Genomic DNA, 56333 nt, shown 5'->3' on the forward strand with positions numbered 1-56333 from the left:
GAAAACGCATTTGGCCGACCCGACTGCGGCCCGGTCTATAGACACCCAAACCCGGCCGATGAGACCAGCTATGCTTACGTAAATTCGACCAAGGTTTTTTACTTTTCGCCTGCCCAATAGAGCCTTGTCAGTCTGTCAGTGATACTGATCGCGTTCGAGATCGGCCGAGACCTTCGGCCATTTGGCATCGGCGTTGGCCACAGTGTCTGCGGGATGCGCGGCAAAGTCCTCCGCATCCGCCTTGTCATACATCAGGTAAAGCTTGCCTTCGACGATCTTGAAGGCTTCCGGATCGATGTTGACCGTGACAGACCCGCCACTCACCTCGCCCGTGCAGTAGCCGCCGTATTGAGGCGCGTATCTAAGCGGTTCGCTCATAAACATCTCGCGATGTTTGGCATTTGCGAAATGCCAGGGCGTCCCCATCCATTCGTAGGAGATTTTTTCCGAACCTTTCGTCGCTTTGCCTTCGGTAAAGTAGGCGACGGTATCGTATCCCATGATAGCGACGCCGCCGAAGTACCCCGTGTTTACCGAGTCGTCGGCCACGGCTGGCGATCCGCTGACATCGCCTGCGACAGCTAGGCCGATCACTGCCAAAGATCGACCAATGCATTGTGTCCCGTTTCCAAGATGCATTTGCGCCTCCCGTTCTTATTTGTGTATTTCCATGCACTTAGCGTAATTACCCGCGCCGAGAACGCTAACCGGAGGGCACGACACACCATGTCGCTTGAAGAGACGGACGATATCGAAATTGCCTTTCCACAAGGCCCTCGTGATTGGCGCGTAGCCGTGAACCTCGGCGTGGGTGACATCGGCCCCTTTGGCGAGGAAAAACTCCGCAAGGAGGACATGGTTCTCTTCGCCCGCAACCATGAGCGGCGTAACACCCGCTTTGTTGGACGCATCGTCGAGAATCGCTCCGTGATCTAGAAGCAGTTTGCTGATGGGTACGCTACCCGAATATGCCGCAGCGTGAAGGGGAGTAAAGCCGCCCGAATTCCTTGCCATAACATCGGCATTTCTTGTTATTAACAACTCGGCAACGGCAAGCTGCTTTGCAAGCGCGGCGTTGATGAGCGGTGTTGCCTGATCGCGCGTGCGGCTGTCGACATCGGCACCCGAAGCTAGAAACTCCTCCACAGCGACGGTGTTTCCTTCTGAAACTGCATCGAACAAGGGATCACCGGCGGCCGCCGCGGTCGCTGAAAAAAACAACGCTACCGATGTAAGAAACCGGCGCATAGCTTCACCTTGATATTTTCCGACAGAATAGCACGCCGTCGGCATGTAGGCTACCTAGCACCTGCTTCAGCTGCAACGGCGACCGCCGTAGGGGACATTTCTTTAGGGGTTATAGAAGGCAGAAATTTCCGCTTCTTTTAAGGCCAGAGCGGTTCAGCTTTGCATGCAAGCGCAGGACCGCTCCAACTTTCGTTTTTACGCGATCCCGACGGAAAAGCGCTTCACACTTTTGCTCGAATTTGCTCTGGGAGGAACATGTCGAAGGCGCTTTCTCAGTTCCCGCATCTATTGCCGGCGCGTTCAGCAACGGCTGTCAAATTGGCTCGCCAACGCCCGGAATTCGTTTTAAGAAAAGGGGCGAGAGCAGCCGCAAGGTGAGCAGTTCGTATCAGCTCAGCTGCGCCAGACGTAAAATGACGGAGGGCTGAAGGTCTCCCCCAAGCCAAGGCAACCAATTTCCAGGACTGCGCAGTTGCTTACTTTGTCGGTGAAAGATCCTCGCGCTTACCTACCACCACTCACGCCACCGCACTAAAATCCGCCGCCAGCACCGCATCTTTCAGCGCCCGCGAATAGGGATGCTGCGGGTTATCAAGCACGGGACGGGCCTGGCCGCGTTCAACGATTTCGCCCTTGCGCATAATGATGATGTTGTCGCTGATGTAATAGGCGGTGGCGAGGTCGTGGGTGATGTAAATGATCGAAAGGCCGAGCTCGTTTTTCAGGCGGCCGAACAGGTTGACGATCGCCATGCGCAGCGAGGCGTCGACCATGGAGACCGGCTCGTCGGCAACCAGCAGGCGGGGCTGCGGAATCAGCGCGCGGGCGATGGCGACGCGCTGGAGCTGACCGCCGGAGAGTTCGTGGGGAAAGCGGCCCTTCACCTCTTCCAGCGTGAGGCCGACGTGATGGAGCGCCGCATCGGCCATGCGCTCGGCCTCTTTGCGGTCGGGCCGCTTTCCCGAGGTGTAGAAATTGCGCGCCGTCTCGAACAGGTAGCGATCGACCCGTTTCAGCGGATTGAAGGCTTCGAAGGGGTTCTGGAGGACAGGCTGGACCTCCTTCATGAAAGCTGTGCGTTCGGATCGGCTATGGATGGAGACGGTCTTGCCGGCAAATTCCAGCCGCCCTTCCGTCGGCGTGGTCTGCCCGAGGATCATTGCCGCAATCGTCGATTTTCCGGAGCCGGATTCGCCGACGATCGAAAGGATCTCCGGTTCCGCCCCGACTTCGAAGCTGACGTCCTTGACCGCCGTGATCAGCCGCCGGCCGAGCATGCCGCCCTGGCGGTAGACTTTCGTGACATTCGAGAGGTGAAGCAGAGCAGTCAAAGCTGATCTCCCGTAACTGCAAAACAGGCCACGCGCCGCCCCGGCTCAACGGTGACGAGCGGCGGCACCTTCTGCGAGCAGATGTCCATCCGCTTCGGACAACGCGGGTGAAAGCGGCAGCCTTCCGGCGGCACGGCGAGGTTCGGCGGCCGTCCTTCCAGCGAGGGCCGGGTGCTGGGGTCGCCGATCTTCGGCAGGCTGCCGACGAGATGCTGCGTATAGGGGTGGAGCGGCGCGCTGAAGAGCTTGGCCGTCGGCGCCTCCTCGACCAGCCGGCCAGCATAGACGATGCCGATGCGGTCGGAGACGGTCGCATGCACGCCCATGTCGTGCGTGACGAACAGGAAGGATGAGCCCATCTCGCGCTGGATGTCGCGGATCATCGTCAGCACGTCGCGCTGCACGATCACGTCGAGCGCGGTCGTCGGTTCGTCGGCGATGATGAACTCCGGCGTCAGGATGGTGGCGAGCGCAATGGTCATGCGCTGGCGCATGCCCCCCGAGAGTTCGTGCGGATAGGCGTCGAGCAGTTGCGGATCGAGTTTCAGCCTTTGCAGGTGATTGGCGACCTTTTCGAAGAAGACTGATTTGCTCACCTTCATGTGGCGGAAGGCGAAATCGGTGAAGGAGTGGCGGATCCGGCGCACCGGATTGAGCACATTCATCGAGCCCTGCATGATATAGGAGAGATGCTTCCAGCGCAGCGCCACGCGCTCCTCCGGCGTCATCGCATAGAGATCCTGCGTGCCGCCGCCGAAATGGAATTTGACGCTGCCGGAGACGACCCGCAGCGGCGGCCGGATGGCGCCGGCGATAGTCTTGATCAGCGTCGTCTTGCCGCTGCTCGATTCGCCGGCGACGCCATAGACCTCGCCGCGAGCGATGGTCAGGCTGATATCGTCGACGGCCCGCACCTCGCGATCAACGCCATAGAGGAAGGCGCGGTAATAGGCTTTCAGGTTCTCGATTTCGACCAAAGGCTGCATGCTAACTTCCCATCCGGTTCAGCCGGCTGCGCGGATCATTATATTCGTTCATCGACATGGAGAGCAGGAACAGCGCCAGGAAGAGAATGACGATGACGGCGACGGGGGCTGCCACCCACCACCATATGCCCGAGATCAGCGCCGAATGCGCATTGGCCCAGTAGATCATCATGCCCATGGTCGGCGTCTCGATGTCGGTGAAGCCGAGCACCGAAAGGGTGATCTCCATGCCGATCGACCAGATCATGTTGTTCATCGTCGTGGCGAAGACGATCGGCAGCACATAGGGCAGGTGCTCCTCGACGAGGATTTTGCGCATCGTCATGCCGGAATAGACGCTCTGGGTGGTAAACGGCCTGCTCTTCAGGCCGAGCGCCACCGAGCGGATCAGGCGTGCGTCATAAGACCAGCCGAGCGAGGCCATGATGACGATCAGCACGGCCCAGGTCATGTTGTCCTTCAGCACGAAATAAAACAGGATCAGCAGCGGAAATTGCGGAATGACCATGACGCTGTCGTTGATCGCCATCAGCACCCGGTCGACCGCGCCGCCGGCATAACCGGCGACCAGCCCGACGACCAGCGATATGATGCGCGAGAGAAAGGCGACGCCGATGCCGAAGAACAGGGTGTTGCGAAGCGCGATGGTCAGCTGCCAGAACACGTCCTGGCCGCGCGAGGTGGTGCCGAGCCAGTATTCACTACCCGGCGGCATGTCGGGCGGCAGGAGATAGATGTCGGTCGCGCCATAGGGCGAGAAATAGGAGAGGATGACGGCGGCGACGATGACGGCAAAGAGCAGCAGGCCGCAGAGGAATTCCATATTCTGGCGCGCGAGGTCGCGGATGATGGTAAACATTGGCCTATTCCACCTTGATGCGCGGATCGATCAGCGGGCTGAGCACGTCGATGATGAAGACAGCGGCGGCGACGCCGACGATCGACAGCGCGCCGAGGCCGAGCACCAGGCTGTAATCGCCGGCATGCACCGCCGAGATCAAAAGATTGCCGATGCCAGGATAGCCGAAGACGATCTCGGTGATGACGGTGCCGTTGAAGATCCCACCAAGCGACATGGCAAGTCCGGTAAATTGCGGCACCATGGCGTTGCGGGCGATGTAGGAGCGCAGGATCTTTCCCTTCGGCACGCCGCCGAGCTCGGCGAAGACGACGTAATCGTCGGTAATGACGTTGGAAACGAGCGCCCGCATGCCGATCAGCCAGCTGCCGGCGCCGACCAGGATCAGCGATAAGGCGGGCAGGATCGAATGTTTGAGAATGTCGAGCACCAGGGCGAAGGAAAGGTTGAGATTGGCGTTCATCTCGTAGCCGCCATTGATCGGCAGCACCGGCCAGAGATAGCCGAAGATGATGAGAAGCACGAAAGCCAGGATATAATAGGGGATGGGCAGCAGGGCGATGAAGACAAGGCTGACGGCCTTCAGCACCATGGTCTTCCGGTAATAGCCGGCGAGCGCGCCGATTGCATTGCCGAGCACGAAGGTGATCAGCGTCGACACCGCCATCAGCCCGATCGTCCAGGGCAGCGAGCGCAGGATGATGGTGGTGACAGGCGTCGGGAAAGCCGAGAGTGACGGGCCAAGATCACCGGTCGCCAGCCGCAGCCAGAAATGCAGATATTGCTGCCAGATCGAGCCTTCCATCCCGTAGAGCTCGCGCAGTGACTGGCGCATCAGCTCGATCGCGTTGGGATCGGACTGACCCATCTGGGTGATGGCGCCTATGCTTTCTTCGACCGGATCGATCGGGGTCAGGTGGGTGACGAAGAAGGTGATCGTCACGCCGAGAAAGACGACGAGCAGAAACTGACCAAACCGCTTCAGCACAAAGATCAGATAGGGCGTCATAAGGCGAAAGTTCCTCTCTGCTTCCTTTCTGGAAAGGATCGACGAGCATGGGGCACATGCCCGTCGATGAGGGGGCCGGCGCGATGGCTCCGCGCCGGCGTTGGGAGGGTTATTTCGGTTGAGCCGGCTTCAGCTTGACCATCATCAGCCTGGAGTTCGCCCAGTTCGGCACCGGATCCGTATAGGGGTCCTTGATGGTGGGATAGCCAGTCCAATAGGTCGTATCCATCGAGGTGAAGACGTTATAGGACATCAGCGGGATCGTCGGCATTTCACGGGCGACGAGCTTCAGATAATCCTTGCCGAGCTCGAGGCCCTTCGGATCGTCGGCGCTGATGCCGCGGATGCTCTCGATGATCTTGTCGAGCTCCGGATTGGACCAGCGCTGCCAGTTGCGTGGCGGTTGAACCTCACCTTTCTTGGCGACGAACTGCGAGTGCCAGCTGTCGAGGAAGAAGGAGAGATCGGGATCGCCGCCCCAGGTCTCGACGCTCCAGGCGATCGCCACCTGGAAATCGCCGGGCTGCAGCGCCACCTGCCACAGTTTCTCGGTGGGCACAGCTTTGGCGTCGATGCCGAAGGCAGCCCATTGCTGGGCGATCAGCGTGCCGGCCCGGGTGAAGACGGAGCGCGTATCGCCCTCGACCGTGATCCGGATCTTGAACGGCTGGCCATCCGGGGTCATCCATTTGCCGCCCGACTTCTTGAAGCCCGCCTTCTCAAGCAGTTCACCGGCCGCTTTCGGATTCGGCTTCCACCAGCCATAGCCGAAGGCGTTGCTGATTGCCTGCGGGTCGGACGGGATCTGGTCCTTGAACTTCGGCTGCTTGCGCAGGAGATCGGCGATCTGCTGCCCGACCGTCGGGTCATAGGGCTTGATCTTGCTCTTGCCGGTATCGATCTCGAAGTTCTTCAGCCAGTCCTGCATCGGCTCCTGGTAGTCCTTCATCGTCGCTGCCGTCGGCGGCACACCGAGTGCGGAAAGCGTCGCCGTCCCGCGATAGCTCGCCATGTCCACCGCCTTGATGTCGATCAACAGCGCCAGCGCCCAACGCACATCGGCATTGTCGAACGGCGGGTTCTGGGTGTTGAAGATCACCGCCGGCAGTGTCGGATCCGGATGGGCGAAGGGGAAGCCCGGGAACCAGGTCTCGATGGTCTTGGATTTCTCCTTGAGGGTGAACATGCCCTCCGGCGTATTGTCGTGAATGATATCGAGATTGTGCTCGAGCTGGGCGATCGTGCGTTTATCCGGCGGGCCGGGATCGGTGTAGGTCACATATTTCGGGGCCGGCTCGCCGAAGCGGGCAAGCGAGCTGCGCTGCCAGTCGTCGCGCTTCTCCCAGGTATACCATTTGCCCTGCGGGTCGTAGGCCTTCAGCTTGTAGGCGCCGAGCGAGACAGGGTTGGCGAAATCATAGCGCAGGGGATCGGCCACCTTCTCGAAGACGTGCTTCGGCATGATCCAGGCGCCGTTCCAGCGCACGGTGAAGATCGAATGGAAGCGCGCATTCGGCTTCTTCAGCTTGAACACCACCGTATAGGGGTCGGTCGCCTCGACGCTGGCCACCTGCACCGAGAAGGCCGCACTCCAGATCATGCCGGGGTGGTCCATCTGGGTCTTGACAGTATAGACCACGTCGTCGGCGGTGAACTCGGCGCCGTCGCTCCAGAAGAGCCCCTTGCGCAGTTTCACGGTCATCTCGGTGAAGTCGGCATTATATTGCGGCTTGTCGGCGGCGAGCGAATTGTCCCAGGTCGCGCCGCCAAGCCCTTGCTCGGGGTCGATATACCAGAGCGTATCCATGGTCAGCTGCTGCAGGCCAGTGGAAACACCGCCGCCGCCATTGACCCAGATGTTGAACCAGCCGGGATTCTTGATCGTCCCTTCCGGATTTTCAACGATGAGCGTCTCCTTGCGCGGCAAGGAGGTATAATCTTCGGCTGTGGCGACGGCGGTCATACCGAGCGTAGCCAGCACGAAGCCGAATGCGAACCTCTTCCACTTTTGCATGAACTCCTCCCTTGAAAGCGACGATGCGGCGGCCGCAGAGGCACGCATGGGCAAGTCGCGGTTGTCGGTTCGCAGAAGCCGGGCTTGCGAGCCCTCAGCTTCGGCGGACCATCCCTCCGGCTACCTGCCTCCTCGCAGGGAGCCGAACTCTCTCGGCCGGGCCGATCGGGCCCGGCGGCCGCTGTCACACCGACAGCCGGATCACATTATAGGACAGCGGCTTCAGCGGAGCACGCACCCGTCCGTCCTCGATTTTCGCGCTCTCGACCTTGGCGGGCACGACCGTCTCCGGCCGCCGCGCCGTGTTGACGGCCTCGAGATCGCCATGGGTCATTTCCACCTGCTCGATCAGCCGGGCGCCGCCGAAGCCTTCCAGCCGCACGTCGAGATCGAGCGCCGTGTCCGGGTGGCGGTTGACGGCAAAGAAGGTGAGCGTCCTGCCGTCCTCGGAATGAACGGCCGAGACATCGAGATAGGGAACTTCGTTCTCCTCGTCGCTGTCATAGGTCGGGCCGTCGACGACGAGCTGCAGCGCCGATCCGCGGCCATAGCGGGAGGCGTAGTAGAAGGGGTAATAGATCGTCTGGCGCCAGGCCGCACCGCCGTCCTCGGTCATGATCGGGGCGATGACGTTGACGAGCTGTGCGATGCAGGCGATCCGCACCCGGTCGGAGCGGCGGATAAAGGTGTTGAGGATGCCGCCGACCTGCAGCACGTCCTCGAAATTATAGATATCCTCAAGCAGATGCGGCGCATCCGGCCACTCGTCGCGCGCCAGGATCTCCTTGTCCTGCTGGTTGGAATGATACCAGACGTTCCATTCGTCGAAGGAAATGCCGATCGTCTTCTTCGAGCGCTTCTTCGCCTTGATGTAGTCGATCACGCCGCCGATCGTGGTGATGTAGCGGTCGAGTTTCGTCGCCCGGGCGAGATAGTTCAGCGTGTTCTTCTCGCGGTTGGCGAAATACATATGCAGCGAGATATAGTCGGCGCTGTCATAGCACTGTTCCAGAACCTCGGCCTCCCACTGCGGATAGGTCTTCATGTCGGAATTGGAGGAGCCGCAGACGACGAGTTCGAGCGACTTGTCAAAGCCGCGCATGGCTTTCGCCGTCTCATCGGCCAGCCGGCCATATTCATAGGCCGATTTGTGGCCGACCTGCCAGGGGCCGTCCATCTCGTTGCCGAGGCACCACAGTTTCACGTCGTGCGGATTGGACCAGCCGTGTTTGCGGCGCAGGTCCGACCAGTAGGTGCCGCCGGGATGATTGCAATATTCCAGGAAATTGCGGGCGGCATCGAGGCCGCGTGATCCCAGATTGACCGCCAGCATCGGCTTGGTATTGGCCTTCTTGCACCAGTCGACGAATTCGTTGACGCCGATCTGGTTGGCTTCGCGGGTGCGCCAGGCAAGATCGAGGCGAACCGGGCGCTCCGAGCGCGGGCCGACGCCGTCTTCCCAATTATAGGCCGAGACGAAATTGCCGCCGGGATAGCGGCAGTAGGGTGTGTCGAGCTCGCGCACCAGATCGAGCACGTCACGGCGAAAGCCGTCCTCGTCGGCCGTCGGATGTCCTGGTTCGTAGATACCGCCATAGATCGCCCTGCCGAGATGCTCGAGAAACGAGCTGTACAGTCTGGCGTCAATGGTCGAGATGCGAAAATCGCGGTGGGCAACGACACTCGTCTTCAACGGATCCTCCCGTTTATGTATCAAGAATTTTGTTTTCTTGCCTCTAACTTGATATCAGGAATCTCGTTCTGTCAACTGAGTGCCGCATTTAATCATACTAATGAGGATTATCCATAAAATCGTGAATTTACAACATGTTGATTAAAATTAGCGGGCACTAAAATCGGAAATAAATGACTTTTTTAAATCAGGATATCCGATATGTTATTTTCAGACGTGCAGCCGCATGATGATGTCGCGGCCGTGATTCCCAAAGCCGCGGCCAAAGATGTTGACCCCGCCGGTATGGCCGGCATTCTCGGCGATGCCGACGCGCAGCCGGATGGACGAATGCTGGCCGAGAGCCAGGTCGCTAAGCGTGACATTCGATGCGGCGATGCCGTCGATGAAGGTGCCGCGGGTCGAGATCCGCCAGGTCTTCATCGTCCCGTATTGCGAACCCTCGAGCTTCCACCAGGCCGGCGTGAAGGCGCCGCGCTTGTCGCCGTAATCGCCCGGCGACGTCCAGGTGCCGATCGCCATGCCGTTGACCCAGAGCGTGATGTCGGAGGGCCAGTCCGGATTGGTGCCGGGCACCTCAGACGACAGCTCCAGCGAAAATTCGATCGCCCGAATTTCCTTGTTCAACACCTTGGCGTTGTTAGGAAATTTATATTCGACATAACCGCGGCCGAACCAGACGAGCCCCGCCTGCATGCGCTGCGGGTCGAGGAAATAGTCGGGCACATCGAGCGGTCCGATGACGCTTTCGGTCGAGCAGAGACCGCAGGGCGCGTGCACGTCGCAGCTCGTATAGAGCCCCACCGGCATCTCGACCTCGATGATGTTGTTCGCCCGCTGCGCCGCACTTTCCTCGAAGCTGATCAGGATTTCACTATAGACCGCCGAGCAGATCTTCTGGTTGCCCCTGCGGGCCTTGGCCAGCCGGGCATCGACAAGTCCAGCATCTTCCAGGATCTGGATGCCGGTGGCAACGGTGGATTGCGGCAGGGAAAGCGTCTGGGCGATATCGTTGATGTTGAGCGGCCCCTTGGCGCAGAGCAGCTTGAGAATCTCGATCCGCGCCGGGGCAGAAAGCGCACGAATGGCGTCACTGTTCTCGCCGGCGGCGATCGTTAAAAACGAACGTTCCATCATTCCCCCAATGATTCCGATGAAATGATGTATATCGGAAATTATGATGCATCAAGTAGGGGACTTGAAGTGACCGGAGGAATAATGCGACGCGGATCCCTATGGGAAGGACCCGCTGGCAGACCTGAATGAAGGTCGACTAGCAGCGGCTAGGTTTTGACAGCGCCCTCGGGATAATAGGGCCGCTCCATAGGCGGCCTATTTTGCGCTGCTTCGAACTTCCCCTGGAGTAATGTCGTGGGCATCCGAGGTGATGTCGGAAATGCGTTCGATCCATTGCCGGACATAGAGCTCCACGGCCTGCTTGCTCAAGCCGATTTGAATCGCACGATACGGTTTCGGCTGAAGTTGCAAGCCCCTATCGGGGTCCCACTGGATGCGCACGGGGGTAGTCTCTTTGACGCGCAGCCATTCGTCCTTGCTCATTGATGCGTCGGGATGGCTCTGGCAGCTATGTTTCAAGGCCCACTCAAAGCCTTCGCGCGAAATATCAATCGCCAAAATACGGGCTTGCCCGACATCCTTCAGGCCCCATCCTGCGCGATACATCATCCACAGGAATGAAGGCTTGATCCAGGTCATGCGATCTATCTTAAAGGGCGGCGAAGCGAATGTGCCCTGACGCAGAGCCGCATCGGCGATCTGGTCGCTATAGGCTTGATACACCCGGATCGTTTATTCGTCGTAGACGGCTCGAATTTGATGTTCTGGAATCAGGTTCATCGGCCTCACTTAACAGATCTGGCTTCGGGAGCTGACCCGCGGCCGAATTTTCATCAGCGGCGATCAGCGCCTCGGCGGTGTGATTACGCCAGATGGCGAGGTGTAAGCAACCGGCGGAAATTCGAGGCCTTCCATCTTGCTCGGAGTTGCGTAAGTGGTTTTAGCAATGGTTGATGCATCAATAGGTGCGCTGCAAGCAATCGGGGGGAGGACAACGCTTTCATCGTTGCGCGGCGTTGGAGCCGGTCGCGACGATGCGGCATAATCAGGCGGAGCTGGCATCTGAGCGATCAATGTCGCCGAGATCGTTGTAATCCTTAGCCATTCAGTGGTAAGGCGGCGGTCGAAATTCTTCAATGCCTGCGCCACCGCCTCCGGGTGTAAATCGGCATCCGTCAAGTGGCGACGGTGTCGCTGCCTATGGTGCCCGCCAGTCTTTGTCGGTCGATCATACCCAGTACGAGACGACCTCGATCATACGCCTCATCACTGGATCTGTCCTGCCGGGTATCGTCGCCCGCGACAAGGCGCTGAGCGATAATGGCCGTCCACCGATGGGCGACCTGACCGCCGCACTCGACCTGACGCATTAACCGCTGCGAGCGACTCCGGCAAACGGGGCCGCTCGCTTTAAACCTGCCGTCAACGGTGCAGGAGCGGCCGCAATGCGGCCTGCGTTTCCTTCAGCATTGGCAAATAGCGCGCCTTCATCTCCGCCGCCGGGACGAGGGCGGCCGGCGCGCCGATATTGATCGCCGCGACCGTTACGCCGCGGTCGTTCTCCACGGGCACGGCGATCGAGCAGAGACCGAGTTCGAGCTCCTGATCGATGACGGCGTAGCCTTCGGCGCGCACGCGCCGGAATTCGGCAATGAGTTCCTCGGGATCGGTCTTGGTATTCGCTGTGTTTTGCCTCAGCTCGCTGCGGGCAAGGATGGCGCGGGCCTCGCTTTCGGGAAGAGCTGCGAGCAGCACGCGGCCCATCGAGGCGCAATAGGCCGGCAGGCGGCTGCCCGGGGTGAGATTGATTGACATGACCCGTCGTTGCGAGGCCCGGGCGACATAGACGATTTCGATGCCGTCGAGCACGGAGGCCGAGGCGCTCTGGCCGGCGCGTTCCGAGAGATGATCGAGATGCGGCTGCAACAGCGCCGGCAACGGCGTCGCTGAGAGATAGGCATGGCCGAGCCGCAGGATCTTCGGCGTCAGGGTGAAGAACTTACCGTCATAATCGGCATAGCCGAGTTCGGCGAGCGTCAGCAGCGAGCGGCGCACGGTGGCGCGGTCGAGATCCGTCAGCTTCGAAGCTTCGGCAATGGAAAGCCGCTGCCGCGTCTCGCCGAAGGCTTCGATGACTTTCAGGCCGCGGGCAAAGCCGCTGACGAAATCGGTTTCACGCATGGGTTCCAATCTCAAATCGATGTTGGGATCATGTGCGATATATGAACAAATGTCAAATATCGCACATATGATCTTGCAGAATGCCCCTGCTACGCTTTATCTCTGAACAAGAGGACGGCACAGGCAGGCGTCTGGCCGATCGAGTCAAGGAGATATCCGGCAATGGACAAGACAGTCGGGAGCACGGCAGAGGCTGTCTCCGAGATTGGCGACGGCGCGACCGTCATGATCGGTGGTTTCGGCGGTTCGGGCGCGCCGATCGAATTGATCCACGCCTTGATCGACAAGGGTTGCAAGGATCTCACCGTCATCAACAACAATGCCGGCAACGGCCGTATCGGCATCGCGGCGATGATCGATGCCGGCATGATCAGAAAGATGATCTGCTCGTTCCCGCGCTCGTCGGATCCGCGCGCCTTCACCGACAAATATCTGGCCGGCGAAATCGAGCTCGAACTGGTGCCGCAGGGAACGCTTGCCGAGCGCATCCGCGCCGGTGGGGCCGGCATTCCGGCCTTTTACACGCCGACGGCCTATGGCACCGAACTCGCCGAGGGCAAGGTCATCGCCGAATTCGACGGCCGCCATTATGTGCAGGAACGCTGGCTGAAGGCCGATTTCGCCATCGTCAAGGCCGCGGTCGGCGACACACACGGCAACCTCACCTACAACAAGGCCGGCCGCAATTTCAATCCGCTGATGTGCATGGCGGCGGCGAAAACCATTGTCCAGGTTTCGTCGATCGTGCCGGCCGGCGGCATCGATCCCGAGCATGTGGTGACCCCCGGCATCTTCGTCGACCGCGTCGTCGCCGTTGCCAATCCGCAGCAGGAAGAAGAGCTCATTCGAGCCGGAGTGGCCTACGTATGACCGTCGATACCAGAGAAGACATCAAGCTTTCCAATGCGCAGATCGCCTGGCGCGCCGCCCAGGACATCGCCGACGGCGCCTATGTGAACCTCGGCATCGGGTTTCCGGAAATGGTCGCCCGTTATCAGCCGCCCGGCCGCCAAGCGATCTTTCATACCGAAAACGGCATCCTTAATTTCGGCGAGCCTCCGGCGGAAGGTGAAGAAGACTGGGATCTGATCAATGCCGGCAAGAAGGCGGTGACGCTGAAGCCGGGCGCTGCCTTCTTCCACCACGCCGACAGTTTCGCCATGGTGCGTGGCGGCCATCTCGACGTCGCCATCCTTGGTGCATATCAGGTCGCGCAGAATGGCGATCTCGCCAACTGGCGGGTGGGCAGTAAGGGCGTCCCTGCTGTCGGCGGCGCCATGGATCTCGTGCACGGCGCCAAGCAGGTCTGCGTCATCACCGAGCACGTCACCAAGACGGGCGAGCCGAAGCTGGTGGAGAAATGCACATTCCCGCTGACCGGCGTGGCCTGCATCACCCGGGTCTACACCAGCCACGCTGTCATCGACATCGTCGATGGCCGCTTTGTCCTACGCGAAAAGCTGGCCGCCATGTCTGAGGAGGAATTGCAGGCGATGACGGGTGCCCCGCTTCATGTCGAAGGGCCGGTTGCCGATCTCGTCGTTCCGAAACTCTAAAGGAAAAGCCATGACCGAAGCCTTTATCTGCGACTATGTCAGGACGCCGATCGGCCGCTTCGCCGGCTCGCTCTCGCAGGTGCGCGCCGACGATCTCGGCGCCATCCCGCTGAAGGCGCTGATGCAGCGCAACGGCGCCGTCGACTGGGAAGCCGTCGACGACGTTATTTTCGGCTGCGCCAACCAGGCGGGTGAGGACAACCGCAATGTCGCGCGCATGTCGGCGCTCTTGGCCGGCCTGCCGATCGCGGTGCCGGGCACGACGATCAACCGGCTGTGCGGCTCCGGCATGGATGCGGTGATCACGGCTGCACGCGCCATCCGCGCCGGCGAGGCCGAACTGATGATCGCCGGCGGCGTCGAAAGCATGTCACGCGCGCCCTTCGTCATGCCGAAGGCCGAGACGGCCTTTTCGCGCGTGGCCGAAATTCACGACACCACGATCGGCTGGCGTTTCGTCAATCCTGTGATGAAGAAGCAGTATGGCGTCGATTCCATGCCGGAGACCGGCGAAAACGTCGCCGCGGATTATCATGTCAGCCGCGAGGACCAAGATGCCTTTGCGGTGCGCAGCCAGGCCAAGGCCGCCGCCGCCCAGGCAAGCGGACGTCTGGCGAAGGAGATTACCCCGGTCACTATTCCGCAGCGAAAGGGCGATCCCGTCGTCGTCGACAGGGACGAGCATCCGCGCGCGACGACGTTGGAAGCGCTGGCGAAACTTGCCACACCTTTCAAGAAAGAGGGGGGCACGGTCACCGCAGGCAATGCCTCCGGCGTCAATGACGGCGCGGCGGCGCTGATTGTCGCTTCGCAAGCGGCGGCGCGGAAATACGGCCTGACACCGATCGCCCGCATTCTCGGCGGCGCCACCGCCGCGGTTCCGCCTCGCGTCATGGGCATCGGCCCGATCCCGGCCTCGCGCAAGCTGATGGCCCGGCTCGGCATGACCCAGGAACAGTTCGACGTCATCGAACTCAACGAGGCCTTTGCCAGCCAGGGGCTGGCGGTGCTGCGCGCGCTCGGCATCGCCGATGACGATCAGCGGGTCAATCGGAATGGCGGCGCGATCGCGCTCGGCCATCCCCTGGGTATGTCGGGCGCCCGCATCACCGGCACGGCGGCGCTCGAGCTTGTGGAGACCGGCGGAAAATATTCGCTGTCGACGATGTGCATCGGCGTCGGTCAGGGCATTGCGATCGCGCTCGAAAGGGCTTGACACGCCGTTGCGCGCCGCGTCGTGCTTCGATAGAAACCGGGCATGCTGATCCGACCTGCGAACAACGACGACCGAAGTGCCATCTGGAGGATCATCGGACCGACGATCCGTGCCGGCGAGACCTATGCGCTCGACCGCGATCTCTCGGAAGCCGATGCGCTCGCCTACTGGATGGGGCCGGACAGCGAGACCTTCGTCGCTGAAGAGGATGGCGTCATCCTCGGCACCTATTATATCAAGGCCAATCAGGCCGGCGGCGGGCGCCATGTCTGCAATTGCGGCTACATGACCGATCCTGCCGCGAGCGGCCGTGGCGTCGCCCGCCGCATGCACGAACATTCGCTGGAGCATGCCCGCGCCAGGGGCTTCCGGGCCATGCAGTTCAATTTCGTTGTCAGCAACAATCGCCGCGCCGTTGCGCTTTGGCAATCGCTCGGCTTCGAGATCGTCGGCCGGCTTCCCGCCGTCTTCCTCCATCCGACCGAAGGTTATGTCGACGCACTGGTAATGTTTCGAACCCTGTAGGATCGTACGGAAAAAAAGATGTGACGGCGCTGTCGAAATTGCAACGGTCCAAACGTCTTTGATCGTAGGCGAGATGCGGCCGGCCGCATGCCTCGCGATCACTCCGTCGGCAGGGAGGTTTAAGCCATGGGTGTTTCCTATCGTTGGGTCATCGTCGCCGTCGGCGCTTTGATGTCGTGCGTGGCAATCGGCGCGATGTTCTCGCTGGCAATTTTTCAGGAACCGATCGCCAGCGCGACCGGCTGGTCGCATGTCGGGATTGCCAGCGCGATGACGCTGAATTTCATCGTCATGGGCATCGGCGGCTTCCTCTGGGGTGCTGCCAGCGACCGCTTTGGTCCGCGGATCGTCGTGATGATCGGATCCGTGCTGCTCGGTCTGGCGCTGGTGCTCGCGAGCCGCGCTGACACGCTCATGCAATTCCAGCTGACCTACGGCATGCTCGTCGGATCGGCCGCCAGCGCCTTTTTCGCGCCGATGATCGCGGCGACGACCGCCTGGTTCGACGAAAACCGCGGGCTTGCCGTGTCGCTCGTCTCCGCCGGCATGGGCGTGGCGCCGATGACCATCTCGCCTTTCGCGCGCTGGCTTATTTCCGCATATGAATGGCGTCCCGCCATGCTGATCATCGGCATTGCCGTATGGGTTCTGCTGCTGCCTGCTGCCTTTCTGGTTCGGCGTCCGCCTGCTTCTGCCGCTGAAACCGATACCGAGTTCGCGGTCGATGGTGCCCGGCCACAGCTGTCGAAGGTCTTCCGCTCGCCGCAATTCATCGTGCTCGGCCTGACCTTCTTTGCCTGCTGCGCCGCCCATTCCGGGCCGATCTTCCACATGGTGAACTATGCGACGATCTGCGGCGTCGCCCCGATGGCCGCCGTCAGCATCTACAGCGTCGAGGGCCTGGCCGGGCTCGGCGGTCGGCTGCTCTATGGCAGCCTCGCCGACAGGATTGGCGTGAAGCCGGTTCTGGTTGCCGGATTGCTGGTACAGGCGGCGGCGCTCGCGACCTACCTCCTCGTCAGTAGGCTCGGCGAATTCTACGCGCTCGCCATCATTTTCGGCAGCGCCTATGGCGGCGTGATGCCGCTCTATGCCGTCCTGGCGCGGGAATATTTCGGACAGCGCATCATCGGCACTGTCCTTGGCGCGGCGACGATGCTCTCCAGCCTCGGCATGGCCTTCGGCCCTCTGATCGGCGGCTGGATCTTCGACACTTTCGCCAATTATTCCTGGCTGTTCATCGGCTCCGCGATGGTTGGGCTGGGTGCGGCGGCGATCGCGCTCGCCTTCCCGCCACTCGCCCGCCTGAAGCCGCAGCCGGCTTTTGACGTGTCTTCCTAACGATTTCTTTCAAGGGCCAGTGAACTTCCATCAGCGGGCATCGGCGACGATGCCCGCTGAAATGAATTCGAGCGTGTCGCAAGGACCTCGACTCTCGCTCTTTCGTGCATTGCCCTTGTTAGGTTTCGGCTGATAGACTTCCCGTGCCTGTTTCATCACCTATGTCTTTGGTTTTTCGGGAGGCGTTATAGCCATGACAGAACTTGCTCAAATGCTCGCATCCATCAAATTACCGGATCTGTCAGGCAAGGCCGTGCTGATCACCGGCGCCTCGACCGGGATCGGGGCGGCGCTCGCCCGCGCCTTTGCGGCGCAGGGCGCCAAGGTAGGCGTGCATTATAACGCCAGCCGCGAGCCGGCGGAAAGGCTAGGCGAAGAAATCCGGACTGCCGGCGGCACGGTGCACCTGATCCAAGGCGACGTGTCGCGGGAAGGCGAGACGGAGCGGGTCGTCGAAGAAACGGCGAAGACCTTCGGTCATCTCGACGGCCTCATCAACAACGCCGGCGGCATGCTGGGGCGCAAGCCGACCTCGGAATATACCGATGCGCATTATGCGGCGGTCATGGACCTCAATGCCCGCTCGGTGCTGGCGGCGACGCGTGCGGCCCATCCCTGGCTGAAAAAGCAGGGCGGCTTCATCATCAACACTACCTCCATCGCCGCACGCAACGGCGGTGGGAACGGCGCGATTCTCTATGCGGCTTCCAAGGGCTTCGTCTCAACCATCACGCGCGGCCATGCCAAGGAATTCGTCGGCGACAGGATTCGCGTCAATGCCGTGGCGCCGGGTGTCATCGCCACGCCCTTCCACGAGCGTTATACGGATGACGAGCAGATGGAGCTGCAGCGCAAGTCGATCCCGATGGGCTTCGTCGGCACATCGGAGGATTGCGTCGGCGCTTATCTCTTCCTCGCCTCGCCGACACTGTCGGGCTATATCACGGGCCAGATCATCGAGGTCAATGGCGGCCAGCTGATGCCATAAAGCATACCTCCGGAGGCGCTCTCTTTCCTTTTGCCTCTCCGGAGGGAACTTTCGAAACGCCGTCACGTTTCCCGCTTGGCCATATTTTCAAGCGGGGCACCATGAGCTTTTCATTTTCGGAACTCGACTTCCTCAAACCGGAGCTCGGGGCGGAATATATCGGCTCAGGCACCCACTTCGCCGTCTTCTCGGCCCATGCGGAACAGATCGAGCTCTGCCTCTTTTCCCCCGACGGAAAGGATGAGATCGCGCGGCTGCCTCTGCCGAAACGCGAGGGCGACATCTGGTCGGGCTATATTGCCGGCATCGGACCGGGAACCGTATACGGCTATCGCGCCCACGGCCCCTACGACCCCGGCGCCGGCCACCGTTTCAATCCGAACAAGCTTCTGCTCGACCCCTATGCAAAACAGGTAACGGGCGAGCTCCAATGGCACGATTCTCTATTCGGCTATCGGATCGGCGAGGACGATCTTTCCTTCGACGACCGAGACAGCGCGCCGTTCATGGTCAAGAGCGTTGTGCAGGATCCGGACTTCGACTGGGCGGGTGAAGAAGCAATCCGCCGGCCTTGGCCAGACACCATCATCTACGAGGCGCATGTGCGCGGCCTGACGATGACGCATCCGAAAGTGCCTGACCGGCTGCGCGGCACCTTCCTCGGCATGTGCAGCGACCCGATCATTGACCACCTCGTCAAGCTCGGGATTTCCGCGATCGAGCTTCTCCCGATCCAGTATTTCCTCGACGACCGCTATCTCTTGGAAAAGAACCTGAGGAACTATTGGGGCTACCAGACGCTTGGATTCTTCGCGCCGCAATCGCGTTATTTGTCCGGCGACAAGATCACCGAGATCAAGACCATGGTGAAGCGGTTTCATGCCGCCGGCATCGAGGTGATCATGGATGTGGTCTATAACCATACGGCCGAAGGCAGCGAGAAGGGGCCGACGCTGTCTTTTCGCGGGCTCGATAATGCGAGCTATTATATCCTTTCTCCCGATGATCCGCGCCACACCTTCGATACGACAGGGACCGGCAATACGCTGAATGTCGCCAATCCGATGGTGATGCGCATGGTGCTGGACAGCCTGCGTTACTGGGTGGGCGTCATGCATATTGATGGTTTCCGCTTCGATCTCGCCAGCACGCTCGGCCGCCAGGATCTGGAGTTCGACCGCCAGGGCCTGTTCTTTGGCGCCATCCGCCAGGACCCGATCCTTTCCGGGGTCAAGCTGATCGCAGAACCCTGGGATATTGGCGCGGGCGGCTATCAGGTCGGCGGTTTCCCCCATCCCTTCCGCGAATGGAACGACAAGTTCCGGGACGACGTGCGCCGCTTCTGGAAAGGCGACGGGGGCATGGTGTCGGAGCTGGCGGCGCGCATCACTGGCTCGGCGCCGCAGTTCAACCATTCGGACCGGGGAGCGACCTCTTCGATCAATCTCCTGTCGGCCCATGACGGCTTCACGCTGATGGACACGGTGTCCTTCGACGGCAAGCACAATGAGGCGAATGGCGAGGACAACCGGGACGGTCATTCGGACAATCATTCCGATAATATGGGTGCCGAGGGCGCCACCGATAATGCAGAAATCAATGCGGCGCGCGCACGCCGGCGGCGCAACATGATGGCGACGCTGATGTTGTCTCAAGGCGTGCCGATGATCCTTGCCGGTGACGAGCTCGGCAACAGTCAGGGCGGGAACAACAACGCCTATTGTCAGGACAACGAAATCGGCTGGACGAGTTGGGAGGGGCTCGACGATCCATTTCTCGATTTCTGTCGGCAGGCCGTCGCCTTCCGCAAGGCGCATCCCGTCCTGCGACAAGAGCGGTTCTTGACCGGTGAGACGAGCGAGGATGGCCGCATCGAGATCGCCTGGTACAAGCCGGACGGTAGTTTCATGGACGACGGGGCCTGGAATGATGATGGATTACAGGTCATCGGCGTTTATGTCTCGAAGAGCGTGCACGCGATGGACACCGAAAAGATGGACGATCTTTTCCTGGTCTTCAACGCTGGCGGCGACTGCGAAGTCCACCTGCCTGGCGTCAACGGCGTGAGCCAATGGTCCAGAGTTCTGGATACCGGAATGGAGACGAACGCCTTTCAGGTGCATGATCCGGAAAATCCGGCGATGGTTTACGCTCAGAGTGTCGCGGTCTTCGCACCGAGGGAGCAGGCTGAACCGCCGAAAGACGCGACCAAGGCCGAGCGCCGCCGCTGGTTCCAGTTTGGTTTCAGGACCCGATAGTAGGTCATCGAAAGTATGAATGCCGAAGCCATCACCGAACTGGGTCTAATCTATGTCAGCGATACCGAGCCCGGCATTCGCAGGCGAAGGAAAGGCAAGGGCTTCAGCTATGTGATGCCTGATGGCACGACCTTATCCGACGAGGTGCAGCGGGCACGCATCGGCGCGCTCGGCCTGCCGCCGGCCTATGAGAATGTCTGGATCTGCCTCTACGAGAACGGCCATCTCCAGGCGACCGGCTTCGATGCGCGCGGGCGCAAGCAATACCGTTATCACAAGGACTGGCAATCCTTCCGCAGCGCCGGAAAATTCCATCAGCTGATCGAATTCGGCCGGGCATTGCCGAAGATTCGCCGCACCGTCCTTCGTCATCTCGATACCGGCACGGAAGATGTCAACGGCGTGCTGGCTGCTTTGACGACACTGCTCGACGAAGCGCATCTGCGGGTCGGCAACCAGGCCTATGTCAGGGAGAACGGCACCTATGGCGCAACGACGCTGTTGAAGCGGCACCTGAGGATCGTTGATGGGCGGATCGAGCTGAAGTTCCGCGCCAAGGGCGGCAAGCGCGTCCAGCGCAGCCTCAAGCATCCCAGATTGCAGAAGATCCTCGAAGAGATCGCCGATCTGCCCGGCCGGCAGCTCTTCGTCTGGAAGGATGAGAGCGGCGCGTTGAAACCCGTCGATTCCGGCCGGCTGAATGCCTATCTGGCGGAGATATCGGGTATTCCGATTTCCGCCAAGACATTCCGCACCTGGGCCGGATCGCTGGCAGCCTTCGGCGCGGCCCGCGAAAAAATTGCCGGCGGCGGCCGGCCGACGGTCAAGGAAATGTCGGAGGCGGCGGCCGAGGCGCTGCACAATACGCCGGCAATTTCACGCTCGAGCTACATCCATCCGGCGATCATCGCGCTCGCCGGCAATGACCATCCTGTGATCGAGGGTCGCAACGAGCCGCTGCGAGGCTTGCGGGCGGAAGAAAATAGGCTACTTGATTTCCTGACACGCGAGATCGAGGAATGAGCCCTGCAAACCCGCCGACATCGGACGTATCCCTGACCCATCCCGATCGGCTTTACTGGCCGGACGAGGGTGTGACCAAGCAGAAGCTGGCGGATTATTACGCCGCTGTCTGGCGTTTCATGGCACCTTATCTCGTCAACCGGCCGTTGGCGCTGTTGCGCCTGCCGGACGGCATTAAAAGCCACCAGCGATTTTTCCAGAAACACGGCTGGAAAGGCATGAATTCCCATATCGAGGAGATCGCCGACCCGCAGGACGCGGACGGCGAGAAACTGCTGCGCGTCTCCGATTTCGACGGGCTTGTCGCACTGGTGCAATCGGCGGCGCTTGAAATTCACCCCTGGGGCACGACGACCGATCATTGGGAAAGACCCGATATGATCATCATGGATCTCGATCCTGGCGAGGACGTGGCCTGGAGCGCGGTGACATCGGCTGCGCTTGACGTAAAGGCGCGGCTGGAAGCCCGCGGGCTTGCCGCCTTCGTAAAGACATCCGGCGGCAAGGGACTGCATGTGGTGGCGCCGCTTGCGCCGAAGGCCGGCTGGGCCGAGGTGAAGGATTTTGCCCACGCTCTGGCTGAAAGCATGTCGGCCGACGCGCCGGAGAAATATCTGGCAACCGCGACGAAGACAAAACGCGGTGGGCATATCTATATCGATTATCTCCGCAACGGCCGCGGCAGCACGGCGGTCGCGCCCTATTCGACGCGGGCGCGGCCGGGTGCGCCGGTGTCGATGCCGCTCGACTGGTCCCTCCTGAAGGAACTCAACGGTCCGGCCGCCTTCACTCTCGCCAATGTGCCGCAGCGGCTGGAGACGAGGCCGCGCGATCCCTGGGGTGATTTCTTCGATGCAGCCGTGCCGCTGCCATGAATGGCCCGCTCATTCCGTGCTGTCGAGCTCGGGATAATGTCTGAAAATCCCTTCCTCGTTGAAGGCGAGGCGGCGAGGGGAGGCGAGATAGCTGGCGATATTCGGCCGCTTTGCCACCGCAGCATGAAGGGCCAGAAGGGCGGGGTAATCCTCCTTACGTTTGGCCATTGCTTTCGGAAAGGCATAGGTCAGTCCTTCGATCACCTGGAAGAGCGAGAGGTCGACATAGGTCAGCGCGTCGCCGACCATATGACCGGAACCATCAGGGTTTTGCCGCAGCACACGCTCGAAATAGCCAAGATACTTCGGAATGCGCTGGCCGATAAAGGCCGCCGAGCGGGCCTTCGCCTCCTGCTTCTGCTCTTCGTAATATCGCCCCATGTCGATCGGGTGATGCGTGTCGTGCACCTCGGCCACGAAATCGGTGACTGTGAGCTGCAGGCCGTTGGCGACATGACGAAGGCCCTCAACTCCAGGCGCAAGTCCCAGCCTCGGGCCGAGATAAAACAGGATGTTGGCGACATGCGGGATGATTAGATCGCCGTGCTTGAGAAAGGGTGGCGCGAAGGGAATATGCGCTTCGCTTTCGCTTTCCAGGATCTCGAACATGGCACCGGTGCCGCGGCCAGGCTCACGGGTAATGTCGACGAAATCGGCGCCGGCCTCTTCCAGCGCGAGCCGGACGAATTCGCCGCGCCCCTGAATGCCGTCCCAGTAATAAAGCTCATAGGCCATCTCAGCTTAATCCTTCGGTTTACGACCGAAGTCTTTTCGCAGTTCGTCCTTGGCTTCATCAAGGGTGGCCCGCCGTTTTTTCGTCAATTGGTCGCCGGCGCGGTTGATGTAGAAGGTCAGCATCGACATGGCCGCGCGAAACGGGCTGGACTTGAGGCGATGGCTGTCCTCGGCAGAATGCTTGACCGAGCGGGCAATCTTCTTCGGATCGTCCGATTTGAACACGCCTTCCTTCAGGTCCATTGCGTCGCTGTGCTCGGTGACGTCCTGCGACCATTTCTTCTTTGATTTGGCCATGGCGAAATCCTCTGCCGGACACGGGCGGCGCAGGCCGCCGCCGTTTCCGCCCCCTTAGTGATGGCTGTGGTGCTCGTTGCGTTTGCGCGTCGCTGCCGCCTTCTTGGCCGAAGCGGACCGTTCCTCTTTCGAGCGCGCCGCGGATGCAGCGCCGCCGGCGCGTCCGCCCTTTTCTGAGGATTCATGCGTATCCTTCTTGCCGCGGCCGGATCCGGATTTGTTGCCGCCGCCGCTTTCCTTGTTGACCGTCGCCCAGGCACGCCGTTCAGCTTCCTTATCGGAAACGCCGCGATCCTCGTAGCTTTCCTCGATATGCTCAGCCTTGCGCTTCTGCTTGTCGGTATAGTCAGATTTGTCTCCTCGCGGCATCTTCTCCTCCTGTTGTTTGCAAAGCGATGGAACGCGTGTTTAAGAAGAATCCAACCGGTGCGGAGCGCAAAAGTTCCCTCGGAGGTCGTTGCCCCGGAACAAAAGCCGGTTTTGCCAGGTTGTCGACGGGAAGGGCTGCATAATCCTGATATAACAAGGAGCCGAGAACATGCAAAAAACACCTCGTCAGCCGATGGAACCGCTGATCGACGTGAACGGCCAGATATCCCCGGTCACCTACACCGTCCGCTTCAAGGAGGGAATGAGCCATTCCTATGGGTCGATATCCGCCTGATGGCGGCGCGCGATTGGCTGCTGCAGAGGGGCTAGCAACGCTGCCGTCTTCGAGCGGTTATTTTCGGTAGAATTTTTGCGACGCTGCAAGGGTGCGGCCAATGTCGAATGAGGGCAGTTGTAGCGGTCTGCGGGGATCGCGGAAAACCAGTCCGACGAGCTTGTCTACGACAAGGATCAATCCGAAGGCGAGACCGAGATAGAGCAGCGCGGCGACGAGCAGGAGCGAGATCTCCATATCTCATACGACCACGGTGAAGGCGCGTCCGCGGGCTGCGGAAGCGGGCAAGGCAAGGATTACGGGAGGGCCGTATGTCATGATAATTTTCCCGGTTTCGCCGCAAACAGCCCTGGTACCGCTTGTTCCCGACCATCGGGCGAGAGGTCAGCTTCTGGAAGCCTCAAAGCTTGCAGCGTCATCCGGCCTCTGTTCACCCCCGCGTGGAATAGCCCACCTCCAAACCTTCATAAAACACAATTAATTCAGGCGTATGACAAAGAAAAGCCGATGGGCGTCGCGACGACGCCCATTGATCGATGTGTTCGGTATATGCCGTGTTTCAGGACGCCGTCTTGCGGCTCGCAGTCCGCTTGGGCGCCGGCGTAACCACGCCGTTCGTCTTGGCGCCGGTTGCAACGCTCTTCGGGGCCGTTACGGCGCGTTTGGCCTTGGACTTAGCTTCCTTGCCGTTGGCAGCAGAGCCTTCAAGCGCTTCGCACTCGTGGCGTGCCTGTTCCCAATGAATGGAATCTCGCCCTGTCGGATAGCCCTCTTCTTCCCAGAGGGCGTATGCACGTTTCTTGATCCACTCTTCCCGAGTTTCTGCCATCGCTGATCTCCAGTCACATAATGCCGTCGTTCGAACGCGATACTGCCTGGATGGTTCCAGAGGAGGGCCGCTGTTGCAAGTGAAAATCAGCCTACAACCCTAAATATTTTGCGTCGCAGCATATCAGGGTTGAGAATCGGCATTCAACGAGACTGAAATTCCGCCGCCTTGTGCAGATCTGACACGAACGCCTGGCGCTGTCGGTGCTTCTCTTTCTCGTCACGGATGCGCAGCAGAAAGGAAGGATGGATGGTGACGAGAACGGGCGGATGGTTCCTCGGCTGCAGGATATGGCCGCGCTCCGGCGTCAGTTTCGCCTTCGGTCCAAGCAGTGCGTAGAGCGCGCTTGCGCCCAGCGCCACGACGAGCTTCGGCTGCAGGATGTCGAGCTCGGCGCCGAGCCACCAGGCGCACCGCCGAATCTCGCCGGCATTGGGTTTGGCATGCAGGCGCCGTTTGCCGCGCGGCGTGAACTTGAAGTGCTTGACCGCATTGGTGACGTAGCAGCGCTCGCGATCGAGACCGGCTTCTTCGAGACAGTGGTCGAGCAGATGGCCGGCAGGGCCGACAAAGGGCCTGCCGGTGATATCTTCCCGGTCACCCGGCTGCTCGCCGACAAGAACGATCTCGGCCTTGTCGGGGCCTTCGCCGAAAACGGTCTGCGTGGCGTTCCTGTAGAGGTCACAACGGGTGCAGCCTTCGGCCTGATGGCGCAGTTCGGCAATGCTGTCCGCATCCGCGATTTCGAGCGTCAAGGCGGGGCCGAGGTTTGCGGCGATATTCATGATCGCGATCCTCATCTCCTTGGGATCAATCGCTCGCAACGGGGATTGTTCCCGCCGCCGAGCCGGCGCCGCCTGCGGAAGGATGGCAACGCGCGAGAAATTTCGCGCCATGGGAGAGAGCAGGCGCAATTGAACGCCGCCGTTTCGCGGCTATATTGGCCAGCGATGTTCTATCTCCTGTCGACCTACTGGCCGCATATCCTCTTTGTCGTTTCGGTCGCCATGGGGGCCGCGGCGGCGATCCATGCCGCCATGACCAAGGAGGAAGTGCGCGCCGCGATCGGCTGGGTCGGCGTCATCATCCTGTCTCCGATCGTCGGCGCGCTGCTTTATGCGATTGCCGGCATCAACCGCATCCGCCGCAAATCGCTGAGCATTCGCCGCGACGCCTTGCTGCTTGCGCCCGGCATCGACGAGCTGGAGACGTTCGACGCCGAGGCCGAGACGGTGATCAGCCAGTTCGGCCGCCGCTTTGCGGCGCTGCAGACGCTGGGCGACCGGGTGACCCGCAACCCGCTGACCTCGGGCAATGCGATCGATATGCTGGAGACCGGCGACGAGGCCTATGCGGCGATGAAATCAGCCGTCGACGAGGCGAGCCGCAGCATCCTGCTCGAAACCTATATTTTCGACCGCGACGCGATCGGGCTGCGCATCGCCGACGCGCTGATTGCGGCGGTCAAGCGCGGCGTTGCGGTGCGGGTGCTGATCGATGCCGTCGGCGCGCGTTATTCGGTGCCAAGCATTCTCGGTTATCTCAAGGAGGGCGGCGTCACCGTCGCCGTCTTCAACGGCAACGTCATTATGGGCTTGCGGCTGCCCTATGCGAATCTGCGCACCCACCGCAAGATCCTGATCGTCGACGGCCGTATTGCGCTGACGGGCGGAATGAATATCAGGGCGGGCTTCAGCGAGGAGGAGACGGGCGATAGCTTCGCCCATGATACGCATTTCAGCGTCACCGGCCCTGTCGTCGCCGACCTCTTCGACCTTGCCGCCGAAGACTGGCGTTTCACCACCGGAGAGCTGTTGAACGGCGAAGCCTGGCGCATCGAACCGCCGCAGCGCAACCCCGGCGATCCCATCCTGATGCGCGTCGTCGCTTCCGGACCGGATCGCAGCGTCGAAACAAACCACAAGATGCTGATGGGCGCTTTTTCCGTCGCGCGGCAATCGATCCGCATCATGTCGCCCTATTTCCTGCCGGATCGCGAACTGATCAGCGCCCTGGTGACGGCGGCGCGACGGGGCGTAGAAGTCGATATCGTGGTGCCTGACGTCAACAATCTGATGCTGGTCGACCGGGCGATGACGGCGCAATTCGATCAGATCCTCAAGAACTATTGCCGCATCTGGCGCTCGACCGGCAGCTTCAGCCACTCCAAGCTGCTGACGGTCGACGGCACCTGGGCCTATGTCGGCTCTTCCAATCTCGATCCGCGCTCGCTCAGGCTGAATTTCGAGGTTGATCTCGAGGTGCTGAACGAGGGCTTTGCCGCCGAGATCGACGAGCATATCGACGAAACCCTGAAATCGGCGACGCTGGTGACGCTGGAGGGCTTGCGCGCGCGGCCCTTTCCGGTCCGGCTGCTCGAGAAGGTGTTGTGGTTGGGGTCGCCCTATCTTTGAACGATTTTTTATCTCGGACATGGCAAGTTCCGCTTGCCCGCCTATACTGCGGGTGAAGCGTTTTTGATCAACCAAACCAGTGCGCTCTTCCGATGCACGCCAAAAAAGACAGCCTTCCCGCCAGCATTCTCGCCTCGATCAGGAGCCGGAAGAAGCGGCTCGACGCGGCCCAGTTGGAGGCAAGGCCGCGTAGCGCCGGAACGCTGATCGCCTCCTACAATGTGCACAAATGCGTCGGCACCGACCGCCGCTTCGACCCGGAGCGCACCAGCCGGGTGATCCATGAAATCGGCGCAGACGTGATCGCGCTACAGGAGGCCGATACGCGCTTCGGCGAGCGCACCGGCATTCTCGATCTCGGCCGACTGGAGCGAGAGACGGGACTGATACCGGTGCCGGTTCCCGGCATGGCCAAGGCGCATGGCTGGCACGGCAATGTCGTGCTGTTCAAGAAGGGGCTGGTGCATGACGTGCATCAGATCAGGCTGCCGGGGCTGGAGCCGCGCGGCGCCCTTGTCGCCGAGATCGAGCTCGAAGAGGGCGGCGTGCTGCGCATCATTGCCGCGCATTTCGGCCTGCTGCGGCATAACAGAGCCCAGCAGGCCCGCACTTTGGTGGAACTGATAAAAGACCGCCACGAGATGCCGACCATCCTTCTCGGCGACCTCAACGAATGGCGCCTCGGCGACCGCTCCTCGCTCAACACTTTCCAATCCGCCTTCGGAGAGCTGCCGCCCGCAGTCCCCAGCTTCCCTGCCGGCCTGCCGCTTCTGGCGCTCGACCGCATCATCGCCAACCGCAAGGGGATCATCACCGAAGTGGAAGCGCATGATACGCCGCTGGCGCGTATTGCCTCGGATCATTTGCCGATCAAGGCGCTGGTCGATTTGAAATCAGTGGCCGATTAGCACCTCTAAGCTGCTGTTCTGAAAGCTTCCGACGAATGTGAAGGGGCAACATTCTTGCCCACTGGAGCTGCCGTGCTGCAGCCGTTGCGGATGCGTCTGATGCGTCTGACACTTCTCCGATAACGGCCTCGACTGCTCAGGCGGTTCACACCAAGATCGAAAGCGGTCGTATTCCGCCAGCCAGTATCATCGATGATGATGCCGATCCGCTCGCCATTCAGCCACTGCGGCATGGTGCGGCTGTGCCAATGGCTCGAGAGTTGAGCAAAATTTTCCTCTGCTGGCAGCGAATCGCTATCGCCGGCTGACACGATGCCGCAAACAACAATCAATCGCGATCCCCAGAGAAGTTCATTTCTCCGCCACGGGCGGCGATTTTGCCTTCCAGCCTGTGGAGATCAGCAGGGCTTCACGCTCTTCGGCCGCCATGGCACGAAGCCGATGCCGCACCGTGAGGCGTATGGCCACAAATCCGGCAATGCCTAAAACAGACTTTCCGACTATCCCGAAGATCGTCATGACCATAGCCCAGGTTGCCAGTACACTGTTCAAGGCAAGATAGGCGTTCAGCGTGGCGGAAACAAACATCAGACCAGCCCATGCAAAGCCGACATAGGTGGCGACATCGGATGCGACTTCCCGGGAAATCGAAGGCAGGTAGCGGTTTATCCAGCCGGGTTTCAGCATGACGATGCCGACGATTGCGTAGATCGCAGTCGGCTTGAATAGCACGAAGCGCGGACTGTCCGTCAGCACTGTGGCCGTCCCTGATGCGATCACCAGAAAAACACTCATCCACTCCATGACGTCTATCGGCTTTCGCCGGCCGAGTTGCAGCGCAATCTGAATGACGCCAAGCAACATTCCGAAGCCGGCCGAAAGCGCAGCGTTGCGCGTAAAGGAAAACAGGATAAGGAAGAGCAGGCTCGAAGCCAGATCGCTGAGCAGCAATCTAGCCGTTTGCAGGAAAGCTTTCATGAGACGCGGGCACCATCGGGACTGGTTCGGGCTCCGTAGAGCGAATGGCGGCCTCCATCAAGAGATTGGTGTGTGACTTGGCAGTGACGCGTTGCGATGTCGATAAGCTAAACTGAACCCCATGAGTTTGGCGAGTTAAGAGATGGATGGCGTGTCGATGTGAACCGTCATTTACAGCGGGCGGCGCACACCGAGCTCACGCTGATGACGACGTGCAGCAGGCACTCATGATTTACATCTCAAAGCAAGTCACGGGTCTGCGAATACACTCTGCCGTCATGCCGCGGCCTCGTAGCCTCTAGAAGCCGGGCTCTCAAGGCCTTCAAGCTGAAAGCGTGCGATCATCTCGGTAAGTGCGAGCGCCTCTGACGATAGCTGTTGCGTGGCGGCATTGGTCTCTTCTACCATCGCCGCATTTTGCTGCGTCATACGATCAATATCGTTCACCGACGCATTGATCGAATGGAGTGTCGTCGCTTGGTCGCGGCTTGACGAGGCGATCAGTTCAATATGGCCGACGATGTGCACGATCTCGCTGGAAATCTCCATCAGCGCATCGCCAGTGCGGCCGACGAACTCGGAGCCTGACGCAACCTCTCGGACGGAATTGTTGATGAGCTCGCCGATTTCCTTGGCTGCGCGAGCCGATCGCTGCGCCAGCTCCCGCACTTCCTGCGCCACGACTGCAAAGCCCTTGCCGGCCTCACCCGCTCTCGCTGCTTCGACTCCCGCATTCAGGGCCAAGAGATTGGTCTGGAAAGCGATGGAATCGATGGCGCTGACAATCTGCACGATTTTGCCCGACGCGTCCTCAATTCGTCCCATAGCCGATACTGCGTTTTGGACAACCGAAGCCGAGGCATCGGCGCCCTGTTTGGCGCGCTGGACAAGCGCAAGCGCTGCTGCTGCCCGTCCTGAAGAGGTGTTGACGGCGGAAGAAATCTCCTCCACAGCCGCTGCGGTTTCCTCAAGGGCAGCCGCCTGCTTCTCCGTTCGACTGGCCAGGTCATCAACGGCTTCCGCCATCTGGCGGCCATTGTCGCTAAAGAGCGAAGACGTCTCCCGGATCTCGCAGAGCGTCTCTCTGAGGCCCGCCACCGACATGTTGAAATCGGTACGGATCCGGTCGAGTTCGGGGGCAAAGGGCGTATCGATCGCAAAATTCAACTGCCCGCGCGACAGCCGCGTGAGACCTTCTGCCAGCGCCTCGATTGCGGCGTCAACCTGACTCTTGGCGCTACGCCGCTCGAGTTCGTTGTGGGCGCGCTCGGATTCCGCCTCACGACGCGCGATCTCGGCCTGTTGTTCCATTTCGACTTTCGACAGCGCATTTTGTTTGAAGATGGAAAGCGCACGGGCCATTTCCCCGATTTCGTCGCCCCGTGTCTCGCCGGTGATTGTGGTGTCGAGCCTTCCCTCTGCGATCTTGCGCATCGCTGCGGTAATCTGGGTGATAGGTCCCTTCAGGGTGAAGACCAGCGCGGCACCTGCGGCCATAGCAATCAGGATGCCGATTACAATCGCGCCGCCGGATATTCTATTGGCCTGTTGACGATCCTGCCCAGCATTTTCCTTCTGGGTCTCGGCGAATTGCGCAAGCAGGTTCCAGGTGTTGTCGATCTGCCCCGTGGCGCTGTCGAACTCGGCAAGCTTGCGCGCCGCCCCTTCGGAGAGCGCTGCCGCGTTCGCCGCAAGCAGATCGAGAACCGGTTGAGCCTTCTTCGGAATTTCGGCAAAAACGGGATCGTCGGTCACCACGCCGGCGAGACGGCCGAGCTCGGTCTGATACATGTAGATCGACTGCTGGACTTTTTTCACTCGCGCGTCGTCTGGTTTGCCGGCGAGTTCGGCGAAGCCGACGCGGATCTCATTATTGCTATTAACGATAGCACGCAGTTCGTTGCCGACATTCGTCGCCTGAGAAATATCCTTGTCCGACGCGGCAAGCGCGAGTACGGAGGTCCGCATCAGATCGTCGCCAATCGTCTTGAGACTGTCGCCAGTTGCAGCAAGATTGGCGATGGCGGTATCCGTTGTCGGGACATCCAAAGTGTCCGGCGACGCCTTCGAAGCGTTGGCGATGGCATCTACCGCAGCGGCATACTGCGTGGCGGGGGCTTGGCTGTCGGTCGCTATCGCAGGCGAAAGCTGCTCCCTTGCCTTCTGCAAATCGGGCGCATATTTGGCCAGAAGGCTAAGCTTGTCCGGAGGCGTTGCAGCGTTCGTATAATCATTGCGAAATTTTGTCGCAACACTGGCGGCCGCAATGATGGAGACGGCGTTGCTGAGGCCGCTCTTGTTGGCATTCTCCATCTTTTTCGCACTGGCCATCAGCATGAACGAGCGCTTGCCAACCTGCCCTTGCAGGTCAAGAAGTGCCGCCGAAGCAGCGTCCACGTCACTGAGAATTTTCTGCTGTCCCGTTTCGATTTGCCAGATCGCTTCGATCTTTTGCGGGATGATTTGCGACTGGTCGAGCGCCCGGTCGAGAAGCCCCACATCGGTCGTCGGCCTTAAAGTTTCGATCGTCCGGTTCAGGTTTGCCAATTGCTCTCGGGCGTCCGCAAGCGCGGTGTCACGAGCTTCCAGCGACGGCTTCATCAGAAAGCCGGTCATGCTTGAAGAAACATGTTTGAACCCGTTCAGAGACTGCAAAACATGGTTGGAGATCTCCATCCGCCCTTCGAGAAGGCTCGACGCGTAGTATCCCGTCAATCCTACTGCGCATAGGCTGATGACGAATGGCGCCAAGAGCGCGAGCACCTTCGTCTGAATGCGAGCCCGCGACATCAAACCATGTACCATAAATCCACCCCCAAATTTGAAGGTAAAGCTGCCATCCTTTTCTTAAGGACCGATGAAGGGACTAGCCGTCCCCTGGTCGCCGCCGCGCAGAACAACAGCGGCGGAATCGCCAAACGGAGGCTGCCGAATTTCGGGCGTCATTTCGGCATCGCGATGGCCATGACATGCATCGGCTTCAGACGAGGAAGCAAGCCCAGGCGAGCCGCAAGGCCAGGACTACGTGATCGCGAGACGTGGAAGCGAAAGCCGAATCAATAATCCACCGGGCGTCCATGACCGCTCGATATGGATGTCAAGGCTTTGCGCTATCTTTTGCTCGAGGATGCTTCCAAAGCCGGAAGTGGGCTGGGTCGGATCTGCATCTATCGGGCCGTGCGCCTCAAGCCAAACCAACTCGATAGCGTCCGGTGAGATGGTCAACGTGATATCGACGGTCCCGTCGCCAACGGAGAGCGCTCCGTACTTCGCAGCGTTCGTTGCGAGCTCGTGAAACAGGAGCGCGAGATTGGTGATCTTCGCACGGGTTACCTCGACGTCATCCCCATGCAGCGTCCACTGCCGGTGGTCGTCGTGCCCGTAGGGCGCAAGGATATTCGAGAGAAGCTGAAACAGCGTGGCTGGAGGATCCTCAACGGACCGGCCGGCAAGGCTTGGCAACGTTATCTCGTGCGCGCGTGCCAAAGCCATGAGCCTATCCTTCATGCTGGAGGCGAGATCGCTCGCCGTAACCGCGTTTCGGGCTGCGAGGGTGATAATGCTGGCGACAACCGCAAAAAGGTTTTTTATTCGGTGATGCATCTCCCGAAGGAGCATTTCCCGGTGCTCGGCTTCCCGCCTGCGCTCCGAGATGTCGCGAGCGATTTTCGATGCTCCGATAATTGTGCCGCTGTCGTCTCTGATGGGGGAGATTGTCAAAGAGATGTCGATCAGGTTGCCGTCCTTGCGACGTCGTACCGTTTCAAAGTGATCGACGCGTTCACCGGCTTGAATGCGCGCGAGAATGGCAGGTTCTTCATCAAGACGATCCGCCGGGATGACGATGGTGATGGGCTGGCCGACTGCTTCGTCCGCGGTATATCCGAAGATTCGCTCGGCACCCTTGTTCCACGTAGTGATGATGCCGGACAAGCTCTTGCTGACAATGGCATCGTCTGACGATTCGACAATGGCTGCGAGAAAGGCCGCGGCATCATAAGCTGCCGGTACAGCCTCGGCGGTTGCTTGTCTTTCTTGATCACCCAAACCCATTGTGGTCGCCTCAGTTGTATGCCTGAAAAAGCGAACTCTCGCAGCCGCAATTTGGAGCATATCGTATCATCATTTCAACTCGAAGTGCTTTCATCAAACGCAACAGATGCCTTGGTGCCGTCACAAGTTTTGAAGCGCTAAGCCGCAGCTTTAGCGCGCAAATTTACCTAAGTGATGATCGTCTGAAAGGTCGAATCAGCAACCAAGCCGTCAATCTCACCTGATGCTGCGATTCTCGAGGGCCCGACCTCCACTTAAAGATAAGCTCGCGAAAAGAACACCGCAGTCGTCAAAAGGGCGACCGCGAGGGTTAGCATCCGGACGACCGGTGATGGCAACCTACGTCCGACGTGGGCTCCGATCCATCCGCCGATAACTGCTCCAAACGTCATGGAAACGCACTGTTGCCAGACGATTGCCCCGGCTAGCACAAAGACGACGACGGCGACCGCGTTTGCTGCGGTCACCATCACCATTCTTGTCGGATTCAGGCTTTTGATCTCCCCGCCCCCGAGAACGCTCCATGCCGCCAGCATCATAAGGCCCACTGCGCCGCCAAAATAGCCACCATAAAGACCGAGAATGAACTGGACCGTTGCGAAGGCCGGAACATTTGGGCGCGCCTGCGTCCGGAGCTTGGCGCTGAGCCTTGGCCCTGCGGCCAGCATCAATGTCGCCACGAGCAAAAGCCATGGCAGGATTCCATCGAAAATCCTGGATGGGGTCAGAAGTAATAGGACGCTTCCGGCGACGCCACCCACCACCGTCACCATAGCAATGGCCACGGCATTGATGCCGCACACCCTCCGAACCCCATCACGGTAGACCCATGAGCTCGCCAGACCGCCGGGAAACAAGGCTAAAGTGCTGGTCGCGTTTGCGGCAACCGACGGCACTCCGACCGATATCAGCGCAGGCAGGGATACGAACGACCCGCCCCCCGCTAACGCGTTCATGCTGCCTGCCAACAAGCCGGCTAGGAAAAGGAGAATGGTATCGTACATGTTCAGATCGCTTTATCCCGCGACACGCTTGACGAAAATCGCGGTCCGGGCGGGTTGGAGGCGCCGACGCTTTAGCGCGCTCCCGGTGACGGGGCAATCCTTGCCTAGGTCCTGCTGATAAAGTGGCTTCCCAAAAATAGCCGAGTTTTAATTCAAGGGGCCTTTAAGGAGGCTGCCCGGGCACATGGTGACCTACCGCCGCAGAATGGCAAACCGTACAACCGCTTCTGCCCAGGGAGCGAGCCAGCAGATTTGGCCTCGTAAAGACAACATGCCTTGACGTCTCACCTCGTTTGCGAAATGCTAAGATGTCAGACCAATTCCATATCTGATTGCCTGATAGAAAAATAGGGAACCATGACGGCAAATCGCAGCAATAGACCGGTGATCCGGCCGCTTCCCGTGATGGACCGGGCGCGTCAGGTTACCGATGCTTTAGCGGATTATGTGGAAGAAGCGCGGCTGCAGGCGGGCGACCGGCTACCGGCCGAGCGGGAGCTGATGTCGGCTCTTGCGGTAGGACGTTCGACCATTCGCGAGGCGATCCGGCATTTCCAGGCGCTTGGCGTGATCGAGACGCGCAAGGGCAGCGGCACCTATCTTTTGAAGCCGGTTTCGAGAGCGACGATCCATATGCCGCTGTCTTTCGATGCGGTGCATCTGCGCGACGCGCTGCTGCAGACGCTGGAAGTTCGCCGCGGCATCGAATGCGAGGCGGGCATGGTCGCGGCCCGGCGGCGGACCGCCAAGGACCTTGTTGTCATCGAGGAGAAGTTGAACGAGATGGAGCGGGTACATCTGGAAAAGGGCACATCCGGGCCGGAGGATCTCGCCTTCCATCTCGCCGTCTACGACGCCACCCACAATCCGTTGTTTCGCCAGCTGCTCGAGCAGATGCGCGAGACTTTCGAGCGCTTCTGGGAGCATCCGTTCGACCGGCAGGATTTCGCCCGCCGGTCCTTTCCCTTTCACCGCACGCTTTTCAACGCGATCACTGCCGGGGACCCAGAAGCGGCGCGTGCGGAAACATTGAAAATTCTCGATATCGTCGAGGAAGACATCAAGGAAATGTCCAAATGAGCAACGGCGCAGATCCGTTCGATCTTGCTTCCCTCATCACCGCCCACGACGACGGCAACTTCGCCGACGCCGTCGTGCCGCCGATCTTTCAGACCTCGCTTTTCACCTTTTCCGATTATGATGAGATGATCACCGTCTATCGCGGCGAGAAGGTGCGGCCGACTTATACGCGCGGGCTGAACCCGACGGTGCGGGCCTTCGAGGAAATGCTGGCCAAACTCGAAGGCGCTGATGATGCGCTGGGTTTTGCCAGCGGCATGGCGGCGATCTCGTCGGCAGTGCTGAGTTTCGTTGAGCCGGGCGACCGCATCGTCGCCGTCAAACATGTCTATCCCGATGCCTTCCGCCTGTTCGGCACTATCCTGAAGCGGATGAAGATCGAAGTGACCTATGTCGACGGGCGCGACGAGGAGGCCGTCGCCAGAGCGCTGCCCGGCGCCAAGCTCCTGTACCTGGAAAGCCCGACGAGCTGGGTGATGGAGGCGCATGACGTCGGCGCGCTTGCCGCCCTCGCCAGGCGGCACGGCGTCGTCTCGATGATCGACAACAGCTGGGCAAGCCCGTTCTTTCAGCAGCCTTTGACGCTCGGCGTGGATCTCGTCATCCATTCGGCCTCGAAATATCTCGGCGGCCATAGCGATGTGGTGGCGGGTATCGTCGCCGGCTCGAAAGAAATGATCGCGCGCATCAAGGCCGAGGCCTATCCCTATCTCGGCGGCAAGCTTTCGCCCTTTGACGCCTGGCTGCTTATCCGCGGTCTCCGCACCCTGCCGCTGCGCATGAAGGCGCATGAAGCCTCGGCGCTCGAGATCGCCCGGCGGCTTCAGCGGCTCGACGTGGTCGAGACGGTCTGTCATCCCGGGCTCGCCAACCGACTGCCCGCCGGGCTGAACGGCACCTCGGGCCTGTTTTCCTTCATCTTCCGCGAAGGCGTCGATATTCGCGCCTTCGCCGATCACCTCAGGCTCTTCAAATTGGGTGTAAGCTGGGGTGGGCATGAAAGCCTGATCGTACCGGGCGAGGTGGTGCTGCAGCAGAAGGCACAGCCGAATTCCGCGCAAACCTTTGGCATCCATGCGCGATCCGTACGCCTCCATGTCGGCCTCGAAGGAACCGAGGCGCTGTGGAGAGACATTGAGGAGGCGCTCGCCGCCGCCTCGCAATCTTGAACCGAGAGAACCTAAAAGGGGGAACTGAGCATGAAAAAGCTAATAATCTCGACGCTCTTTGTTTCGATGATGGCGGGTACGGCCTTTGCCGATACGACGCTGAAGCTTGTCGAAGTCATCACCAGCCCGGAGCGCACCGAAACGCTGAAATCGATCGTCGGCAAGTTCGAGGCCGCCAATCCCGGCACCAAGGTCGACATCATCTCGCTGCCCTGGAACGAAGCCTTCCAGAAATTCGCGACCATGGTGTCGGCCGGCGACGTGCCCGATGTGATGGAGATGCCCGATACCTGGCTGTCGCTCTATGCCAATAACGGCATGCTCGAAAGCCTCGAGCCCTATCTCGAAAAATGGGAGCACACCAAGGAGCTGACGCCGCGTGCGCTCGAGCTCGGCCGCGACGTCAAGGACACCGCCTATATGCTGCCCTACGGCTTCTATCTCAGGGCGATGTTCTACAACAAGAAGCTGCTTTCGGAAGCCGGGGTCGCCGCGCCGCCGAAGACGCTGGAGGAGTTTACCGCCGCCTCGGAAAAGGTCTCCAAGCTGCCCGGCAAATACGGTTACTGCATGCGCGGCGGACCGGGCGGCCTGAACGGATGGATGATCTTTGCCGCCACGATGGCCGGCGACAACAAGTACTTCAAGGAAGACGGCACTTCGACCATGAACAGCGAAGGCTGGGCAAAGGGCATCGAATGGATGGTCGATCTCTACAAGAAGGGCTACGCGCCGAAGGACAGCGTCAACTGGGGCTTCAACGAAGTCGTCGCCGGCTTCTATTCCGGCACCTGCGCCTTCCTCGACCAGGATCCGGATGCGTTGATCGCTATCGCCGAGCGCATGAAGAAGGACGATTTCGGCGTTGCGCCGCTGCCGAAGGGTCCTGACGGCAAGTCCTTCCCGACCATCGGTTACGGCGGCTGGTCGATGTTTTCGACGAGCGCCAACAAGGACCTTTCCTGGAAGCTGATCGCCACTCTCGAAGGGCCGGAAGGCAATATCGAGTGGAACAAGCGCATCGGCGCGCTGCCGGCCTATACCGCGGCCGAAAAGGATCCCTTCTATGCCGGCGATCAGTTCAAGGGTTGGTTCGAGGAACTGGCGGACCCGAATACTGTGCCGACCGTCATGCCGACCTATCTGGAAGAGTTCGCCTTCTTCAAGGACTCGCTGGCGATCAAGACCTCGCAGCAGGCCTTGCTTGGCGATATTTCGGCGAAGGATCTGGCCGATCAGTGGGCGGATTATCTGACCAAGGCGCAGCAGAAGTTCTTGAGCAAGAAGTAGTTGGATAAGGGGGCTTCGAGACAGAAGCCCCTCATCCGCCCTGCGGGCGCCTTCTCCGCTGGGGAGAAGAGACTGGTGGCCCCGCCGCATTCCTCTTCTCCCCAGCGGGAGAAGATGGCCCGACGGGTCGGATGAGGGGCCCTTAGCCGCCCAGTTTTCAGAAGCATTATCCGCGCGAGAATCCGCAACCGGGTAGACAATGGAAATTACGCACTGATGACCATCTCCGCCGATATGCTCGACATGCGTCGCGACCGCAGGCCGTGGCTGCGTCGTCTTGCCGATGCTTCGGAGCCCTATCTCTACAGCGCTCCATCGTTGATCCTGATCATTGCGGTGATGCTGGTGCCGCTGACACTCGGGCTGTCCTATGCCTTCCGCGATATCCAGCTGCTCAACCCCTTTTCCGGCGGTTTCGTCGGAATCGATCATTTCCGTGAGCTTGCGGGCGACGCCGCCTTTTATGGGGCGCTCAGGAACACGCTCTGGTGGACCGGCGCCTCGGTCGTCTTGCAATTCACCTTCGGCCTCATACTGGCGTTACTGCTCGACAAGCCGTTCCCGGGCCGGGCGATCGCGCAGGCGCTGGTCTTCCTGCCCTGGGCGGTGCCGTCCTTTCTCGCCGGTCTCAACTGGGCCTGGCTGTTCAATCCGGTCATCGGGCCGATCCCGCACTGGCTCTTCGCGCTCGGGCTGATGCATGAGCCTGGCAACATTCTATCCGATCCCGATCATGCAATGTGGGGGCCTATCGTCGCCAATGTCTGGTGGGGCATTCCGTTTTTTGCCATCACCCTGCTTGCGGCGCTGCAGGCGATTCCGCGCGATCTCTACGAGGCGGCCTCGATCGACGGCGCCGGCTGGTTCCAGCGTTTCCGCTCGATCACCCTGCCGTTTCTGGCGCCGACGATCGCCATCACCGTGCTCTTGCGCACCGTCTGGATTTCCAATTTCGCCGATCTCATCGTCGTCATGACCAATGGCGGACCGGCCGACCGCACCCAGATCGTCGCGAGCTATATCTTCACCACGGCGTTCAAGCGGCTCGATTTCGGTTATGCCTCGGCCATTGCATTGGTGCTGCTCGCGCTGCTGCTTGCCTATTCGATGCTGATCATCCTGCTGCGGCAGACGCTGCTGAACAAGGATTGAGACCATGAGACGATCAATCCTTCCCACCATCGCGCATCGCTTAGCGATCCTCTGCTACATTGCCTTTGCGCTCTTCCCGCTGTTCTGGCTGCTCAAGGTCTCGGTGACCCCGAACGATCTGCTCTACACCGAAGGCGTGCGCATGTGGCCGTCGCGCACGAGCTGGGATCATTATGCCTTCGTGCTGCAGCACAGCGCCTTCCCGACCTTCTTCAAGAACAGCCTGATCGTTTCGGCTTCGACGGCGGTGACCGTGACGATCTGCGCCTCGCTCTCGGGCTACGCGCTGTCGCGTTTTAATTTTCGGGCAAAATACTGGATCGTCGCGCTGATGCTGCTGACCCAAATGTTTCCGCTCGTCATGCTGGTGGCGCCGATCTTCAAGATCCTGTCGCCCCTGCATCTGACCAACAGCCTGACCGGGCTTGTCATCGTCTACACCGCTTTCAACGTGCCCTTCGCCACTTTCCTGATGCAGTCCTTCTTCGACGGCATTCCGAAGGACCTCGAAGAGGCGGCGATGATCGACGGGGCGACGCAATTCACCGCGTTTCGCCAGATCATCCTGCCGCTGACGCTGCCCGGCATCGCGGCGACGCTCGGCTTCGTGTTCACCGCGGCCTGGAGCGAACTGCTCTTCGCGCTGATGCTGATCAACGGCAATGACGCCGCGACCTTCCCTGTGGGGCTTCTCACCTTCGTTTCGAAATTCTCGGTGGATTTTGGGCAAATGATGGCGGCGGGCGTCATGGCGCTCATCCCGGCCGGCCTCTTCTTCCTGCTCATCCAGCGCTATCTCGTCCAGGGCCTAACGGCCGGCGCGGTCAAGGGTTAAACAAAAATGGCATCGATCGATATCCAGAATATCCGCAAAGCCTATGGCCACGTGCAGGTGCTGCACGGCGTCGATCTCGACATCAGGGACGGCGAATTCGTCGTGCTCGTCGGTCCCTCCGGCTGCGGCAAGTCAACGCTGTTGCGGATGATTGCCGGGCTGGAGGAAGTCACATCGGGTGAGATCCGCATTGCGGGCGCCCGGGTGAATGAACTGCATCCCAAGGACCGCGACATCGCCATGGTGTTCCAGTCCTATGCGCTCTATCCGCATATGAATGTCGCCGGCAATATGAGTTACAGCCTAAGGCTGCGGAAGACGGCGAAGGAGAAGATCGCGAGCGCGGTGGCGGCGGCTGCCGCCAAGCTCGGCCTCGACCCGCTGCTCGAACGGCGGCCGAAGGCGCTCTCCGGCGGTCAGCGCCAGCGTGTCGCCATGGGCCGCGCTATCGTGCGCCAGCCGAAGGCCTTCCTGTTCGACGAGCCGCTCTCCAACCTCGATGCGCGGCTGCGCGAACAGATGCGTGCCGAAATCAAGAAGCTGCACGGGGAGTTGAAGGCAACCTCGATCTACGTCACCCACGATCAGATCGAGGCGATGACGCTGGCGGACCGGATCGTAGCCATGCATGGCGGGGTGGTGCAACAGGTCGGAAGCCCGCTGCAACTCTACGACCGGCCCGCCAATCTCTTTGTCGCCGGTTTCATCGGCTCGCCGGGAATGAATTTCCTCGAGGCGAATTATGAGGCGGGCGGCGTGCGGTTGAAAGACGGAACGATCGTGCCGCTGGCAAAGCCGCTGCCGCTTGAAGACGGCGCGAAGGTCACGCTCGGCATCCGGCCCGAGCATGTGCTGATGACAAATGACGGAACCGGGCTTGCAACCGATGTGGAGCTCGTCGAACCCACCGGATTCGGCATCATCCTGCACCTCGCGCTTCACGGCCTGCCGTTCAAGATCTTCACGCTCGACCGCGAAGCGCTGAAGGCGGGGCCGAAGGTCAATGTCGCCTTCCCGCCGCAATATCTGCATGTGTTCGATGGCGAAGGACAACGCGTCGATTGAGCGGTTGAGGATCAAAACCACTCCTCAGGCGGTCCTATCTGCTGGTTGTTCCTATCGCAGAAAGCATCCGGCGCGAAAAAGATCAATCAGATTCAAGGGGATAATCGAGACTCGGAAAACGCGTGAATCATTTTCGCTAAGCTATTGAAATTTGATTCGTTTTGATTCGGAACCAATCGTAAAGTGATTCGGTTGACTCGCACTGGTTGCGGCAGGAGCGCGTGCGAAATGGTTGCCCCGAGGGCGAATTGGAAAGGCTTTATCAAGTTCGGGGAAGTCGCTTTCCCGGTGGCGCTTTACACCGCCGCCTCCACATCCGAGCGGATTGCGTTTCACACGCTGAACAGGAAGACCGGCAACCGTGTGCGCCGAGAATTCGTGGACGGCGAAACCGGCGATCCGGTCGAGCGCGAGGACCAGGTCAAGGGTTTTGAGATCGAGGACGGCCGCTATGTCGTGCTCGAGCCAGAGGAGGTCGCGGCTGCCATTCCCGAAAGTGACAAGACGCTGAAGGTGGAGGCATTCATTCCTTTTGAGGAGGTCGACGACGTCTATTTCGACAAGCCTTATTATCTGGCTCCCGACAAGATGGGCAGCGACGCTTTCAAACTCCTGAGGGATGGTATGGAGAAAGCCAAGGTCGCCGCCATTGCCCGGGCGGTGCTGTTCCGGCGCTTGCGAACGCTCCTCATCCGCCCCCATGGAAAGGGGCTGGTCGGCTCAACCTTGAACTTCGATTACGAGGTTCGCTCCTCCGAGAAGGCATTCGAGGAGATGCCGGATCTCAAGATCGAAGGCGAGATGCTGGAGCTTGCCAAGCACATCATCAACACCAAGAAGGGCGAGTTCGATCCGAAGCAGTTCGACGACCGTTATGAAGCCGCCGTCGCCGAACTGGTGAAGGCCAAGATCGAAGGCCGTGCCCTTCCGAAGAAAAAGGCGCCGCCGGCTCCGAAACGGAGCGACCTGCTACAGGCCCTGCGCGAAAGCGCCGGCATGGCGGCGCCGGCGAAGGCGAAGCGCACCGCTGCAAATGCCAATGCGGGCAAGAACAGGCAGAAGGCAACGCGCGCGTCGGCGCCGAAATCGCGCAGCTCAGGCGGCGCTCACCAGCGCCGCGCCGGGTGATAGGAGGCTTCCATGGCGATCCGGCCTTACTGGAAAGGTTACCTCAAACTGTCGCTCGTCACCTGTCCGGTGCAGATGATGCCGGCCACCTCCGAAAATGAGAAGGTGCGTTTTCACACACTCAACCGCGTTACCCAAAACCGCGTCGTCAGCCACTATGTCGACGCCGTCACCGGCAAGGACGTGAAAGATGAAGACGAAGTGAAAGCCTATCAGCGCGGTGAGAACGAATATGTCTTGCTCGAAGACGAGGAGTTGGAAAACGTTGCGCTTGAAAGCACCAAGACGATCGATATCGAAGTCTTTACGCCGCGCAACAGTGTCGAATGGATCTGGCTCGACACGCCCTACTATCTTTCACCCGACGATCCGGTTGGCCAGGAAGCATTCTCGGTGATCCGCGACGCGATGGCGGCTGAGGACATGGTCGGCATCTCGCGGCTGGTGATCGCGCGCCGCGAGCGCGCCGTGATGCTGGAGCCTCGCGGCAAGGGCATCGTCCTTTGGACCCTGCGTTACGGCGACGAGGTGCGCGACGCTGAAAACTATTTCGATAGGGTGGACGATCAGCCGGCGGACAGTCAGATGATGCCGTTGGTGCAGCAACTCATCAAGAAGCAGACGCAGCACTGGAATCCGAAAATGGCGTCCGACCCGGTGCAGGATAGGCTGCTCGACCTCATCGAGGGCAAGAAGAAACAGATGAAAAAGCCTGTTAAAGCGAAACCCAAGGGCAGGGAGAAGGCAGAGCCGGCTCCCAGCAACGTCATCAATATCATGGAGGCGCTGCGCAAATCCGTCGATGCCGAGAACCGATCCGGCAGGCATTGAGTGATGACCAGACCCCGGCGCCCTTCCGCCCCCCTCCTTCGAGACTCCAGTTCTTCGATACAATCGCGACCTGTCCGTCGGCGCGATCCGGATCAGCCAAACCTGCCGTTCGATGCAATGCCGTCCAGAGTGGAGCCATGCCTGGCGCTGCTGAAGCAGACGGTGCCGCAAGGGCCGGATTGGCTTTATGAGGTGAAGTGGGACGGTTACCGATTGGCGCTCCACATCGAACCAAAGGGCATTCGCATTCTCACTCGTGGCGGCCATGACTGGACCCATCGATTTCCGACGATCGCCGCAGGGGCAAGAGAACTCGGTGTGTCGAGCTGCATTCTCGACGGAGAAGCCGTCGTCCTCGATGCAGAGGGTCGCTCGGACTTTGGAGCGTTGCAGCGCTCGCTCGGCGGCAGGGGCGGCAAGCGGATCTCAACCGAATCCATATTCTACGCCTTCGATCTGTTGTATCTCGACGGTCACGACCTGACGCGCACGGAACTGTCGGTGCGCCGTCATTTATTGGAAGATCTGATCCCGGAGGCCGACGGTGGCGCCATTCGGTTCTCGCACGAACTGGATTTGGGTGGCGAGGAACTGCTCGAGCACGCATGCCGTCTGGGCCTGGAAGGCATCATCGCAAAACGCAGGGACAGTCCTTATCGGAGTGGCCGCCTCGGGGACTGGCTGAAGATCAAATGTGTTCAGAGCGACAGCTTCATGATCGTCGGTTACGAGGAATCTGCCAGCACCCGCGGCGGGCTCGGGAGTCTGTTGCTTGCGGGTCGAAAGGGTCACGACTGGATCTATGTCGGGTCCGTCGGCACGGGGTTCAATCGAACCGAGGCGGAATATTTGCGCAAGACGCTGAACCGTCTCCAAACGAAAAAACCCGTCGTGCCGCTGAAAGGGAAGCGGCTTGTTTTTTCGCAGCCGACCCTCATCGCCGAAATCGAGTTTCGCGGCTGGACGCGTGAGGGCAGCCTACGCCACCCCTCATATAAGGGGCTCCGCGAGATCCAGGATAATGCTGCCGTCTTCGATATGGCTGACGGCCCGGCTGCGATCAGATGAAGTCATTCAGGGCCGCGAGCTGCCCGGCTCCTGGTCACGCGGCATGCTTGCCGGCGCGGCCGAGCCTTTTAATCGCCTGCTCCAAGGGACGCTGCCCCTCGCAATAGTCCTTCCAGGCGGACGACTTCGATAGCAAGGCAGGCACGGTTCGGATGGTGAACCTTTTAGGGTCGAGGTCTGATTTCACCTGCGTCCACGTCAGAGGCATCGATACCGTCGCACCGGGGCGGGCTCGAGGGGAAAGCGGCGCTACGGCCGTCGCCATGCGATCATTGCGCAGGTAATCGAGGAAAATGCGACCGCCCCTCAGGCTCTTCGTCATCTTGATAAGGTAGAGATCGGGGTTGTTCCGGGCCATCTGCTGGCAGACGTCGTGCGCGAAGGCCTTTGCCTCGGGCCAAGACAGCGGCTTGCGCTTATTGACTGCAAGCGGGGTCACGACATGCAGGCCCTTGCCGCCCGTCGTCTTGCAAAAGCTGATCAGTCCGAGGTCTTCCAGCCGATCGTGCATTTCGCGGGCAGCGGCAACGACCGTGGCAAAGGGAACGTCAGGCCCGGGATCGAGGTCGAATACCAGACGACCCGGAACTTCCGGTTGACCGGGTTCGCAGTTCCACGGATGGAGTTCGACCGCCGCGATCTGGGCGACCGCGGCAAGGCCTTCGATGCGATCGATCTGCAGGTATGGCTTTTTGTCCCCGAATACCTTGACTAGGTCGAGCAAGTTCGATTGTCCCGGCATCGCATGGCGCTGAAAGAACTGCTCGCCGCCAATTCCATCAGGGGCGCGGATGATAGAGCAGGGCCTGCCCTTGATGTGGTCGATCATCCAGTCGCCGACTGCCTCGTAATAGCCCGCCAATTCTTCCTTCGTGACCGGGGCGCTGCCGTTGGCTTCCGGCCATAATGGTTTGTCCGGGTTTGAGATGAGCACTCCCATGACATCAGCCTTCGCACCCTTACGGCGCGCCGTTGTTTGCCTGGCCTTCGGAACCGGCTCCGCGATGTCCGCTTTGGCGGGTCTTACGGGTGGCTCCGCCTCGACTTCCCTAGCCGGCTTATCTTCGCGCAATCCTTTGAAGGCTGCTTGGCGGACGAGACCGTCCGCGGTCCACCCCTCGAATTCGATTTCGGCGACAAGCTCGGGTTTCACCCAGACGACCTCGTCCTGCTTCTTCGGCGCACCGATACCCGTGAAGGGCGATCTCGCCGTCTCCAGCGCCTTCAGTTTCGGAAGCAACGTTTCGACTTTCTTGGCGCCGTAGCCGGTTCCGACACGGCCGACATAGACAAAATGATCGCCGCGAAAAACACCGGCGAGAAGGGAACGAAACCTGCCGTTGGTCTTGGCGTAGGCGCCGATCACCACCTCGTGCCCCGCCCGGCATTTCGACTTTGCCCAGCTTTCCGTTCGTCCGGATTGATAGGGGGCATCTGACTGTTTAGAGATGATGCCTTCCAGCGAGAGCTTGCAGGCCGATCTGAGGACGGCGTCACCGCCGGTCTCGAAATGTTCGACGTAGCGGATCCGAGGATCGTTGCCGGCCTCGGTGAGGAGCTCCTGCAATCGCCTCTTTCGCTCGATCAGGGGCCACGAACGGAGATCCTCGCCGCCGTCATAGAGCAGGTCGAAGGCGAAGTAGACGAGACTGGCGGTCTTGCCCTCCGATAGCGCCGCCTGCAGTGCCGCGAAGTTAGGCGCACCCTGATCGTCGAGAGCGCAAATCTCGCCATCGACGATACAATCCGGAAGCGCAGACGCCGCCTCGGCGATTTCGTGGTACTTGGCCGTCCAGTCGAGGCCTTTCCTGGTCTTCAAGGTGACTTCGCCATCGAGCACGCGCATCTGAATGCGGTATCCGTCGAACTTGATCTCATGGATCCACCCGTCCCCACCAGGCGGTCGCTCGACCTTCTCGCAGAGTTGCGGCGCAATGAAATCCGGAAGATCAACCGCCGTCGCAGTACCGGCGCGCTTTCCCGCACTCGCCTCCGACTGCCGCTCCTCGGCGGCCAATCCGTGATTGCTGTCCCAGACGGCGTCGGCCTGGACTTTGCCGCCCTCCACCATGAACGGTTTCGGCTTGCGCCCCTTGCCGGCTGCGATCATTTCCATGCTGCGGCCTGAGGCCACCGAGGTGACGTTGTCTTCGAGGATGGCAGCACCGTTCTCCTCAACGGAGAACTCGTCATGATGCTTGATCAACAGCCAGTTGGTACGCTTGCTGCGCTCGCGATCGTTGCGCATGCGCACCAGCACGAAGCTCCCATGCAAGCGTTCGCCTGCGAGCGTGAACTTGAAATCGCCCTTGGAAAGCGCCTGCTCCGGGCTCTTCTTCCCCTCCGGCTCCCAATAGCCGCGGTCCCACAGCATGACCGTGCCGCCCCCATACTGGCCTTTCGGAATAGTGCCTTCGAAGTCGCCATAGTCGAGCGGATGGTCCTCGACCTCGACCGCCAGCCGCTTGTCATGCGGATCGAGCGATGGCCCTTTGGTGACTGCCCAGCTCTTGAACACGCCGTCGAGCTCGAGCCGCAGGTCGTAGTGCAGCCGTGTCGCATCGTGCTTCTGGATGACAAAGCGACGGCGGTTGCTCTGTTTGAGGGACCGATCGCCGCTGGGCTCAGCGGTCTTCTGAAAGTCGCGTTTTGATCGGTAGGTTGATAGCTTGTCGCTGGCCATGGCTGTTCCCGGACATTCGTTCCTCAAACGAAATAGCGGTGATCGTTGTTCCAGCCGCAGAAGGCGAAGGAGATCGAGGTGCCTCGGGTTTTGAGCTGGCGCGGCTCCTTCCGGGGCCGCGCGACCAATATCTCGAAGTCCGGATCCCCACGTGACCTCCGCACGCTTGACCTTTAGCGGAGTGCGACGACACGCGTGGGCCGCGCCGGGCGGCGGGTGGCCTGCACCTGCCAGGGAGCCACGACAGCCGGCAGGCCGGCTTCGACGCACGCGGCCATGAAAGCCTCCCGCGCGATCAATGGGGCGATAACCCGGTTTAGAGCGCCTCGACAGGTCTTGACCGCGCGCTGGTGGAGCTCCCCGTGGCCTAATGGCCATTCGTTTTCCAGGAAATCCAAGGCATGATAGACGCTCGTAAAAGTTCGTTCCAGGCCGCACTGCAGCCGGACCGTCACTGGACGAGTCCAGAGCACATCGTTCAGCGGCATTTTCTTCCTCCTTTCGATGCCAGCTTGATCCCCAAGAATATTGGAAATGGCTTCCGGCTGTTCAAGACCGCAGCGATATTCCGTTAATGGAGTGAGTCGGATGCTGCCTTCAGGACAAATTCCGCCTGCCGCCGTTGGATGCGAGAGAAAGATTGCAACAGCTCCGCGGCTGGACGCTCGGGGAGCCAGGTCATCCCGGCTCCTAAGTGAAACGCCGTCCCAGCACCATCGCCGAGCGCAAAAATCTTTTGCCGCTTCGCCCGGGAGGGCTATATCCTCTGGTGATCTCACTGGACTGGATTGAAATGACCGACACCGTTCTCGACCGTTTTCTTCGTTATGTCGTTATCGACACCCAATCCGATCCCTCTTCATCGACGCAGCCAACCACCGAGAAGCAGAAGGATCTCGGACGGCTGCTCGTCGATGAACTGCTGAAGATTGGGCTCTCCGACGCACATCTCGATGAGCATGGCTATGTCTATGCGACCATTCCGGCCAATAGCGACAAAACAGTGCCGGTTATCTGTTTCTGCTCGCATATGGACACGGCGCCCGACTTCAGCGGCACCAACGTCAGGCCGCAGATCGTCAGGAATTATGCGGGCGGCGATATCAGGCTTGTCGGCGATTCTAGCCGGGTGATCCGCGTCGCCGAGCATCCCGAGCTCAGCAACCAGATCGGCAACGACATCGTCACGACCGATGGAACGACATTGCTCGGCGCCGACGACAAGGCGGGACTGGCGGAAATCATGACTGCGGCTCAGATCCTTGTCGACAATCCCGATATCCGGCACGGAGCGATCAAGATCCTGTTCACGCCAGACGAAGAGGTCGGCCGCGGCGTCAACAAGGTCGATCTGGGTAAACTCGGAGCAGACTTCGCCTATACGATGGACGGCGAGACGGCGGGTCACATCGAGGACGAAACCTTCTCGGCAGACGGCGTCGAGATCAGCATAACAGGCGTGCCAATCCATCCGGGCTTCGCCAAGGACCGTATGGAAAATGCCATCAAGATCGCCGGCGCCATCATCGACCGGCTGCCGAATGACCTGGCGCCGGAGACGACCGAGGGCAAGCAGGGCTTCATCCATCCGGTCGGGGTGACCGGTTCGATGGAGAAGGCGTCGCTGAGCTTCATCATCCGCGATTTCACCGAGGCGGGCCTCGTGGAAAAAGAGGCGATGCTCGAAACCATCGTCAAGGAGGTGATGTCGGCCTATCCCGGCTCGACCTACCATTTCCAGGTGTCGGAACAATATCGCAACATGAAGACGGTGCTCGACCGCCATCCGGAGATTGTCGAGAACGCGCTTGAAGCCGTGCGTCGTGCCGGCATGACGCCGGTGCGCGGCAGCATTCGCGGCGGCACGGACGGCTCGCGCCTTTCCTTCATGGGGCTGCCGTGCCCGAACATTTTTGCCGGCGGCCATGCCTTCCACTCACCGCTCGAATGGGTGAGTCGCCAGGATATGGAAAAAGCGGTCGCAACGATCGTGGAGCTTGCGAAGATCTGGGAAGAGCGCGCTTAAGGCGCTCTTCCTGCTGAACGAAATCCAGTTTCAGCCACCATTTACCGGCAACTCGCCGCGGAGCATCACGCTATCATAGGCGGGACGGGGCGTGGGGATGGCGATCGGCATTCCCGGCTCGGGCGCGATCGAGGGTTCCGGCGGGGTCACCGGCGCGGTTATCCGCATCGGCGCCGTGCTCGCCGTGGCCATGGGATCGGGCGCCGGCAGAGGAACGGGAACGGCCGAAGGGATCAGCGCGTCGAACTGCGGCGGCAGCATGCTTTCGCCGGGCACATAATTCATCGCCACTTCGTAGGAGGGCAGCGGAGGCGGCGTTTCGAGCATTCCGTTGGAGTCGCGCTTCTCGTAGAAGGCGTTGCCGCCGGCGACCGTCACATAGTGCATGTTGTCATAGGGGAATTTCAAACCGTCGGTGTGGAAGAACATCGCATCCTTCACCGCTGGATGGCGCGCACCCTTCAGCAGGATCGCATCGGCCGCCGTGGCGAGTTCTGGTTCGGCCTGCGGCTTGACTTCCCGCGTCATGACCCCAGGCGCAAACTGCTTCTCCTGGGCGACAACACCGCAGATCGACGGTGGATAGGCGCCCGACGTCAGCCTGTTCATGACGACGGTGCCGACGGCCAGATAACCATCCTCGTCGGAATGCTGCGATTCGAAATACATCGCGCGCTTCAGGCACTCGCGATCCTTGGCGGTATAATTGAAAGTGACTTTCGCCGCTTGAGCCTGTTTTGTCTTTGCCGGCGTCGTCGCCGGCTTCGGTGTTGTGGTGCAGCCTGCGGCCGCCAGTCCTACGCATAAAATCCCGATCAGGGATTTTCCAAAGGAAATCTCCGCCCTCAACGCCAGGTGCCTCCTATGGGATTACTCCAGCCCTTTATGATTAACGCGAAAAATCTTTTACTCGTCATATGAATGGAATTCAAACAACCTTAGATAACAAAAGGCTGGAAGGACTCGCGTCAAATGCGATTGCGGCGTCGATCCTGCAGCCCTCTGCTGCATAAATCCGAAGGGTTAACGAGATATTAAGCAAGGCGCCGTGCGCGCGTCAGGAAAGACGCTCGCAATCGAATCAGCTGCGAAACAGCTTCCAGCGGGTCGGCTTGAACGCGACGCGGTTGCGGTCGAGCCTGTCGGCCTCGCTCGGCGGCAGCTCGATTTCGATATTTGGCCGGTCATTGCCGATATCGAGTTCGATGTGGCGCGTACCGGCGACGCGGCGGCTGGAGACCGGCTGGCCGGCAATGCAGTTTTCCGCCGATTCGCAGAGCCTGACATCATGCGGGCGGAAGTAGAGCTGCGCCGGTCCCTCCGGCTCGCCTTCGGCATTGAGGCCGAGCGAGCGGCCTTCGAAGCGGATGTCGCCGTCTGATATCTCGACCTGCAGGCAGTTGGATTGGCCTATGAAGCCGAAGACGAAGGGCGAATTCGGATAATCGTAGACTTCGTCGGGTGTGCCGACCTGCTCGATCGCGCCCTGGCTCATGACGACGACGCGGTCGGCAAGCTCCAGCGCCTCGTCCTGGTCGTGGGTGACGAAGACGGTGGTGTGGCCTGTGCGGTCATGGATCTCGCGCAGCCATTTGCGCAGGTCCTTGCGCACTTGGGCATCGAGCGCCCCGAAAGGTTCGTCGAGCAGCAGCACATTTGGCTCGACCGCCATGGCGCGGGCGAGTGCTACACGCTGGCGCTGGCCACCGGAAAGCTGGGCGGGATAGCGTTTTTCAAGGCCGGAAAGCTGCACCAGGTCGAGCAGTTCCAGCGCCCGCCGGCGGATGTCGGCCTTTGGGGGGCGCCTCGCGCCATTTCTGACCCTTAGGCCAAAGGAGACGTTGTCGAGCACCGTCATGTAGCGAAAGAGCGCGTAGTGCTGGAAGACGAAGCCGATATTGCGCTGCTGCACCGATTTCTTCGAGGCATCCTCTTCACCGAAGAAGATCTGTCCCTCGGTCGGGCTTTCCAGTCCGGCGATCAGCCGCAGCAATGTCGTTTTGCCGGAGCCCGAAGGGCCGAGCAGGGCGATCAACTCGCCGGAGCGGATGCCGAGCGAGACATCGTGCAGCGCCGGAAAACGATCGAATTCCTTGCGGATGTTTTGAACGCGTACTTCCATTCCAGATCCTTCAGTGCCGCCGGCTGGCGGAGATTTCAGCGCTGTAGCGCATTTCCAGCAGTGTCTTCAAAACAAGAGTGACCAGCGCCAGCAAGGCCAAAAGCGTAGCCACGGCAAAAGCGCCGGTGAAATTATATTCGTTGTAGAGAATTTCCACCTGCAGCGGCATGGTATTCGTCTGGCCGCGAATGTGACCGGAGACGACCGACACGGCGCCGAATTCGCCCATGGCGCGGGCGTTGCAGAGCAGCACGCCGTAGAGGAGACCCCACTTGATGTTCGGCAGCGTCACATACCAGAATGTCTGCCAGCCGCTGGCGCCGAGCGAAAGGGCTGCCTCCTCGTCTGCCGTTCCCTGCTCCTGCATCAGCGGAATCAGTTCGCGGGCGACGAAGGGGAAAGTAACGAACATGGTCGCGAGGATCAGCCCCGGCACGGCGAACAGGATTTTGATGTCATGGGCGCTGAGCCACTGACCAAGCCAGGTATTGGCGCCGAAGAGAAGGACGAAGACCAGGCCCGAGATGACTGGCGAAACCGAGAAGGGAAGGTCGATCAGCGTCGTGAGGAAGGCCTTGCCCTTGAACTCGAACTTGGCGATCGCCCAGGCGGCGGCGACGCCGAAGACGAGATTGAGCGGCACGCTGACGCCGGCGACGATCAGCGTCAGGCGAATCGCCGAGAAGGTCTCCGCATCCTGCAGCGCTTCTATGAAGGGGCCGGCCCCCTTGCGGAAGGCTTCGACGAAGACGGCGGCAAGGGGCAGCAGCAGGATCAGCAGCAGGAAGATCAGCGACAGAATGATCAGGCTGTAGCGCGCGATCCGGTGTTCCGTTGTCACCGAACGGAGCCTAGCGGGTTGCGCGGTCGTATCAAGCGCCATGGCCGTACCTCCGCCTGCTCCAGCTCTGGATGAGGTTGATGACGAGCAGCATGGCGAAGGAGAGGATCAGCATGATCGCCGCAATGCCGGTCGCCGCCGCGTAATTATATTCTTCGAGTTTGATGATGATCAGCAGCGGCGCGATCTCCGATTTGAACGGCAAGTTGCCGGCGATGAAGATGACCGAACCATATTCGCCGACGCCGCGGGCAAAGGCGAGCGCGAAGCCGGTGAGCACGGCCGGCGCCAGCCCCGGCAGCAGGACACGGAAAATCGTCTGGAAGCGATTGGCACCGAGCGTCGCGGCGGCCTCCTCGACCTCCTTGTCGATTTCCTCCATGACCGGCTGCACGGTGCGCACGACGAAGGGCAGGCCGACGAAGATCAGCGCCACGACGATGCCGGCCGGCGTGAAGGCGATCTTGATGCCGAGCGGCGTCAGGAATTGGCCGACCCAGCCGTTCGGCGCATAGAGCGTCGTCAGCGCGATGCCGGCAACCGCGGTCGGCAGTGCGAAGGGCAGGTCGACCATGGCATCAATGACGCGCTTGCCCGGGAAGCGGTAGCGCACCAACACCCAGGCGAGGATGATGCCAAAGACGGCATTGACGATCGCGGCGATGAAGGCGCTGCCGAAGCTGATGCGCAGCGCGTTCAGTGTGCGCGGATCGAGCGCGATCGACCAGAATTTCTCCCAGCCGAGTGCGCTCGACCGGACGGCAAGGCCGGAGAGCGGAATGAGGATCAGAAGGGTGAGCCAGGTCAAGGTAAGGCCGAGCGCCATTCCGAAACCCGGAATGACGCTCGGCCGCCTGAACCGCCACCGCGTGGGGCTATGTGCTTTCATGAAGTCTATTATTGGGCCGGCTTGTAGATTTGGTCAAATACGCCGCCGTCGCCGAAGAATTTCGGCTGCGCTTCCTTCCAGCCGCCGAAATCGTCGATAGTGGCAAGTGTCAGCTTCGGGAAGCGGGCGATGTCGGCTGGATCGGCGGCTTCGGGCTTGATCGGCCGGTAATAGTGCTTAGCGGCAATCTTCTGGCCCTCGTCCGAATAGAGGTAGTTGAGATAGGCTTCGGCGACCTTTCGCGTGCCCTTCTTGTCGACATTGCCGTCTACGACGGCGACCGGCGGGTCGGCGCGGATGGAGAAACTCGGTGTTACGATCTCGAACTGGTCGGGGCCGAGCTCTTCGAGCGAAAGATAGGCTTCGTTTTCCCAGGCGAGCAGCACGTCGCCGAGGCCGCGCTGAACGAAGGTGGTCGTGGCGCCGCGCGCGCCGGTATCGAGGACGGGAACGTGCTGCAGCAGTTTCGTCACGTAATCCTGCGCCTTGGCGTCGTCGCCGTCATTGGCATGTTTTGCCCACGCCCAGGCGGCGAGAAAGTTCCAGCGGGCGCCGCCCGAGGTCTTCGGGTTCGGGGTGATCACCTGCACGTCATCCTTGATCAGATCGCCCCAATCCTTGATGCCCTTCGGATTGCCTTTGCGGACGAGGAAGACGATCGTTGAGGTGTAGGGCGTTGAATTGTTCGGAAGCTTCGTCTTCCAGTCTGCCGGGATCTTGCCGGTCGCCTTGGCGATGGCGTCGATATCGCCTTCGAGCGCCAGTGTCACGACATCGGCGTCGAGGCCATCGATGACGGAGCGCGCCTGGGCGCCCGAACCGCCATGAGACGCTTTGATGGTCACGGCTTCACCGCTGTCCTTCTGCCACTTGGCGGCAAAGGCGGCGTTGAAATCCTTATACAATTCCCGGGTTGGATCATAGGAAACGTTAAGAAGCGTCTGATCCGCGAAGGCCGGAGCAATGCTGCCGATCGCGAAGCTGCCCGCCATGACCGCAGCCGCGAGGAGCCGGGTGAGCCGTTGTGTCTGCATGGGAACCCTCCTGTTTGTGACTTAACTCTATCAAGTCAGTCGTATAATGAAACGAAACATCTTCCGGTTCCGACGGGTCGGTTAGAATGTCATTCCATTTCAAGGGAGATTTTGAAATGGAGATACCGGAGTTGGCCGCGGCAATCGGGGCCGTTGCCGCCACCATGCCGCAAAACCGTGTTTTTTTGGCCACAGTTTCTCCACAACAGACGCGGGCGATGCTGATTTTTGCCCGGATTCTGCCGCGGTGAGATTTGCGGATTCCTATATGGCGGCGGTGCGGTCGTATTTGCCGGCCGCTACGTGGGGGCATCCCTTGAAATGCGCCTCGCATTCCAACCTGTTAGGGCCATTCAAAATGACTATCAGAACTATCCTGTTTGCCTCCGTTGCCGCCCTTGTCGCCGCCTCCGGAGCACGCGCAGCCGACGCCATCGTGGCGGCGGAACCCGAGCCCGTGGAATATGTTCGCGTTTGCGACGCCTACGGCACCGGCTATTTTTATATTCCGGGAACGGAAACATGCCTTTCGATCGGCGGCTACATCCGTACCGAAGTGCGCTTCGGTGACAACATTTCCGGCGATTCCGACGTAAACTTCTGGACCCGCGGTCAGGTCACCTTCCAGGCCAAGAACGACACCGAGTTCGGCACGCTGACCGGCGTCATGACCCTGCGCTACAATGCCGACAACGCCTCCGATCAGGAAGCGCTGCTGGACGAAGGCTATCTCGATATCGCCGGCTTCCGCGTCGGTAAGCTCTATAGCTGGTGGGATGACGACATGAGTGGCGAGACCGATACGCTCGCCAGCAACGAGACAACCCACAACTCGATCCGTTATCAGTACGAGAATGGCGCTTTCGCCGCCGGCCTCTCGGTCGACGAGCTGGAAGAAGACTATGCCACCAAGCCGGGCGAAGGCCCGAACAACTTCGGTGTCGCAGGCCAGGTTTCCTACAAGGCCGGCGCCATCAGCGCTTACCTGCTTGCCGGTTATGACACCGACACCAGCGAAGTCGCCGTCCGCGGCATCGTTTATGCCGACATCGGTCCGGGCACGCTCGGCATCGCCGGCATCTGGGCAAGCGGCGCCAACTACTACTACGAAGAGTCCGAGTGGACGATCGCAGCAGAATATGCCTTGAAGATCAACGACAAGTGGTCGGTCACCCCCGGCTTCCAGTACTTCGAAAACATCGCTCTCGAGGCTGACGGCAATGGCTTCACCGGCGGCAGCGCCTACACAACCGGTGTCACGATCGACTACCAGATCGTCGAAGACCTGCGTTCGAAGCTGAGCGTGCAGTATCACGATGAGGACGAAGGCGACGACGAAGTCTTCGGCTTCCTGCGCTTCCAGCGCGATTTCTAAGATCGCCTGATTGCAGACGAGCGGCGCGGCCTTCGGGCCGCGCCTTTTTCATGTCCGCGGGTCGGAGATGAAATCGGAATAGAATTCGTCGGCCGTCCTTGCCTTGCGCATGGCGGCGAGTACGCCGTCCGATTGCAGCCGCCGGGCGATGGCGGACAGCACGTTCAGATATTCGCCGCGGTTGTTCTCCCCGAAAAGCATCACGACGGCGATGTCGGCCGGGCTATCGTCGATCGCCTCGAAGTCCAGCGGCCGGGAAAAGCGGATGAGCAGACCGCGCGGGCTGCTCATGGTCTCGATCGCCGCATGCGGAATGGCGATGCCGTTGCCGATTCCGGTGGAGCCAAGCTTTTCACGGGCTTCGAGCGCCTTCAGGATGATCTGCGCGTCGACGGAAAAGGCCATGGCCGCCTTGTCCGCGATGGTCTGCAGCGCTCGCCATTTCGCCGGAGCCGACACGCCGATGAAAGTGTGTTCCGGCCGGATGATGTTGGGAAGGTTCATGTCATTCTCGATATAGTCGGCTCGAAGGTCAGCAACGGGGAAGGGGAGGGATGTCAGTCCGGTTCCCTGAGCCGGTAGCCGACTCCGGTCTCGGTGGTAATATAGTGCGGCTGATCCGGAATTTTCTCGACCTTTTGCCTGATCTGTCTGATGTAGACGCGCAGATATTGCACGTCAGCCGCCGGCCCCCATACCTGCTTCAACAGAAACTGGTGGGTCAGCACCTTGCCCGCATGCTGGGCCAGCACGCGCAGAATGTCGTATTCTTTCGGCGACAGTTTTAGTTCCTCGCCGTCGACCTTGACGATACGCTTGACGAGGTCGATCGACAGCCCGCCGGTCTGGAAGATCGCCTTTTCCCCCTGTTGCTGCAGTCTGTGACGCAGCGCCACCCGGATACGGGCGCCGAGCTCGTTGATGCCGAAGGGCTTGGTGACATAATCGTCGGCGCCGCTTTCCAGCGCCTTGACGATGCCGGCCTCGTCGGTGCGGCTGGACAGGATGACAACAGGCATGGAAAGCCTTCCGCCGCGCCACTCCTGCAAGAGGTCATGGCCCGGCGTGTCGGGCAGGCCAAGATCGAGCACGACGAGGTCGGGCATGTCGTCGGCGACCGACTGGCGGGCGCTCTCGGCATTCGGCGCCTCCTGCACGTCATAGCCCTGCGCGGTCAGGCCGACGCGGAGCAGCTTGCGGATCGGAGGCTCGTCGTCGACGACGAGGATTTTGACGGCTGAACCGGTCATTTGAGTTCATCCAGTTTCGGAATGTCGTTGGGTTTCGGCAGGCGGATGGTGAAGACGGCGCCCGGGCGTCCCCTCCGGTTTCCGGCCGCGATCGTGCCGCCCATCGCCTCGATGAAGCCGCGGCAGATGGACAGGCCAAGCCCGGTGCCGGCGCGCACCTGGTCGCCCTTGCGGACCCGGTAGAAAGTGTCGAAGACGCGGGCAAAGTCGGGCGGCGGAATGCCCGGGCCTTCGTCCGAGACCTGCACGACGACATTGTCGGCATCGGCCCAGCCTTCGATTTGGATCACCGATCCCGCAGGCGCGTATTTGGCGGCATTGTCGAGCAGGTTGAAGATCACCTGCTCGAACAGGACAGGATCGACCCGCACCATCGGCAGCTCGGCGGGGATGCTCATCTCGGTCTTGTGATGCTCCAGGATCTTTGCGGCGC

General features: G+C 60.5%; 57 protein-coding genes (2 of these 57 only partly in view). 26 read left to right on the forward strand and 31 right to left on the reverse strand.

What is annotated here, in order from left to right; all coding sequences use genetic code 11:
- On the forward strand, positions 1–120 hold the final stretch of the coding sequence (locus GGI60_RS24240) for an adenylate/guanylate cyclase domain-containing protein (RefSeq protein ID WP_183918938.1). 2043 nt of this gene lie to the left of the window's left edge; the window shows 120 of its 2163 coding nt (coding positions 2044–2163); its start codon lies beyond the left edge, outside the window; the stop codon is at positions 118–120.
- Between the two features lie 15 nt (positions 121–135).
- On the opposite strand, the gene GGI60_RS24245 is transcribed toward GGI60_RS24240, so the two are convergent.
- The 10 genes from GGI60_RS24245 to GGI60_RS24290 form a co-directional block, all read right to left on the reverse strand.
- Positions 136–639 (reverse strand): YHS domain-containing (seleno)protein, encoded by a 504-nt coding sequence (locus GGI60_RS24245; RefSeq protein ID WP_183918937.1) that lies wholly within the window; start codon positions 637–639, stop codon positions 136–138.
- A gap of 15 nt (positions 640–654) precedes the next feature.
- The gene (locus tag GGI60_RS24250) at positions 655–1248 is read right to left on the reverse strand and encodes an ankyrin repeat domain-containing protein (protein ID WP_183918936.1); all 594 of its coding nucleotides are present in this window, start codon (positions 1246–1248) and stop codon (positions 655–657) included.
- Positions 1249–1766: 518 nt separating this feature from the next.
- Positions 1767–2579 carry an ABC transporter ATP-binding protein gene (locus tag GGI60_RS24255; RefSeq protein WP_183918935.1) on the reverse strand — a complete coding sequence of 271 codons (813 nt, stop codon included), beginning with the start codon at positions 2577–2579 and terminating at the stop codon, positions 1767–1769.
- Complete coding sequence (locus tag GGI60_RS24260) at positions 2576–3565, reverse strand: ABC transporter ATP-binding protein (RefSeq protein WP_183918934.1); 990 nt, start codon at positions 3563–3565, stop codon at positions 2576–2578. The genes GGI60_RS24255 and GGI60_RS24260 overlap by 4 nt, the downstream gene beginning before the upstream one ends.
- 1 nt (position 3566) lies before the next feature.
- Positions 3567–4424, reverse strand: a complete 858-nt coding sequence (locus GGI60_RS24265) for an ABC transporter permease (protein WP_183918933.1) — start codon at positions 4422–4424, stop codon at positions 3567–3569.
- 4 nt (positions 4425–4428) lie between these two features.
- The gene (locus GGI60_RS24270) at positions 4429–5433 is read right to left on the reverse strand and encodes an ABC transporter permease (protein ID WP_183918932.1); all 1005 of its coding nucleotides are present in this window, start codon (positions 5431–5433) and stop codon (positions 4429–4431) included.
- A gap of 109 nt (positions 5434–5542) precedes the next feature.
- Entirely contained in the window at positions 5543–7447 is a 1905-nt protein-coding gene (locus GGI60_RS24275; RefSeq protein ID WP_183918931.1) for an ABC transporter substrate-binding protein, read from the reverse strand.
- Between the two features lie 184 nt (positions 7448–7631).
- Positions 7632–9140 (reverse strand): alpha-N-arabinofuranosidase, encoded by a 1509-nt coding sequence (locus tag GGI60_RS24280; protein ID WP_183918930.1) that lies wholly within the window; start codon positions 9138–9140, stop codon positions 7632–7634.
- Positions 9141–9350: 210 nt separating this feature from the next.
- On the reverse strand, positions 9351–10277 hold the full coding sequence (locus tag GGI60_RS24285; RefSeq protein WP_183918929.1) for a transcriptional regulator: 927 nt from the start codon (positions 10275–10277) through the stop codon (positions 9351–9353).
- 195 nt (positions 10278–10472) lie between these two features.
- On the reverse strand, positions 10473–10940 hold the full coding sequence (locus tag GGI60_RS24290) for a DUF4291 domain-containing protein (RefSeq protein WP_210314548.1): 468 nt from the start codon (positions 10938–10940) through the stop codon (positions 10473–10475).
- A 494-nt stretch (positions 10941–11434) separates the two neighbouring features.
- Between GGI60_RS24290 and GGI60_RS24295 the strand changes: the two genes are divergently transcribed.
- Positions 11435–11590, forward strand: a complete 156-nt coding sequence (locus GGI60_RS24295; RefSeq protein ID WP_183919077.1) for a hypothetical protein — start codon at positions 11435–11437, stop codon at positions 11588–11590.
- Positions 11591–11639: 49 nt separating this feature from the next.
- Here GGI60_RS24295 and GGI60_RS24300 read toward each other — a convergent pair whose 3' ends face one another.
- The gene (locus GGI60_RS24300) at positions 11640–12398 is read right to left on the reverse strand and encodes an IclR family transcriptional regulator C-terminal domain-containing protein (protein WP_183918928.1); all 759 of its coding nucleotides are present in this window, start codon (positions 12396–12398) and stop codon (positions 11640–11642) included.
- Between the two features lie 162 nt (positions 12399–12560).
- Here GGI60_RS24300 and GGI60_RS24305 point away from each other — a divergent pair, with 162 nt between their 5' ends.
- From GGI60_RS24305 to ligD (GGI60_RS24345), 9 genes are all read left to right on the forward strand, one after another.
- On the forward strand, positions 12561–13268 hold the full coding sequence (locus GGI60_RS24305) for a 3-oxoacid CoA-transferase subunit A (RefSeq protein WP_183918927.1): 708 nt from the start codon (positions 12561–12563) through the stop codon (positions 13266–13268).
- Positions 13265–13954, forward strand: coding sequence for a CoA transferase subunit B (locus GGI60_RS24310; protein ID WP_183918926.1), 690 nt, complete (start codon positions 13265–13267; stop codon positions 13952–13954). The genes GGI60_RS24305 and GGI60_RS24310 overlap by 4 nt, the downstream gene beginning before the upstream one ends.
- Before the next feature lie 10 nt (positions 13955–13964).
- Positions 13965–15170 (forward strand): 3-oxoadipyl-CoA thiolase, encoded by a 1206-nt coding sequence (gene pcaF, locus GGI60_RS24315; protein WP_183918925.1) that lies wholly within the window; start codon positions 13965–13967, stop codon positions 15168–15170.
- A gap of 42 nt (positions 15171–15212) precedes the next feature.
- The gene (locus GGI60_RS24320) at positions 15213–15695 is read left to right on the forward strand and encodes a GNAT family N-acetyltransferase (RefSeq protein WP_183918924.1); all 483 of its coding nucleotides are present in this window, start codon (positions 15213–15215) and stop codon (positions 15693–15695) included.
- A 126-nt stretch (positions 15696–15821) separates the two neighbouring features.
- Positions 15822–17036 (forward strand): MFS transporter, encoded by a 1215-nt coding sequence (locus GGI60_RS24325; RefSeq protein ID WP_183918923.1) that lies wholly within the window; start codon positions 15822–15824, stop codon positions 17034–17036.
- Between the two features lie 193 nt (positions 17037–17229).
- Positions 17230–18024 (forward strand): SDR family NAD(P)-dependent oxidoreductase, encoded by a 795-nt coding sequence (locus GGI60_RS24330; protein ID WP_183918922.1) that lies wholly within the window; start codon positions 17230–17232, stop codon positions 18022–18024.
- A gap of 101 nt (positions 18025–18125) precedes the next feature.
- Complete coding sequence (gene glgX / locus GGI60_RS24335; RefSeq protein WP_183918921.1) at positions 18126–20282, forward strand: glycogen debranching protein GlgX; 2157 nt, start codon at positions 18126–18128, stop codon at positions 20280–20282.
- 15 nt (positions 20283–20297) lie between these two features.
- Positions 20298–21305, forward strand: a complete 1008-nt coding sequence (locus tag GGI60_RS24340; protein WP_183918920.1) for a DNA topoisomerase IB — start codon at positions 20298–20300, stop codon at positions 21303–21305.
- On the forward strand, positions 21302–22180 hold the full coding sequence (ligD, locus tag GGI60_RS24345) for a non-homologous end-joining DNA ligase (protein WP_183918919.1): 879 nt from the start codon (positions 21302–21304) through the stop codon (positions 22178–22180). Before GGI60_RS24340 ends, ligD (GGI60_RS24345) begins: the two co-directional genes overlap by 4 nt.
- 9 nt (positions 22181–22189) lie before the next feature.
- On the opposite strand, the gene GGI60_RS24350 is transcribed toward ligD (GGI60_RS24345), so the two are convergent.
- The 3 genes from GGI60_RS24350 to GGI60_RS24360 are packed head-to-tail and all read right to left on the reverse strand — an operon-like array spanning position 22190 to position 23581.
- Entirely contained in the window at positions 22190–22915 is a 726-nt protein-coding gene (locus tag GGI60_RS24350) for a glutathione S-transferase (RefSeq protein WP_183918918.1), read from the reverse strand.
- 6 nt (positions 22916–22921) lie between these two features.
- The gene (locus GGI60_RS24355; protein WP_183918917.1) at positions 22922–23212 is read right to left on the reverse strand and encodes a DUF3175 domain-containing protein; all 291 of its coding nucleotides are present in this window, start codon (positions 23210–23212) and stop codon (positions 22922–22924) included.
- A 54-nt stretch (positions 23213–23266) separates the two neighbouring features.
- Positions 23267–23581: a plasmid stabilization protein gene (locus GGI60_RS24360; protein ID WP_183918916.1), complete on the reverse strand. Its 315-nt coding sequence runs from the start codon at positions 23579–23581 to the stop codon at positions 23267–23269.
- Positions 23582–23750: 169 nt separating this feature from the next.
- Here GGI60_RS24360 and GGI60_RS32525 point away from each other — a divergent pair, with 169 nt between their 5' ends.
- A complete protein-coding gene (locus GGI60_RS32525) occupies positions 23751–23876 on the forward strand; it encodes a hypothetical protein (protein ID WP_281414056.1) in 126 nt (41 codons plus the stop codon).
- 57 nt (positions 23877–23933) lie between these two features.
- Here GGI60_RS32525 and GGI60_RS24365 read toward each other — a convergent pair whose 3' ends face one another.
- The 3 genes from GGI60_RS24365 to GGI60_RS24375 all read right to left on the reverse strand — a co-directional run bounded on the left by GGI60_RS24365 (position 23934) and on the right by GGI60_RS24375 (position 25490).
- Positions 23934–24113 carry a hypothetical protein gene (locus GGI60_RS24365; RefSeq protein ID WP_183918915.1) on the reverse strand — a complete coding sequence of 60 codons (180 nt, stop codon included), beginning with the start codon at positions 24111–24113 and terminating at the stop codon, positions 23934–23936.
- A 322-nt stretch (positions 24114–24435) separates the two neighbouring features.
- Positions 24436–24705, reverse strand: coding sequence for a DUF2934 domain-containing protein (locus GGI60_RS24370; RefSeq protein WP_183918914.1), 270 nt, complete (start codon positions 24703–24705; stop codon positions 24436–24438).
- Positions 24706–24848: 143 nt separating this feature from the next.
- The gene (locus GGI60_RS24375) at positions 24849–25490 is read right to left on the reverse strand and encodes a UdgX family uracil-DNA binding protein (RefSeq protein ID WP_183918913.1); all 642 of its coding nucleotides are present in this window, start codon (positions 25488–25490) and stop codon (positions 24849–24851) included.
- 165 nt (positions 25491–25655) lie between these two features.
- Here GGI60_RS24375 and GGI60_RS24380 point away from each other — a divergent pair, with 165 nt between their 5' ends.
- Positions 25656–27119 carry a phosphatidylserine/phosphatidylglycerophosphate/cardiolipin synthase family protein gene (locus GGI60_RS24380; protein WP_183919067.1) on the forward strand — a complete coding sequence of 488 codons (1464 nt, stop codon included), beginning with the start codon at positions 25656–25658 and terminating at the stop codon, positions 27117–27119.
- Positions 27120–27211: 92 nt separating this feature from the next.
- Complete coding sequence (locus GGI60_RS24385; RefSeq protein ID WP_183918912.1) at positions 27212–28027, forward strand: endonuclease/exonuclease/phosphatase family protein; 816 nt, start codon at positions 27212–27214, stop codon at positions 28025–28027.
- Between the two features lie 351 nt (positions 28028–28378).
- Here GGI60_RS24385 and GGI60_RS24390 read toward each other — a convergent pair whose 3' ends face one another.
- From GGI60_RS24390 to GGI60_RS24405, 4 genes are all read right to left on the reverse strand, one after another.
- Positions 28379–29005 (reverse strand): septation protein IspZ, encoded by a 627-nt coding sequence (locus GGI60_RS24390; protein WP_183918911.1) that lies wholly within the window; start codon positions 29003–29005, stop codon positions 28379–28381.
- Positions 29006–29281: 276 nt separating this feature from the next.
- Positions 29282–31810 carry a methyl-accepting chemotaxis protein gene (locus tag GGI60_RS24395; RefSeq protein ID WP_183918910.1) on the reverse strand — a complete coding sequence of 843 codons (2529 nt, stop codon included), beginning with the start codon at positions 31808–31810 and terminating at the stop codon, positions 29282–29284.
- A 216-nt stretch (positions 31811–32026) separates the two neighbouring features.
- The gene (locus tag GGI60_RS24400) at positions 32027–33058 is read right to left on the reverse strand and encodes a PAS domain S-box protein (protein WP_183918909.1); all 1032 of its coding nucleotides are present in this window, start codon (positions 33056–33058) and stop codon (positions 32027–32029) included.
- 254 nt (positions 33059–33312) lie between these two features.
- Positions 33313–34062 carry a sulfite exporter TauE/SafE family protein gene (locus tag GGI60_RS24405; protein ID WP_183918908.1) on the reverse strand — a complete coding sequence of 250 codons (750 nt, stop codon included), beginning with the start codon at positions 34060–34062 and terminating at the stop codon, positions 33313–33315.
- 357 nt (positions 34063–34419) lie between these two features.
- Between GGI60_RS24405 and GGI60_RS24410 the strand changes: the two genes are divergently transcribed.
- The 9 genes from GGI60_RS24410 (at position 34420) to ligD (GGI60_RS24450) (ending at position 43680) form a co-directional block, all read left to right on the forward strand.
- Complete coding sequence (locus GGI60_RS24410; protein ID WP_183918907.1) at positions 34420–35142, forward strand: FadR/GntR family transcriptional regulator; 723 nt, start codon at positions 34420–34422, stop codon at positions 35140–35142.
- Positions 35139–36311, forward strand: a complete 1173-nt coding sequence (locus tag GGI60_RS24415) for a PLP-dependent transferase (RefSeq protein ID WP_183918906.1) — start codon at positions 35139–35141, stop codon at positions 36309–36311. The genes GGI60_RS24410 and GGI60_RS24415 overlap by 4 nt, the downstream gene beginning before the upstream one ends.
- Positions 36312–36341: 30 nt before the next feature.
- Positions 36342–37601, forward strand: a complete 1260-nt coding sequence (locus GGI60_RS24420) for an ABC transporter substrate-binding protein (RefSeq protein WP_183918905.1) — start codon at positions 36342–36344, stop codon at positions 37599–37601.
- 216 nt (positions 37602–37817) lie between these two features.
- Positions 37818–38753: a carbohydrate ABC transporter permease gene (locus GGI60_RS24425; RefSeq protein ID WP_183918904.1), complete on the forward strand. Its 936-nt coding sequence runs from the start codon at positions 37818–37820 to the stop codon at positions 38751–38753.
- Between the two features lie 4 nt (positions 38754–38757).
- Positions 38758–39588, forward strand: coding sequence for a carbohydrate ABC transporter permease (locus GGI60_RS24430; RefSeq protein ID WP_011428101.1), 831 nt, complete (start codon positions 38758–38760; stop codon positions 39586–39588).
- A gap of 6 nt (positions 39589–39594) precedes the next feature.
- Positions 39595–40653 (forward strand): ABC transporter ATP-binding protein, encoded by a 1059-nt coding sequence (locus tag GGI60_RS24435; protein WP_183918903.1) that lies wholly within the window; start codon positions 39595–39597, stop codon positions 40651–40653.
- 228 nt (positions 40654–40881) lie between these two features.
- The gene (locus GGI60_RS24440) at positions 40882–41781 is read left to right on the forward strand and encodes a Ku protein (protein ID WP_183918902.1); all 900 of its coding nucleotides are present in this window, start codon (positions 40882–40884) and stop codon (positions 41779–41781) included.
- Between the two features lie 12 nt (positions 41782–41793).
- Positions 41794–42612: a Ku protein gene (locus GGI60_RS24445; RefSeq protein ID WP_183918901.1), complete on the forward strand. Its 819-nt coding sequence runs from the start codon at positions 41794–41796 to the stop codon at positions 42610–42612.
- A 3-nt stretch (positions 42613–42615) separates the two neighbouring features.
- The gene (gene ligD / locus GGI60_RS24450) at positions 42616–43680 is read left to right on the forward strand and encodes a non-homologous end-joining DNA ligase (RefSeq protein ID WP_183918900.1); all 1065 of its coding nucleotides are present in this window, start codon (positions 42616–42618) and stop codon (positions 43678–43680) included.
- A gap of 34 nt (positions 43681–43714) precedes the next feature.
- Here ligD (GGI60_RS24450) and ligD (GGI60_RS24455) read toward each other — a convergent pair whose 3' ends face one another.
- Both ligD (GGI60_RS24455) and GGI60_RS24460 read right to left on the reverse strand, forming a co-directional pair.
- A complete protein-coding gene (gene ligD, locus GGI60_RS24455) occupies positions 43715–46363 on the reverse strand; it encodes a DNA ligase D (RefSeq protein WP_183918899.1) in 2649 nt (882 codons plus the stop codon).
- A gap of 173 nt (positions 46364–46536) precedes the next feature.
- Positions 46537–46851, reverse strand: coding sequence for a DUF982 domain-containing protein (locus tag GGI60_RS24460; RefSeq protein WP_183918898.1), 315 nt, complete (start codon positions 46849–46851; stop codon positions 46537–46539).
- Positions 46852–47156: 305 nt separating this feature from the next.
- On the opposite strand from GGI60_RS24460, the gene pepT reads away from it, so the two are divergent.
- Entirely contained in the window at positions 47157–48389 is a 1233-nt protein-coding gene (pepT, locus tag GGI60_RS24465) for a peptidase T (protein ID WP_183918897.1), read from the forward strand.
- Positions 48390–48419: 30 nt separating this feature from the next.
- Here pepT and GGI60_RS24470 read toward each other — a convergent pair whose 3' ends face one another.
- The 5 genes from GGI60_RS24470 to GGI60_RS24490 all read right to left on the reverse strand — a co-directional run bounded on the left by GGI60_RS24470 (position 48420) and on the right by GGI60_RS24490 (position 53275).
- The gene (locus GGI60_RS24470) at positions 48420–49238 is read right to left on the reverse strand and encodes a cell wall hydrolase (protein WP_183918896.1); all 819 of its coding nucleotides are present in this window, start codon (positions 49236–49238) and stop codon (positions 48420–48422) included.
- A 232-nt stretch (positions 49239–49470) separates the two neighbouring features.
- A complete protein-coding gene (locus GGI60_RS24475) occupies positions 49471–50511 on the reverse strand; it encodes a sulfate/molybdate ABC transporter ATP-binding protein (RefSeq protein WP_183918895.1) in 1041 nt (346 codons plus the stop codon).
- Positions 50512–50521: 10 nt separating this feature from the next.
- Positions 50522–51394, reverse strand: coding sequence for a sulfate ABC transporter permease subunit CysW (gene cysW / locus GGI60_RS24480; protein WP_183918894.1), 873 nt, complete (start codon positions 51392–51394; stop codon positions 50522–50524).
- Positions 51384–52241, reverse strand: a complete 858-nt coding sequence (gene cysT / locus GGI60_RS24485) for a sulfate ABC transporter permease subunit CysT (RefSeq protein ID WP_183918893.1) — start codon at positions 52239–52241, stop codon at positions 51384–51386. Before cysT ends, cysW begins: the two co-directional genes overlap by 11 nt.
- An 8-nt stretch (positions 52242–52249) precedes the next feature.
- On the reverse strand, positions 52250–53275 hold the full coding sequence (locus GGI60_RS24490) for a sulfate ABC transporter substrate-binding protein (RefSeq protein ID WP_183918892.1): 1026 nt from the start codon (positions 53273–53275) through the stop codon (positions 52250–52252).
- 86 nt (positions 53276–53361) lie between these two features.
- Here GGI60_RS24490 and GGI60_RS24495 point away from each other — a divergent pair, with 86 nt between their 5' ends.
- Together GGI60_RS24495 and GGI60_RS24500 are read left to right on the forward strand one after the other, a co-directional pair.
- Positions 53362–53526, forward strand: coding sequence for a hypothetical protein (locus GGI60_RS24495; protein ID WP_183918891.1), 165 nt, complete (start codon positions 53362–53364; stop codon positions 53524–53526).
- Between the two features lie 107 nt (positions 53527–53633).
- Positions 53634–54650: a porin gene (locus GGI60_RS24500; protein WP_183918890.1), complete on the forward strand. Its 1017-nt coding sequence runs from the start codon at positions 53634–53636 to the stop codon at positions 54648–54650.
- A gap of 48 nt (positions 54651–54698) precedes the next feature.
- On the opposite strand, the gene GGI60_RS24505 is transcribed toward GGI60_RS24500, so the two are convergent.
- The 3 genes in view from GGI60_RS24505 to GGI60_RS24515 are tightly spaced (at most 53 nt apart) and all read right to left on the reverse strand, a layout consistent with a single transcriptional unit that may run on beyond the window.
- Positions 54699–55154 carry a PTS sugar transporter subunit IIA gene (locus GGI60_RS24505; RefSeq protein WP_183918889.1) on the reverse strand — a complete coding sequence of 152 codons (456 nt, stop codon included), beginning with the start codon at positions 55152–55154 and terminating at the stop codon, positions 54699–54701.
- Between the two features lie 53 nt (positions 55155–55207).
- Positions 55208–55900 carry a response regulator transcription factor gene (locus GGI60_RS24510; RefSeq protein ID WP_183918888.1) on the reverse strand — a complete coding sequence of 231 codons (693 nt, stop codon included), beginning with the start codon at positions 55898–55900 and terminating at the stop codon, positions 55208–55210.
- A protein-coding gene (locus GGI60_RS24515; RefSeq protein ID WP_183918887.1) for a sensor histidine kinase crosses the window boundary here: on the reverse strand, positions 55897–56333 show its 3' end. The gene runs 2272 nt beyond the window's last position; only the last 437 of its 2709 coding nucleotides appear in the window; its start codon lies off the right edge, out of view; its stop codon occupies positions 55897–55899. Before GGI60_RS24515 ends, GGI60_RS24510 begins: the two co-directional genes overlap by 4 nt.

Origin of the sequence: Rhizobium lentis, assembly GCF_014200175.1 — a bacterium.
In the GTDB taxonomy this organism is placed as follows: domain Bacteria; phylum Pseudomonadota; class Alphaproteobacteria; order Rhizobiales; family Rhizobiaceae; genus Rhizobium; species Rhizobium mulingense.

Bases quoted from the DNA above. Each gene is read 5' to 3' on its own strand.
- GGI60_RS24245 (WP_183918937.1), bottom strand. From the start codon at position 639: ATGCATCTTGGAAACGGGACACAATGCATTGGTCGATCTTTGGCAGTG.
- GGI60_RS24250 (WP_183918936.1), bottom strand. From the start codon at position 1,248: ATGCGCCGGTTTCTTACATCGGTAGCGTTGTTTTTTTCAGCGACCGCG.
- GGI60_RS24260 (WP_183918934.1), bottom strand. From the start codon at position 3,565: ATGCAGCCTTTGGTCGAAATCGAGAACCTGAAAGCCTATTACCGCGCC.
- GGI60_RS24265 (WP_183918933.1), bottom strand. From the start codon at position 4,424: ATGTTTACCATCATCCGCGACCTCGCGCGCCAGAATATGGAATTCCTC.
- GGI60_RS24270 (WP_183918932.1), bottom strand. From the start codon at position 5,433: ATGACGCCCTATCTGATCTTTGTGCTGAAGCGGTTTGGTCAGTTTCTG.
- GGI60_RS24275 (WP_183918931.1), bottom strand. From the start codon at position 7,447: ATGCAAAAGTGGAAGAGGTTCGCATTCGGCTTCGTGCTGGCTACGCTC.
- GGI60_RS24285 (WP_183918929.1), bottom strand. From the start codon at position 10,277: ATGATGGAACGTTCGTTTTTAACGATCGCCGCCGGCGAGAACAGTGAC.
- GGI60_RS24300 (WP_183918928.1), bottom strand. From the start codon at position 12,398: ATGCGTGAAACCGATTTCGTCAGCGGCTTTGCCCGCGGCCTGAAAGTC.
- GGI60_RS24305 (WP_183918927.1), top strand. From the start codon at position 12,561: ATGGACAAGACAGTCGGGAGCACGGCAGAGGCTGTCTCCGAGATTGGC.
- GGI60_RS24310 (WP_183918926.1), top strand. From the start codon at position 13,265: ATGACCGTCGATACCAGAGAAGACATCAAGCTTTCCAATGCGCAGATC.
- pcaF (WP_183918925.1), top strand. From the start codon at position 13,965: ATGACCGAAGCCTTTATCTGCGACTATGTCAGGACGCCGATCGGCCGC.
- GGI60_RS24320 (WP_183918924.1), top strand. From the start codon at position 15,213: ATGCTGATCCGACCTGCGAACAACGACGACCGAAGTGCCATCTGGAGG.
- GGI60_RS24325 (WP_183918923.1), top strand. From the start codon at position 15,822: ATGGGTGTTTCCTATCGTTGGGTCATCGTCGCCGTCGGCGCTTTGATG.
- GGI60_RS24330 (WP_183918922.1), top strand. From the start codon at position 17,230: ATGACAGAACTTGCTCAAATGCTCGCATCCATCAAATTACCGGATCTG.
- glgX (WP_183918921.1), top strand. From the start codon at position 18,126: ATGAGCTTTTCATTTTCGGAACTCGACTTCCTCAAACCGGAGCTCGGG.
- GGI60_RS24340 (WP_183918920.1), top strand. From the start codon at position 20,298: ATGAATGCCGAAGCCATCACCGAACTGGGTCTAATCTATGTCAGCGAT.
- ligD (WP_183918919.1), top strand. From the start codon at position 21,302: ATGAGCCCTGCAAACCCGCCGACATCGGACGTATCCCTGACCCATCCC.
- GGI60_RS24350 (WP_183918918.1), bottom strand. From the start codon at position 22,915: ATGGCCTATGAGCTTTATTACTGGGACGGCATTCAGGGGCGCGGCGAA.
- GGI60_RS24355 (WP_183918917.1), bottom strand. From the start codon at position 23,212: ATGGCCAAATCAAAGAAGAAATGGTCGCAGGACGTCACCGAGCACAGC.
- GGI60_RS24360 (WP_183918916.1), bottom strand. From the start codon at position 23,581: ATGCCGCGAGGAGACAAATCTGACTATACCGACAAGCAGAAGCGCAAG.
- GGI60_RS32525 (WP_281414056.1), top strand. From the start codon at position 23,751: ATGCAAAAAACACCTCGTCAGCCGATGGAACCGCTGATCGACGTGAAC.
- GGI60_RS24365 (WP_183918915.1), bottom strand. From the start codon at position 24,113: ATGGAGATCTCGCTCCTGCTCGTCGCCGCGCTGCTCTATCTCGGTCTC.
- GGI60_RS24370 (WP_183918914.1), bottom strand. From the start codon at position 24,705: ATGGCAGAAACTCGGGAAGAGTGGATCAAGAAACGTGCATACGCCCTC.
- GGI60_RS24375 (WP_183918913.1), bottom strand. From the start codon at position 25,490: ATGAATATCGCCGCAAACCTCGGCCCCGCCTTGACGCTCGAAATCGCG.
- GGI60_RS24380 (WP_183919067.1), top strand. From the start codon at position 25,656: ATGTTCTATCTCCTGTCGACCTACTGGCCGCATATCCTCTTTGTCGTT.
- GGI60_RS24385 (WP_183918912.1), top strand. From the start codon at position 27,212: ATGCACGCCAAAAAAGACAGCCTTCCCGCCAGCATTCTCGCCTCGATC.
- GGI60_RS24390 (WP_183918911.1), bottom strand. From the start codon at position 29,005: ATGAAAGCTTTCCTGCAAACGGCTAGATTGCTGCTCAGCGATCTGGCT.
- GGI60_RS24395 (WP_183918910.1), bottom strand. From the start codon at position 31,810: ATGGTACATGGTTTGATGTCGCGGGCTCGCATTCAGACGAAGGTGCTC.
- GGI60_RS24400 (WP_183918909.1), bottom strand. From the start codon at position 33,058: ATGGGTTTGGGTGATCAAGAAAGACAAGCAACCGCCGAGGCTGTACCG.
- GGI60_RS24405 (WP_183918908.1), bottom strand. From the start codon at position 34,062: ATGTACGATACCATTCTCCTTTTCCTAGCCGGCTTGTTGGCAGGCAGC.
- GGI60_RS24410 (WP_183918907.1), top strand. From the start codon at position 34,420: ATGACGGCAAATCGCAGCAATAGACCGGTGATCCGGCCGCTTCCCGTG.
- GGI60_RS24415 (WP_183918906.1), top strand. From the start codon at position 35,139: ATGAGCAACGGCGCAGATCCGTTCGATCTTGCTTCCCTCATCACCGCC.
- GGI60_RS24420 (WP_183918905.1), top strand. From the start codon at position 36,342: ATGAAAAAGCTAATAATCTCGACGCTCTTTGTTTCGATGATGGCGGGT.
- GGI60_RS24425 (WP_183918904.1), top strand. From the start codon at position 37,818: ATGACCATCTCCGCCGATATGCTCGACATGCGTCGCGACCGCAGGCCG.
- GGI60_RS24430 (WP_011428101.1), top strand. From the start codon at position 38,758: ATGAGACGATCAATCCTTCCCACCATCGCGCATCGCTTAGCGATCCTC.
- GGI60_RS24435 (WP_183918903.1), top strand. From the start codon at position 39,595: ATGGCATCGATCGATATCCAGAATATCCGCAAAGCCTATGGCCACGTG.
- GGI60_RS24440 (WP_183918902.1), top strand. From the start codon at position 40,882: ATGGTTGCCCCGAGGGCGAATTGGAAAGGCTTTATCAAGTTCGGGGAA.
- GGI60_RS24445 (WP_183918901.1), top strand. From the start codon at position 41,794: ATGGCGATCCGGCCTTACTGGAAAGGTTACCTCAAACTGTCGCTCGTC.
- ligD (WP_183918900.1), top strand. From the start codon at position 42,616: ATGACCAGACCCCGGCGCCCTTCCGCCCCCCTCCTTCGAGACTCCAGT.
- ligD (WP_183918899.1), bottom strand. From the start codon at position 46,363: ATGGCCAGCGACAAGCTATCAACCTACCGATCAAAACGCGACTTTCAG.
- GGI60_RS24460 (WP_183918898.1), bottom strand. From the start codon at position 46,851: ATGCCGCTGAACGATGTGCTCTGGACTCGTCCAGTGACGGTCCGGCTG.
- pepT (WP_183918897.1), top strand. From the start codon at position 47,157: ATGACCGACACCGTTCTCGACCGTTTTCTTCGTTATGTCGTTATCGAC.
- GGI60_RS24475 (WP_183918895.1), bottom strand. From the start codon at position 50,511: ATGGAAGTACGCGTTCAAAACATCCGCAAGGAATTCGATCGTTTTCCG.
- cysW (WP_183918894.1), bottom strand. From the start codon at position 51,394: ATGGCGCTTGATACGACCGCGCAACCCGCTAGGCTCCGTTCGGTGACA.
- cysT (WP_183918893.1), bottom strand. From the start codon at position 52,241: ATGAAAGCACATAGCCCCACGCGGTGGCGGTTCAGGCGGCCGAGCGTC.
- GGI60_RS24490 (WP_183918892.1), bottom strand. From the start codon at position 53,275: ATGCAGACACAACGGCTCACCCGGCTCCTCGCGGCTGCGGTCATGGCG.
- GGI60_RS24495 (WP_183918891.1), top strand. From the start codon at position 53,362: ATGTCATTCCATTTCAAGGGAGATTTTGAAATGGAGATACCGGAGTTG.
- GGI60_RS24500 (WP_183918890.1), top strand. From the start codon at position 53,634: ATGACTATCAGAACTATCCTGTTTGCCTCCGTTGCCGCCCTTGTCGCC.
- GGI60_RS24505 (WP_183918889.1), bottom strand. From the start codon at position 55,154: ATGAACCTTCCCAACATCATCCGGCCGGAACACACTTTCATCGGCGTG.
- GGI60_RS24510 (WP_183918888.1), bottom strand. From the start codon at position 55,900: ATGACCGGTTCAGCCGTCAAAATCCTCGTCGTCGACGACGAGCCTCCG.